Source organism: Stenotrophomonas sp. 112478_Sma (assembly GCF_056479905.1).
In genome coordinates this window covers 1-57,120 of record NZ_CM151072.1, presented here as the reverse complement: position 1 = coordinate 57,120, position 57,120 = coordinate 1, and the positions used below count along the sequence as shown (strand labels likewise).

The window sequence follows — 57,120 nt, the reverse complement described above, 5'->3', positions numbered from 1 at the left end:
CTGGCCTTCGGTGGCGTGTCGCAGGCCGATTCCGAGAAGGTGATCTCGTACGAAGCCGGCATCAAGGCCGACCTGTTCGATCGCCGCGCCCGCCTGGGCTTCAGCGTGTTCCGCTACGACGTCGACGGCCAGCAGCTGATCGCGGTCGGAGGCAGCAACAATACCGCCACCCTGCTCAACGCCGACAAGACCATCGGCCAGGGTGTGGAGCTGGACCTGGAAGCCTACCTGGCCGACAACGTCCTGCTGACCCTGGGCAGCAGCTACAACGACACCGAGATCAAGGACGGAAACCTGGCCGTGGCGATCTGCGGCGGTGGCTGCACCATCACCGACCCGACCACGGTGATCAACGGCGGCACCTACGCCCTGGTCAACGGCAATCCGCTGCCGCAGGCGCCGAAGTGGATCCACAACATGACCCTGCGCGTGGGCTTCCCGCTCACCGATGGCAGCGAGCTGTACGCCTACACCGACTGGGCCTACCGCAGCCCGGTGAACTTCTTCATCTACGAGTCGCCGGAGTTCCGCAGCCGCAGTTCGCTGGAAGGCGGCCTGCGCCTGGGCTACAACTGGGAGTACGGCCAGTACGACGTGGCGGTGTTCGGCCGCAACCTCACCAACCAGACCCGCGTGGTCGGTGCGATCGACTTCAACAACCTGACCGGCTTCCTCAACGAGCCGCGGACCTGGGGCGTGGAGTTCACCGCGAAGTTCTGATGCGGTCGCTGTACCGAGGCAATGCAGAAGGGCCGGCGCAATGCCGGCCCTTCTGCGTTCGGTGTCCGCCGGGCATGGCCCGGCGCCACCTCTGCGCCGCGAGCGCTTACAGCGCGCTCTGCGGGCGTACCTTCAGCACTGCCTCTTCGGCGGTGCAGTTGCGGCTGGAGTGCAGGCCGGCCTTGCGCGCGGCGGCGATCTCGCTGCGTGCCGCCAGCAGGTCGCGCTGGAACGCGGCATTGTCATGCAGCCGGGCAACGGCGGCAGCCCCCATGAAACGGCCTTCGAGGATGTCGCTCTGCCAGTGCACGTTGCACACCAGGCGGCTCTCGCCATAGTTGCGGCCACGGGCCTGGATGGCATCGGCACGATCCGGCGCGATCTCCGACAGGATCAGGGCCCATGCCCAGCCGATCGAGGTGTGGCCGGACGGATAGGACCCGTTGCTGCGCAGGCCCGCTTCATCATCCGGCGTGCAGGTCGGCTCGCCATTGACCATGAACGGGCGCGGGCGCTGGTAGTGGTTCTTGGCGACCTTGGTGGCAGCGCTGGCGTCGATCCGGCTGCGCTCCAGCAGGCGGTACAGCGCGGGCGTCTTCACCGCGTCCACATCGATGTCGACCGCGCAGGAAAACTGGTTGGCACCTTCCGGAAAGCCCAGTTCGGCATCCAGTGTGGCCTGGGCGAAGCGTGGGCTGCCGCGCAGTGCACGCGCTTCGCGGCTGACCTGTTCATCCAGGGCGAAGCCCGCCGAGCCCGCGGCGGGTGGCGCCGGAACCAGGGCCAGGCTGGCCGGTACGGCGCGCGCGTCCAGATAGCCCACGGCCTTGGTGGTGACGTTGGCTTCGACGGCGGTCGGCCGGGCAGCAGACGCGGCACAGCCGGCCAGCGCCAGCACGATGGCCAGGCCAAGCAGGGGACGGGCAGGGCGGAAGATCACAGACATGGTCAGGCTCAGCAGAGGAAACACCACGCCATGATCGCAGCCCGCAGCCGGCGTCGCAGTGGCCGTCGGTCATACGGCCAGACCCGGCATGGTCATCAAAACGGGGCAAAAGCGTCATCGCGCTCCGCCATTCTCCCGAATCCGGGCGCAGCGCACGGACTTTCACGCGCCGGGGCATCGAGCATCGGCGCAACGATGGCACGCGTGCCATTCCATTCCAGCCGGGTCGGGGGGATCCGCTGACAGAGGGAGAGAAGCGATGCGCAGCACCGCAACAGGAAGTACCGTCCTGGTCCTGCTCGCCACCATGGCCGTCACGCCGGCCACCGCCGCCGATGTGGTCGGCGTGGCCTTCGTGCACGGCACCGGCGCGCAGACCAACGCCACCCAGGACTACTGGCAACCGGCGATCATCGACACCGTCCGCCAGGGGCTGCCGAACAGCAGCAACTATGTGGTCATCAACTGCGATTTCACGCAGTACATGTGGAAGCCGGAAGCCGCCGGCTGCCTGGCCGACCAGCTCACCGGCTTCATCAACAGCCGCGGCATCACCCAGCTGGTGGTCATCACCCATTCCAACGGCGGCAACGTGATGCGCTGGATCCTCTCCAACCCGACCTACGACAGCCGCTACCCGAACATCATCCGCACGGTGCGCAAGGTCAACGCGCTGGCACCCTCATCGGCGGGTACGCCGCTGGCCGATGCCGTGCTCAACGGCAACACCTTCGAAACCTCGCTGGGCTGGCTGCTCGGTTACAAGAACGATGCCGTGCGCATGCAGCAGGTCGCCAGCATGGCCACCTACAACGCGCAGAACCTGTACGGCACGGCCGGTCGGCCGGCACTGCCCAAGCCATTCCGCGCGGTGGTCGGCAGCGATGTCGAATCGGCCGTGTGGGACAGCAACAGCTACTGCGGCGGCTACGCGGCCAACGTCGGCCTGGAGTTCACCCAGAACTGGCTGTCCTCGTGCTCGGACGGTTTCCTGGAGTGCAGCAGCCAGAAGGCGGCGGGCAGTACCTGGTTCACCGACACCGCGCGCACGCAGGGCGCCGAGCCGTTGAGCCACAACCAGAGCCGCCGCGAGTGCTTCGGCCTGGGCGCCATCCTGCGCAACGACCTGGCCCAGTGAGGACGACGACGATGACGATGAATTCCCTTCCGCTGACCATCGCCGTGCTGGCAGCCCTGGCCACGGCCTCCGCCACGGTGCACGCTGCGCAGCCACTGCGCGCCCTCCCCGGCGACCAGGTGGTGGCCACGCTGGTGGCCGCACCGCTGCCGCCTGACGACAGCGAACACGCGCCCCTGGCGTTTGCCTGGGCACTGGACCCGGCGCAGGCCCTGCAGGCCTCCACGCCCTACGCCTCGGTCAGCCGCAGCTACTGGCAGCAGGTCGATGGCGCGCAGCTGCAACGTGGCCTGGAGCTGCCGCTGACCGCCCCCGATGCGGTGATCCAGCTGAGCCCGGCAGCCGGTGCGCGCGCGGTTCCGGCGCAGTCACTGCAGGTCCGGGATCCGGCCGGCCGCAGCAGCGTCGCCCGCGCCGTCGACGCGCGGCAGCTGCAGGACGCCGGCATGCCCGTGGGCGAAGGCAGCAGCATGCTGCGCACCGGCACGGGCAGTGCTGCGGGAAATTACCGCCTGCAGAGCGCGCAGGCGCAGGGCCGCTACGTCGTACAGGTGCTTGAACCCAACAGCCCGTTGCGGCTGGAGGTGCAGGCCAGCCAGGCGCAGGTCCTGGCCGGCGGCAGCGTACAGCTGCGGGCACGCCTGCTTGAAGACGGAGCCAGTCCCGCCCAGTTGCAGGCGCGCCGCGGAGGACTGGGCGGCGAAGCCTTGCTGGTCGCACCCGATGGCCGCAGCTGGCCGCAGCGGTTGCTGCGTACGGCCGACGGCAGCCTGCACGCGCAGGTACGGATTCCCGCCGAGGCCAGCAACACGCAGGGGCTGTGGGAACTGCAGGTGTTCGCACAGGCCGATGGCGTACTGCGCGACGGCAAGGTCGCCTTCGCCGTAGCCCGGCCGACCGCCCGCTTCGTCGGGCAGGCCACACCGGACCAGGCCAGCCGGCGCGTGGCGCTGCCGTTGCAGGTCGCCGCCGCCGGGCGCTACGAAGCGCGCGGCACCCTGCACGCCACGGGCCCGGATGGCCAACTGCGTCCGGTCGCGCAGGCGCACGCCGCCGCATGGTTCGACGGTCCCGGTCGCGGCCAGCTGGTGCTGCCGTTCGACCAGGCAGCGCTGCCGGCCGGCTTCGGTGCCCCCTTCGAACTGCGCGAGCTGCAGTTGCATGACCAGAGCCGGATGGCACCGATCGAGTCACGCGCAGTCGCGTTGCGGTTCTGAGGCATGACGTGGCGGGCCGGAATGCCGGCCCGCTACCCTGCACCGCCTGCAGCGCCACGCCGACGCCGGCACTGCGCAGGCGTACTGCTCACCCCGCGTACGCCGTCAGCCGGCCATCCTGTTCAACCACCCGGATCGGCCCGCCGAACACCTCCGACAGAGGCTCGTCACACAGCAGCGTGGCCCGACTGCCGTCAGCCAGCACGCGGCCGTCGCGCAGCAGCACCACCCGCTCGATCTCGGGAATGACCTCTTCGATGTGATGGGTCACCAGCACCAGGGTGATGCCCTGCTGCGCCAGTGCCCGCATGGTCGCGATCAGCTGCTGGCGGGCGACCAGATCCAGGCCGGTGGAGGGTTCGTCCAGCAGCAGCGCCTGCGGCCGGTTCACCAGCGCGCGCGCGATCAGCACCCGGCGCGTCTCGCCGGCAGAGAGCTCTGCATAGGCGCGCTCGCGCAGGGCCAGCGCACCGGTCATCGCCAGTGTCTCGCCGGCGCGGGCACGCATCTCGGCGGTCACCTCACGGAAAGCCGGCACCACGCAGCTGGCGAAGAAACCGGACAGCACGGCCTGCTCGACGGTGAGCCCCGGCATCTCGGACAGCGTGCTGCTGAGGTCACCGGTGACGATGCCCAGCTGCGAGCGCAGCCGGTCCACCTGCCAGCGGTTCTGGCCCAGCACCTTCACCGCGACCGCGCCGTCGCCCTGCGCCAGCGGGTAGAGCTCGCGGGTGATCAGCTTGATGAAGGTCGATTTGCCGCAGCCATTCGGGCCGAGCAGGGCGGTGTGCTGGCCCTGCGCGATGCGCAGGCTCAGCCCATGCAGGACCTTCACCTGGCCGCGCATCACGCTGGCGCGGTCCAGTTCGATCAACGGCGGCCGCTCCCCGGCGGACGGGACGGCGACAACGGCGCGGGCGCGCGGATCCAGGCTCGACAACTCAGGTCCCCAACTGTGAACGGTGCCACGGAAGCGGTGCTGGCGCACCGCGGTCAGAGGTGCAGTTTGCAACGCAAGCGGCCATGATGTCTGCCATCCCCGTGCGATCCGGAGAGCCTCCATGTCCGATGCCCTGATATCCCTGTTGACCGGTGGCGTGCTCGGCCTGGGAGGGTGGGCCATGCTGGCGGTGCTGCTGGTCTTCACCCAGATCACCATCTTCTCGGTGACGCTCTACCTGCATCGCAGCCAGGCCCATCGCGGCGTCGATTTCCATCCGGCACTGGCCCACGTGTTCCGCTTCTGGCTGTGGCTGACCACCTCGATGATCACCCGCGAGTGGGTGGCCATCCATCGCAAGCACCACGCCAAGGTGGAGACCGAGGACGACCCGCACAGCCCGGTCACGCGCGGCATCGGCACGGTGTTCTGGCGGGGAGTGGAGCTGTATCGGGAAGCACGCGGCATGCGCGCGGATATCGAGCAGTACGGACGCGGCACGCCCGACGATGCCATCGAGCGCCACCTGTATACCCCGCATGCGACCCTCGGCCCGGTGCTGCTGCTGGCCATCAACAGCGTACTGTTCGGCCTGCCGGGCGTAGCACTGTGGGCAATCCAGATGGCGTGGATTCCGTTCTGGGCGGCCGGCGTGGTCAATGGCCTGGGGCACTGGTGGGGTTACCGCAACTACGAATCGGCCGACACCTCCACCAACCTGACACCGTGGGGCGTCTGGATCGGTGGCGAGGAACTGCACAACAACCACCATGCCTTCCCCAGTTCGGCACGCTTTGCCATGCGGCGCTGGGAAGTCGACATCGGCTGGTGCGCGATCCGCCTGCTGCAGGCCCTGCGCCTGGCCAGGGTGCTGCGCGTCGCACCGGCGATGGATGTGCGCCCGAACATCGCCGTGCCCGACGCCGAGACCCTGAAGGCACTGCTCTCGCATCGCTTCCAGGCGATGACCGATTACCAGCGCAACGTCTTCATGCCGGCCTTGCGCGAGGAAGCCGCCCAGGCGGGCGCCAAGCTGCGCCGGCTGCTGCCGCGGCGGCTGCGCCGCGGCCTGGTCAACGATGGGCGCTGGCTGAAGCCGGACAACCGTGCCCAGCTCAGCGAGTGGGTGGCGCAACGCCCGCGCATCCGTGTGCTGGTCGAATACCGCGCGCGGCTGGCTGCGCTGCTGGAGGCGCGCGGGCACGATGCCGCCGAGCGCCTGCGACACCTGCAGGCGTGGTGCCGCGAGGCCGAGGGGAGCGGAATCGCGGCGCTGCAGGCCTATGCCGAACGGCTGAAGGGCTACACGCTGGTGGGCGCATGAGGGCAGGGGCGCTGCTGCTGGCCGCGCTGCTGCCGGCCGCCGCCCCGGCCCAGGTCAGCGACACCCGCAGCTACCTGCAGAAGATGGACAGCGACGGCGACGGCCGGGTCAGCGAGACCGAGTACGTGCAGTGGATGCTGTATGCCTTCGACCGCATGGACCGCAATGGCGACGGCGTGCTGACTGCCGATGAACTGCCCGGTGGCAAGGGCAGAGCGATCACCCGCGAGCAGCAGCGGCAGGTCATCGTGCAGCGCTTCCACAAGCAGGATGCCAACGGTGACGGGTTTCTCGACGCCCGTGAGCTGTCCGCGCCCCCGCGTTGAGCGGGCGTAGAATCGGGGCATGCCTGAACTGCCCGAAGTCGAAACCACTCGCCGCGGCCTGGCCCCGCATCTGCAGGACCGCCGCGTCCACGGCGTGATCCTGCGCCGCGCCGACCTGCGCTGGCCGATTCCGCCGGAGATTGCGCAGCTGCTGCCGGGACAGCGCATCGAAGGCATCCGCCGGCGCGCGAAGTACCTGCTGCTGGACACGGCCATCGGCAGTGCCGTACTGCATCTGGGCATGTCCGGCAGCCTGCGTGTACTGCCCGGAGATACCCCACTGCGGCCACATGACCACGTGGATATCAGCCTGGACAACGGGCGCCTGCTGCGCTTCAACGATCCGCGCCGCTTCGGCAGCCTGCTCTGGCAACCGGCCGGGCAGGTCCATCCGCTGCTGCAGGGGCTGGGGCCTGAACCGCTGGACGAGGCCTTCCATGGCGATTACCTGTTCGCCCGCAGCCGCGGCCGCAGCGCCCCGGTCAAGACCTTCCTCATGGACCAGGCGGTGGTCGTGGGCGTCGGTAACATCTACGCCGCCGAGAGCCTGTTCAAGGCCGGCATCAGCCCGCTGCGCGAGGCCGGCAAGGTCTCACGCGAGCGCTACCAGCGGCTGGCCACCGCGGTGAAGGAAACGCTGGGCTACGCGATCACCCGCGGTGGCACCACACTGCGTGATTTCATCAGCCCCGATGGCGCACCCGGCTACTTCGAGCAGGAACTGCTGGTCTATGGCCGCGACGGGCTGCCCTGTCCGACCTGCGGACGCCTGCTCAAGCACGCCATGATCGGCCAGCGTGCCAGCGTGTGGTGCAGCCACTGCCAGCGCTGAGGCGGTCCAGCCAGCGGCAGCTGAATGGGAGGTTGCGCCCTCCGCTGCCCGTTAACGTTTGTCTGCCTATGATGGCCGACCCTTCCCTGTGCCTGACGCGCCTGCATGCAACGACGCGACTTCATCCGCAACGCCTCCCTGGCCCTGGCAGCCTTCGGCCTGCCGTCCCTGCCCGCCTGCGCCGCCAGCAGGAACGGCCAGGTCGGCCTGCGCCGCCTCGGCCAGCCGCAGGCGTTCAGCTTCGCCACCCTGAAGGGGCAGGCACGCGCACTGGCACAGGCCCCCTACCAGAGCCACAAGCGGGTGCTGCCGGGCCGGCTTGAAGCGCTGGACTGGGACCAGTACCAGTCCATCAGCTATCGCCAGGACCACGCGCTGTGGGCCGACCAGCCGGGCAAGTTCCAGGCCAAGTTCTTCCACCTGGGCCTGTACTTCCATTCGCCGGTGCGCATGTTCGACGTGGTCGACGGCCAGGCGCAGGAACTGGCGTATGACGGTGCCGCGTTCAACTACGGCAAGAGCGGGATCCGCAACGGCGAACTGCCGGCGGACCTGGGCTTCGCCGGGTTCCGCCTGAACACCCGCAAGGATACCGACCGCGATTTCGCCGCGTTCCTTGGCGCCAGCTACTTCCGCGCGGTCGGCAAGGAAGGCCAGTACGGGCAGTCCGCACGCGGCCTGGCGATCGATACCGGCATGGGCAGGCCGGAGGAGTTTCCCGACTTTATCGCCTATTACCTCGAGCAGCCTGCCGCCGATTCGGACACCATCATCGTCTATGCGTTGCTGGACTCGCCCAGCGTAGCCGGCGCCTACCGCTTCGCCATCACCAACGGCGATGTGCTGCTGATGGACATCGACAGTGCGCTCTATCCGCGCAAGGCGATCGAGCGCCTGGGCATCGCGCCGTGCACCAGCATGTACCAGGTGGGTGAGAACGACCGCCGCATGGACTGGGACTGGCGCCCGGAGATCCACGATACCGATGGCCTGTCGATGTGGACCGGGGCCGGTGAGTGGATCTGGCGGCCGCTGTGCAATCCGCGCAACCTGCGCTTCAACATGTTCGTCGACCGCAATCCGCGTGGCTTCGGCCTTCTGCAGCGCGACCGCAACTTCGATCACTACCAGGACGACGGCGTCTTCTATGAGAAGCGCCCCTGCCTGTGGATCGAGCCGAAGGGCGAATGGGGCGAGGGCTCGGTGCAGCTGGTGGAGATCCCCACGGTCGATGAGACCTTCGACAACATCGTCGCCTTCTGGAATCCGAAGGAGAAGCCGCAGCCGGGACAGGAGCTGCTGGTCGGCTACCGCCTGTACTGGGGCGCCGAGCCGCCGGCACGGCCACCGCTGGCGCATTGCGTGGCCAGCCGCACGGGGCTGGGTGGTGTGGTCGGCAAGAAACGCGAGTACTTCTCGTGGCGCTTCGCCGTGGACTTCGAAGGCGGCGAACTGGCAAAGCTGATCGACAAGGCCGAGGTCGAGGCAGTGGTGGAAACCAGCCGGGGCCGTGTCGAGATCGTATCGGCGCGTCCGCTGCGCGAGATCGACGGTTACCGCGCGATGTTCGACCTGGTGCCGTCGGAGGGCAGCACCGAACAGATCGACATCCGCCTGTACCTGCGCAGCGGTGGCAAGCCGCTGACCGAAACCTGGCTGTACCAGTACACCCCGCCGCCGGCCGGTGCACCGGAGCGGACGCTGTACTGAGTGGGTGTCGGTTTGCAGGGCTTGCAGCCCCCCATCCGCAGACGCCGGAGCAACATCAGAAGCTGGCTCCCTGTGGATAGGCAATTTCCCGGGATGAGTTGGACATGCCGATGGGGTCAGATCCGTTTTCCCGAAGGAAAACGGATCTGACCCCACAGTTTCACTCGACGTTGACGTTGCTTGAAGCTTCCGCAGGTGAGCGCAGCCCTGCCAAACACCGCCTACAGCGGCAAGGGTGCCTGCATCGGCTCGATGCGGCCTTCACCGCGGGTGATCTTCTTGAACTCGGCCCGGCTCACCGACACATAGCGGTCGTTGCCGCCGATCTCCACCTGCGGGCCGTCCTGCACGGCATGCCCATGCTCATCCACGCGGACGGTCATGATCGCCTTCTTGCCGCTGTGGCAGATGGTCTTGATCTCCTGCATCTCGTCGGCCCATGCCAGCAGGTACTGGCTGCCTTCGAACAGTTCACCGCGGAAATCGGTGCGCAACCCGTAGCACAGCACCGGGATGCGCAGTTGGTCGACCACTTCGCTGAGCTGCCAGACCTGCGCGCGGGTCAGGAACTGTGCTTCGTCCACCAGCAGGCAGCCCATCGGCCCGTTCGATGCCAGGTCCTGTTCGGCCCAGCGCTGCAGGTCGGTGTCGCGGTCGAACGCCATGCCTTCGGCGCGTAGCCCGATGCGCGAGGCCACTACGCCTGCGCCCGCGCGATCATCCAGGCGCGGGGTCAGGATCGCCACCCGCATGCCGCGCTCGCGGTAATTGTGCGCGCTCTGCAGCAGGGTGGTGGTCTTGCCGGCGTTCATCGCCGAGTAGTAGAAGTAGAGCTTGGCCATCGGCCAATTGTACGCATCCGCTGCGCAGCCGGCCGCAGGCTACTTCGCTGCCGGTGGCACGTTCGGCAGCTGCTCCAGTTCGCCCACTTCGACGGAGGCATCCAGTGGGCGGGCCCAGAACGCATCCTGGTTGCACCAGTACCGCTGGGGATCCCACCAGGCCTTGTCGTAGACCAGCTGCGCCGGCACCTGAGGGGTAACCAGGCCGGGCATAGCGTCGGGCCCCGAACGCGACGCCACCATCAGCCCGGGCGAGATATGGCCCGTACGCGAGCCGGTGATCTGGCCAAGGCCCTGGCGCAGCTTCCTCTCCATGCGCGGCTTGGCCTGGGCATCGCCGAAGCGTGCATACACGGCCTGGCCCCGGTGCACGGCCTGTGCGCGTTCGGTCTCGTCCAGCTGCTCCCAGTAGAGTTCGCGCTGGCGCAGGAAATCGTGGTACATCCGCTCGGCGGCCAGATCCATCCAGGCATAGGCCAACGGCCGGTCGACGGCGGTCCCGACGCCCTGCCAGTACATCCGCGCCACCATCGACTGCGAGAACTTGTCGGCATACAGCGCGGCAGTGCGGAAGCTGCGCAGCGCCTGCGCGTACTTGCCCTCGCGATACAGCCCCAGGGCATGACCCCGCCATCGCAGGTCAGGATGGGCCTCAAAGAAGCCGTTGGTGAGTACATCGCGGGGAATGGGCTTGGCCGGTTGCAACCTGCACTCCAGCGCCGGCGCGGCGGCCACCGCCAAGCCTGGCGCAGCCATCGCGAGTATGACCAGGCAGAACAAGCGCGTGTGCGTGTTCATGACATCACTCCATTGATGCGTCTGCCCACTGATAGCACCGGACGGCGCCCATCGCAAGCCGGGCCGGGCGATGGCGACTCTGTGGTGGTGCCCGGCCGCCCGGTACAATCCGCCCATCATGCACGGTCTCAATCCTCCCCAAGCCGCCGCCGTCCTGCACATCGAAGGCCCGTTGCTGGTGCTCGCCGGTGCCGGCAGCGGCAAGACGCGCGTGATCGTGGAGAAGATCGCCCACCTGATCGGCTGCGGCCGCTACCCGGCCCGCCGCATCGCCGCGATCACCTTCACCAACAAGTCGGCCAAGGAGATGCGCGAACGTGTGGCCAAGCGTCTGCGCGAGCAGGACGCCGACGAGGTGACCATCTGCACCTTCCACGCCCTGGGCCTGAAGTTCCTGCAGATCGAGCATGCGGCGGTGGGCCTGAAGCGCGGCTTCTCGATCTTCGATGCCGACGACGCCGCCGCGCAGATCAAGGACCTGATGCATGGCGCCAAGCCCGACGATATCGAGGACATGAAGAACCTGGTGTCGCGGGCGAAGAATGCCGGTCTCTCGCCCGAGCAGGCGATGGCTGCCGCGCGCAGCAACCGCGAGAAGGAAGCAGCCAGCGTCTACGAGCGCTACCAGCTGCGCCTGACCGCGTTCAACGCGGTCGACTTCGACGACCTGATCCGCCTGCCGGTGCAGATCCTGGAGGAGAACCCGGAGATCGCCCTGGCCTGGCGCGAACGCATCGGCTACCTGCTGGTGGACGAATGCCAGGACACCAACGACGCGCAGTACCGCCTGCTCAAGCAGCTGGCCGGGGACAAGGGCAACTTCACCTGCGTAGGTGACGATGACCAGTCCATCTACGCCTGGCGTGGCGCCAACCCCGAGAACCTGCAGCAGATGGGGCGCGACTACCCCACGCTGGAGATCATCAAGCTGGAGCAGAACTACCGCTGCTCCAACCGCGTGTTGCGCGCGGCCAATGCGTTGATCGCCAACAACCCGCACGAGCACCTGAAGAAACTGTGGAGCGATCAGGCCGACGGTGAGCGCATCCGCGTATGGGAATGCCGCAACAGCGAGCACGAGGCAGAGAAGGTGGCCGCCGAGATCGCCTTCGTGGCGCAGTCGCGCAACGTGCCGTGGAGTGACTTCTGCATCCTGTTCCGCGGCAACTTCCAGTCGCGGCCGCTGGAGAAGGCGATGCAGCTGCTGCGTATTCCCTATCACCTGACCGGCGGCACCATGTTCCTGGAGCGCCAGGAAGTGAAGGACACGCTGGCCTGGCTGCGGCTGCTGGTGAACCCGGACGACGACACCGCATTCATGCGTGCCGTGCAGGCGCCCAAGCGTGACGTGGGTGCCGGAACGCTGGCCAAGCTGGCCGAACTGGCATCGGAAAAAGACATGCCGATGGCCCAGGCGGCCGAGGCGATCGGCGCGCTGTCACAGCTGCCGCCGCGCGCTGCCAACAGCCTGGCGCGTTTCACCGACATCCTGCGCGACCTGCGCGCACAGATGCGGCAGGTCAGCTCCGGTGACATGATCCGCAAGGTCGCCAAGGAATCGGGCCTGCTCAGCGAGCTGCGCCAGCAGGCCAAGGAAGAGGCCAGCTACCAGCGCCGCGCCAACAACATCGAGGAACTTGCGCAGTGGTTTGAAGGCGGGCCGCGCGGTGCCACCGCCGCCGATCTGGCCGGCCAGCTGGCACTGTTGTCGCGCAGCGACAAGGATGAGGGCGGCAACCAGGTGCGGATGATGACCCTGCATGCCTCCAAGGGCCTGGAGTTCCCGTATGTCTTCATCGTCGGCTGCGAGGACGGCGTGCTGCCGCACCAGGTCAGCCTCGATGAAGGCAACCTGCAGGAGGAGCGGCGGCTGCTGTACGTGGGTATCACCCGCGCCAAGATCCAGCTGTGGATGAGCTACAGCAAGCTCACCCGCAAGTTCGGCGAGCATGTGCGGCTCAAGCCCAGCCGCTTCTTCGACGAGATCCCGGCCGAGGAGATCCAGCGCGACGGCGCCGACCCGGTGGCCGATGCCGCGCGCAAGAAGGAGCGGGCAACGGCGGGACTGGCGGCGATCGAGGCCCTGTTCGACTGACCGGGGTCGGATCCCTTCCCGCAGGGAAGGGCTCTGACCCCAGCACATCGCCCTACAATCGGGCCTCTCCACCCACAGGTCTGCGCATGCATCCCATCGAAAGCGAACGCCTGCGGCTCCGCCGCATCGAGCCTGATCGTGATGCGGCGCCGATGCTGGCGCTGCTCAACGATCCTGGTTTCGTGCGCTTCATTGGTGACCGCAACGTGCACAGCGAAGCGCAGGCCCGCGAGTACATCGCCCTGCGCGTGCTGCACAGCTATGCGTTGAACGGATTCGGCATGTATGCCATCGAGCGTCTGTCCGATGGCGCCTGGCTGGGCAATGCCGGGCTGGTCCGGCGCGACGGCCTGCCGGGACCGGACATCGGCTATGCACTGTTGTCGGAGTACACGGGGCAAGGCTACGCAGGGGAAGCGGCGCGGGCGGTCTTCACCCACGCGCGCGGCGCCCTTGGCCTGCAGGACCTCTATGGCATCACCGACCTGGACAACGTCGTGTCCGGGAAGATCCTGCTGGGCCTGGGCATGTGCGAACAGGGGGTCATCCAGCTGCCGGGCATCGCCACGCCCAGCCGTCTGTATGCCACGCCGGGAGCGGCGCCGGTCGGCTAGTCCGCCTGTACCGCATCGACAGCGTCGGGCCAGGCCCGGCGGGCCGCCTCAGCCGCGCAGGTCCGCCAGCTGCGCCTGCAGTTCGGCCACTGCCGCTTCCAGCTGGGCCACCCGTTCAGCCAGGCCCGGGTCGGCCGGCTCGCTGCCACCGGCACCGCCTGCGTACCGTGCCGCCAGCGCCGCCGCGTCCACCTCGCCGCACAGCAGGTGCATGTAGCGGTCCTCGCGCTGGCCGCTGGCGCGCGGCAGCACGATGAGCAGCTCACGCTGCTGCAGGCGCTCGATGGCGTGGCGGGCTTCGTCGGTGTCGGCGAAGCGGTACAGGCGCTCGCTGCGCGTGACCAGCTCGCCCAGTGTCTGCGGCCCGCGCAGCAGCAGCATTGCCAGCAGCACGGTCTGCTGCCGGGTCAGGTCCAGCGCGGCCTGCAGGCGATGCTCGTAGCGGTCTGCACGCGAGGAGAAGTGCTGGCGCGCCAGGCCCATCGACTCCAGCTGGCGCAGCGCGTGCTGCGCACTGCCGGCGTCGACGTTCATCACCGGCTCGCGCGCGGTCTTCTGGTTGGCGGCCGACTGGGCGGCGTTGACCGTCAGCGGGTAGGTGTCCGGCGTGGTCGCCTCCTTCTCTACCAGGCAGCCCAGCAGGCGGGCCTGCACGGGGTCGAGCAGGGGACGGTCGGGGGTCTGGATGGCATCGGTCATGGCGGCCTCCGGGAAGGCATCGGGTCAACCGCCAAGCATAGCCGTCCCGATGGCGCCTTTGCCGGTAAAATGATCCGATATCTGTTGCCGGTGAATGCCATGCGTCGTCCTGTTTCCCTGTCCCTCACCCTGCTCGCCACGGCGCTGCTGGGTCTGTCCGCCTGCAAGCGCGTCGAGACCCCGGCCAACGACGCGGCCGCTCCGGTGGCCCCGGCCGCCAAGACCGGGGCGGCCGGCGACGCGACCGCCAACGACAACCTCAACGCGGTGCTGTGGATGCAGCGCGCGCAGGAGTACCGCGCGATCACCGAGCAGACCTACCGTGCCGCCGCCGACCGCCTGGACGGCGCGCTGAAGGAAGCCCACTGGGACGCGCTGGTGCCGGAAGAGCGCGGCAACGAGGCCAAGGGCCTGAAACCCGCGGTGGTGCTGGACGTGGACGAGACCGTGCTGGACAACTCGCCCTACCAGGCGCGCCTGGTGCGCGACGGCAAGGAATACGACGAGCTGAGCTGGGACCAGTGGGTGGCCGAAAAGAAGGCCAAGGCGATTCCCGGCGTGGTCGATTTCGCCAAGGCGGCCAATGCCCGAGGCGTGACCCTTCTGTACATCTCCAACCGCGCCGTGCACCTGAAGGAAGCGACCCTGGCCAACCTGCGCGAGCAGGGCCTGCCGGTCGCCGATGACAGCGTGTTCCTGGGCCTGGGCACCGTGGTCGAAGGCTGCGAGCAGGCCGGCAGCGAGAAGAACTGCCGCCGGCGCCTGGCCGGGCAGAAGTACCGCGTGCTGATGCAGTTCGGCGACCAGCTGGGCGACTTCGTGGAAGTGACCGCCAACACCAATGAAGGGCGTGACGCACTGCTGCAGCAGTACCACGACTGGTTCGGCGAGCGCTGGTGGATGCTGCCGAACCCGACCTACGGCGGCTTCGAGCCGGCGCAGTTCAACAATGACTACAGCCAGTCGCGCCAGGCACGCCATGATGCCAAGCGCGCTGCCCTGGACTACGCGCCGTGAGCCGCGCACCGCTGCCGCTGCGCGACGATGAGCGCCTGATCTTCGCGCTGGATGTCCCTGACCGCGTACAGGCACTGGAGTGGGTCGACCGCCTCGGCGAGAGCGTGGCCTTCTACAAGATCGGCATGGAACTGCTGGCGTCCGGTGACTACTTCCAGGTGCTGGATGAGCTGGCGCGCCGCGACAAGCGCGTGTTCGTCGATCTGAAGTTCTTCGACATCCCCGCTACCGCGGCGGCGGTGATCCGGCGGCTGTCGCAGTGGCCGGTCAGTTACGCCACCATCCACGGCTGGCATCCGGCAATGATGGAAGCCTGCGCCGCGGCCAGCACCGGCGACATGCGCCTGCTGGCGGTCACCGTGCTGACCTCGATGGGGCGTCCGGACCTGGCGCAGATGGGAATCGACCGCGAGCCGGTGGACGTGGTGGTCGAGCGCGCGCTGGCCGCGCAGGCCGCCGGTATCGACGGAGTGATCGCATCAGGCCAGGAAGCCGCGCCGATCCGTGCCGCGACCGGTGCAGGCTTCTCGATCGTCTGCCCGGGCATCCGCCCCGGGGGTCCGGTCGGCGACGACCAGAAGCGTACCGTCGGCGTCGCCCAGGCGTTTGCCGATGGCGCCGACGCCATCGTGGTCGGTCGACCGATCCGCCTGGCGGCCGATCCGCAGGCAGCGGCGCGGTCGATCCAGCAGGAAATCGCGTCGGCTTTGGCTGCACGCTGAGTCCCGCACCAACAGCGATCACGGTGACATCATGAACGCCATCGCGCTGCATGCGGGATGGCGTTCGCAATTGTGGCTCCCGTAATGACGCGACCGTCCCCACACCGATGAACTGTGAGCCCGCTCGCAGTGCGCGGGGGTGGTCGCCCTTCCAATCGATGCACCGGCGTGGACCGCGGCTTCGCCGGTTCCAATCATCGATAGAGGGAGTACAAGGATATGTATCGCAGCACCTCTTTGCTGTTCGGTGGCCTGCTGGCCGCTGCCATCTTTCCTGCCACCGCAGCAGCGCCAGCGACCGGGTCGCCCCACATCATCGGCGGCGCCCCGGCCGTGCCCGGCGAGTATCCGTTCATGGTCAGCCTGCAGGGCCTGGAGCTGGGGGACAGTGACTTCGACCGCCACGTCTGCGGCGGCACGGTGATCTCGCCGTCCTGGATCCTGACCGCCGCGCACTGCGTACAGGGCAACTCGCCCGCGCGGCTGGCGGTGCTGGCCGGCAGCACCACGCTGGCCACCGCGCCATCGCCTCGAGCGTCCAACATCAGGGCGATCCACGTGCACCCGGCCTTCAACAGCGGCAACACCCTGGAGCACGACGTGGCCCTGATCCACCTCAGCGCGCCGCTGGCCGACGTGCAGCCGGTTGCCCTGCGCCTGCGTCCGGACGCCAGCTATCTCAAGCCGGGTCGTGATTTCACCGTGATCGGCTGGGGTGACACCGGCATCGATGACGACGTGATCTACCCGACCGAGCTGCAGGCGGTGCGGACGCCCTTCGTGCCCTTCACGCAATGCCAGCAGGCGTACGCCGGTGAGCTGGCCCGCGGCAAGGTGATCTGTGCCGGTCGCGAGGGCATCGACAGCTGCCAGGGCGATTCGGGCGGGCCCCTGCTGTTGCGCCTGCGGGAGGGCTGGACCCAGTTCGGCATCGTCAGCTGGGGCGAAGGCTGTGCCCTGGCCGGCTACCCGGGGGTTTATGCCCGAATCGCCGAAAAACATGCCGTGGATTTCATCGAATCCGTGTGGCAACGCGATTGATTCAATAAAATCAATAAGTTGAATAACATTACATCATGTGTTGCCTTAAGTTGTGCGGCGGCGTAGGATCGCGCCATCCGGTCTTCGGACCGGACCTGCGCCACAACACTGTCCTCCGGCCTCGAGCCGGCTTGAGGAGCCTGTGATCCCCGTGATCCGGGCTCTTTTTTTATCCCGGTGGCGGCGCTGGGGTCAGATCCCTTCTGCCGCAGCAGAGGGGATCTGACCCCCTTGGCTGGAAACCGTGACGTCCCGGCTTGCCGCTGTCACCTTGCAGGCCGCAAGATGCGGACCGGTCCGGGGAGTCCGAAGGCATGAGCACGGTAGTGCGAACGAAGTCTGCACGAGGGTGGGGGCTGGCGGCCATGGTGCTGCTGGCCGTGGCCGCGTGCCGCGAGCCTGGCAGTGATCCGGCCCGACCGGCAGCCGAACCGGTGGCCGCCGTGCAGGCGATGGCGCAGCGTCTGGCCGAGGACGATCTGCTCGGCTACGCGAAGCTGTCGGTGCCCCCCAGCCAGTACCAGCGGCTGCAGCAGGCCTGGGCGGACGGACACAGCCAATGGCCGCTGACCGAACTGCCGCTGGGTGACCAGCTGCTGCCGATGCTGGCCGCCCTGCGCAGGCCCGGCGCCAGCGCCGAACTGCAGCGCAGTTTCGACCGCCAGCTGGCCGGGCAGTCCGGCGCGGTGCGCCAGGCCGCGCAGTCGATGGGCAACTTCGGGGTGCAGTACCTGCGCCATCAGAAGGGATACACGCCCAGCCAGCAGGCCCACTACATCGCCCTGGTGGAGGCCCTGTCCGGCTGGGCGCAGGGCGCACCGATCAGCGATCGCGCACGGGCGCGCAGCAGCATCGCCGCGCTCGTCGGCGCCGCCACCCAGGTCGGCTTCGAGGATGATGCCGGCCTGCAGGCCGCGGGGATGGAGGGCAGCCTGCAGCAGCTGGCGCCGTTCATCCACACGCTCAAGGCCGTGCTGGCCAGCTACGGGCTGGGGGTGGACGAAGCCCTGCGCAGCATCCGCGGCGAAGTGCTGTCACTGGAGGGCGACAACGCGCTGGTCCGCCTGCAGTACGACCTGGCCGGGCGCGAGCTGACCCTGCAGCTGCCGCTGAGCCGGCGCGAAGGTCACTGGTACCTGACCCGCACTCTGGCCGATACCGACGCGATACTGCGCCAGGCCGACGCGGCCCGTGCGGCAGCCGCGCCCGCCCCGGCCGAACCCGCCGATGCAGGCGAAGAAGCGGCAATGCCGCCGCCTAAGCCATAATGGCGCCGATGTCGAAACAGAACCCGCTGCCGTTCCCCGGCGAAGAATCCCAGTCGACGCCCGCCGAAACGGCGCTGGCGTCCCCCTCGACCAGTACCGGCCCGAATCCGGTGCCGCCGCCCGTGCACGCCCGTCCTCCCGGCCGCCGCCCGCTGTGGGCACGGCTGCTCGGCCGCCTGGTCGAACCGTGGCTGTCGCTGAAGATCGAACCTGAGGATCCGGGCCAGTACAACGATGGCCGCCCGGTGATGTACGTGCTGGAAGACTACGGGCTGTCCAACGCGCTGATCCTGGACAAGGCGTGCCGCCAGGCGGGCCTGCCGTCACCGCTGGTGCCGCTGGCCGGCGACCCGACCGGTCGCAAACGCGCCTACCTGGCACTGTCGCGGCGCAGTTCCAGCAACTCGCTGATTCCGGAACAGCGTGGCGCCAAGACTCATTCCGATTCGCTGGCCAAAGTCCTGCAGGCGCATCGCGTGCATGAGGATCTGGACGTGCACCTGGTGCCCGTGTCGATCTTCGTCGGCCGCGCGCCGGACAAGCAGAGCGGGTGGTTTGCCGTACTGTTCTCGGAGAACTGGGCGCTGGTCGGCCGTTTCCGCCGCCTGCTGGCGGTCCTGCTCAACGGCCGCAGCACCATCGTCCGCTTCGCTCCGCCGATTTCGCTGCGCTCCACCGTCAACGAGGGCCTGGAGCCCGAGCGTACGGTGCGCAAGCTGCAACGCGTGCTGCGCACCCATTTCCGCCGTATCCGCGAATCGGTGATCGGCCCGGACCTTTCCACCCGCCGCCTGCTGGTGGACCAGGTGCTGGCCGCCGAGCCGGTACGCGAAGCGATCGCCGCGCAGGCCAAGCGCGACAATTCCAAGCCGGCCGATGCCTGGAAGAAGGCGCATGCCTACGCTTGGGAAATCGCTGCGGACTATTCCAGCCCGGTGGTGCGCTCGGCCAGCTTCATGCTCAGCCATGTCTGGAACCGGATCTATGCCGGTGTGCTGGTTCACCATCTGGACAAGTTCAAGGCGGCCGCGCCGGGCCATGAAGTGGTGTACGTGCCCAGCCACCGCAGCCACATGGACTATCTGCTGCTGTCCTACCTGCTGTACGACCGCGGCATCGTGCCGCCACACATCGTGGCGGGCATCAACCTCAACCTGCCGGTGGTCGGCACGCTGCTGCGCAAGGGCGGCGCGTTCTTCATCCGCCGCTCGATCCGCGGCAACGCGCTGTACTCGGCGGTGCTCAGCGAGTACGTCGCGCAGCTGGTGGCCGGTGGCTATTCCATCGAGTACTTCGTCGAGGGCGGCCGTTCGCGTACCGGCCGCCTGCTGCAGCCCAAGGGCGGCATGATCTCGATGACCCTGCGTGCCTTCCTGCGCCAGCCGCGCAAGCCGGTGCTGTTCCAGCCTGTCTACATCGGCTACGAGAAGCTGATGGAAGGCGGCAGCTACCTGGACGAACTCTCCGGCCGACCGAAGGAAAAGGAATCGATCTGGCAGCTGCTGTGGGGCATCCCCAAGGTGCTCAAGCAGAACTACGGGCAGGTGGTGGTCAACTTCGGCGAGCCGATCGCGCTGAACGACGTGCTGGCCGAGAAGGCGCCGGAGTGGAAGGGTGAGGCGGTGCCGGAAGACGAGAAGCCGGCATGGCTGTCGACCACTGTCGATACACTGGCCGAGCGCATCCAGGAACGCATCAATGGCGCGGCGGACGTCAACCCGATCAATCTGCTGGCATTGGCCCTGCTGTCCACGCCCAAGCATGCAATGGGCGAGGCGGACCTGATCGCGCAGATCGAACTGTGCAAGACCCTGCTGGTCGAGATGCCGTATTCGGACCGGGTGACGGTGACTCCGCATTCGCCGGAGCGGATCATCGCCCACGCCGAGGAGATCAACGTCCTTACCCGCATCAAGCACCCGCTGGGCGACGTGCTCAGTGTGAGCGGCGACACCGCGGTGCTGCTGAGCTACTTCCGCAACAACGTGCTGCACCTGTTCACCGCCTCCTCGTGGGTGGCGTGCTGTTTCCAGAACAACCGCCGCATGAGCCGCACCGGCCTGGTCCAGCTGGGCCGCACCGTCTACCCGTTCCTGCAGGCCGAGCTGTTCCTGCCGTGGACCGAGGACGAATTCGCCCAGCGCATCGACCAGACCATTGACGTGTTCGTGCGCGAGGGACTGCTGCAGAACGTCAACGAGGACGATGGCGGCATTCTTGCCCGCAACACCGGGCAGACCGACGAAGTGTTCCGCCTGCGTGCGATCGGCCACTCCCTGCAGCAGGCCTTCGAGCGCTACTACATCGCCATTTCGGTGCTGGTGAAGAACGGGCCGGGCACGCTCGGCGCCGCCGAACTGGAAAGCCTGTGCCAGCAGGCCGCACAGCGCCTGAGCCTGCTCTACGCGCCGGCGGCACCGGAATTCTTCGACAAGGCCCTGTTCCGCAGCTTCATCCAGAAGCTGCGCGAACTGCGGCTGGTATGGCCCGACGAGAACAGCAAGCTGCTGTTCGACCAGCGCCTGGATGCCTGGGCCAAGGACGCCAAGTTCATCCTCGGTCGCGAACTGCGCCACACCATCGAGCGGGTCAGCCCGGAAGCCGCACGCCCGGACGAGCCTGCGCCGCAGGATTGAAGGTCGCGCCGGGTCCTACGGTAGGTGTGGACCTTGGTCCACACACCTTCCAGTCGGGCCAACCAAGATTGGCACCCACCTGAACCCGGCTCACGCCGGCTCGTCGGGAATCTGCAGGCTTTCCAGCCGGGTGATGCAGTCCTTCAGCTGCAGCTTGCGCCGCTTCAGGCGTTTGGACTCGAGCTCGTCCTCGCCATTGGCCGCCATGCGGGTGATCTGTTCATCCAGCAGGCGGTGCTCGGCGCGCAGGGCGGCGAGGCGTTCGGCGATCTCGGCGGGGCTGTAGGTGTCCACAGCCTCCGAGCATACACAGCGATGATGACCACCGGGAGAGGGCCGGACCGTTCCCCGGCCGGGGCCGCTCCAAGCCGGTAGAATGGCAGGCATGAGTGCCGTGATCTCCCTTCCCGACCCCCTGCCGCGCACGCCCCGCGATCCGCGCGCGGCCGAGCGCGAGCAGCACAAGCTGGCCAAGCGCCTGCGCCGCCAGGTGGGCGAGGCGATCGCCGACTTCGGCATGATCGAGGCCGGCGACAGGATCATGGTCTGCCTGTCCGGCGGCAAGGACAGCTATACCCTGCTGGACATGCTGGTGCAGCTGCAGAAGAAGGCACCGGTGCCGTTCGAACTGGTGGCGGTGAACCTGGACCAGAAGCAGCCGGGCTTCCCCGAGCATGTGCTGCCGGAGTACCTGGCCGGGCTCGGGGTGCCGTACCACATCATCGAGCAGGACACCTATTCGGTGGTCAGCCGGGTGATTCCGGAAGGCAAGACGATGTGTTCGCTGTGCTCGCGCCTGCGCCGCGGCGCGCTGTACCACCATGCCGAGACCCACGGCTTCACCAAGATCGCGCTCGGCCACCACCGCGACGACATGGTGGCCACGTTCTTCATGAACCTGTTCCACCACGCCAAGCTGTCGGGCATGCCGCCGAAGCTGCGCAGCGATGACGGCCGGCACGTGGTGATCCGGCCGCTGGCCTACGTGCGCGAAAGCGACATCGTCGCGTACGCGCAGGCACGCCGGTTCCCGATCATCCCCTGCAACCTGTGCGGCAGCCAGGAAAACCTGCAGCGCCGCCAGGTCGGCCTGATGCTCAAGCAGTGGGACAGGGACCACCCCGGCCGCATCGAGCAGATCGCGCGCGCCATGGGCCAGGTCCGGCCCTCGCAGCTGGCCGACACGTCCCTGTTCGACTTCATGGCGCTGGGCCGTCGCGATGACGCACCGCTGCCCGATGCCCATGCCTGGCTGGCCGGTACCCCGGTCGACGCCGACGCAGATCCCGAGACGCCCACCGCATAAGGTCGGTCGCCCTTTCTCTTTGCCATCCGGAAATCCATGTTCTTTCGCAACCTGACGTTCTTCCGTTTCCCGACCGCCACTGATTTTTCTGAAATCGATACGCTGCTGCCGCACGCCGTGCTCAAGCCGGTCGGCGCGCTGGAGATGAATTCGCGCGGCTTCATTTCACCGTTCGGCCGCGAGGAGAAGGAACTGCTCTCGCACCGCATCGCCGAGCACCTGTGGCTGACGGTCGGCGGCGAGGACAAGATCCTGCCGGCAGCCGTGGTCAACGACCTGCTCGAGCGCAAGCTGGAGGAGATCGAGGAGAAGGAAGGCCGGCGCCCCGGCGGCCGCGAACGCAAGCGCATGAAGGACGACCTGCTGCATGAACTGCTGCCGCGCGCCTTCGTGAAGTCCTCGCGCAACGACGCCTTCATCGACCTGCAGCACGGCTACGTCGCGGTGGATACGTCCAGCCGCAAGACCGGCGAGTACTTCATGTCCGACATCCGTGGCCTGCTCGGCAGCTTCCCGGCAATGCCGCTGAACGCCGAAGTCGCGCCGCGTTCGATCCTGACCGGCTGGATCGCCGGCGAACCGCTGCCGACCGGGCTCAGCCTGGGCGAGGAGTGCGAGATGAAGGATCCGGTGGAGGGCGGTGCGGTGGTCAAGTGCCAGCACCAGGAACTGCGCTGCGACGAGATCGACAAGCACCTGGACGCCGGCAAGCAGGTGACCAAGCTGGCGCTGATCTTCGAAGACAACCTGTCCTTCGTCATCGGCGACGACCTGATCGTGCGCAAGCTGAAGTTCCTCGACGGCGCCCTGGACCAGCTCGAGCATGCCGACGAGGAGGGCCGGCGCGCCGAGTTCGACGCACGGTTCGCCCTGCAGAGCGCCGAGATCCGCCGCTTGTTCCTGCTGCTGGAAGAGGCGTTCAAGCTCAGCAAGGCTGACTGAACAGGCACCGCGTGGGCCGCCGGTCATCCAGCGGCCCGAAGCGGCGCTATGCTGGCTGCATGAGCCGCCTGCTGCGCCGCCTGATCTCGCCCACACCGCCCGCCACCGTGCAGCGCGATACCGTTCGCCTGCGCCTGGAGGATGCCGAGATCGACGTGCTGCGCGTACGCGATCCGCGCGCGCGCCGCATCAAGCTCAGCGTCGACGAACGCGGCGCGCGCCTGACCCTGCCGCCGCGCGCCAGCCTGGTGATGGGCGAACGTTTCCTGGAGCAGCATCGCGACTGGTTGGCACTGCAGCTGCGCCAGTACCAGGGCCAGGGCCTGCCCGCACCGCTGCAGCCCGGCGTGGACGGGGTGCTGCCCCTGCGCGGGGAGCTGCTGCCGCTGCGCTGGCAGGAAGGCCGCTACGCACGCCTGGACATCGACGAGCACGGCGCCTGCCTGCAGTGGCCGACCCGTGCCGGTGACGCGACCCTGCCCCGTCTGCTGCGCGAGTTCTTCGAGGCGCAGACCCGCGCCGACGTGGGCCGCTGGCTGCCGCGCTACCTGCCCGGCCTGCCACGGGCACCCAGCCGCCTGCGCTTGAAGGTGATGTCCTCGCAGTGGGGTTCGCTGGCTCCCGATGGCAGCATGGCCCTGGATCTTGCGCTGGTCCTGGGGCGTCCGCAGGCATTCGAGTATGTGCTGGTGCATGAGCTCTGCCACCTCATCCAGCCCAACCACTCGCCGGCGTTCTGGCAGGAGGTCGAGCAACGGTTCCCGGCCTGGCGTGAGCAGCGCGACTACTTCCAGCAGGAAGGGCGACGCCTGAAGGCGATGCTGAGGCAGCTGCTGTAAGCCATCACCCTGCCGGTCCGGCCGTACAATGCGGCCATGCCCGGCATGCTCAAGACTGTCTTTCTTTCCATCGTCGCCCTGGCTGGCGCGTTGCTCGCGCTTGCCCTGGTCACCAGTGCCGGTGGCTGGCTGCCTGCGCTGCTCGGCCTGCATCCCGGCAGCGAAGCGCAGCTGGGCTGGGACCTGGCGTTCACCGTGCTCGGCGGCATCGCCGCGATCGCCTTCGCCACCTACTACGCGCCCTGCTGGCCGCGTGCGCACGGCACCTCGATCTGGTCGCTGCTGGTGCTGGGCGCAGGCTACGGCCTGTGGACGCTCGGCGCGGATTTCCCACGCTGGTTCGTCATCGGCCTGCTGGTATCACTGCCGGTGCAGCTGCTGCTGGGATGGGGGTTCGGACGCCGGCCCTCACGCAGCGCAACACGGGCTTAACAATCTCCCCCTAGGCTCGGTGCCCGCCGAACGTCGGCAACGCGGCGCAGGGGCCTGTACCCACGGAACCCGGGAACAGGCGCGGCGTAAGACACCACAGGGAACCGGGGAATCATCCGATGCGTTACCAGACCCGGGAGGCCGCCGCCGCGGCCTCCCAAGCGAAGCTGTTGTCCCGCGCCGTGCATGCGGTGCTGATCGGCGGCCTGGCCGTGCTGCCCGTCGAAGCGATGGCCGAGGAGGCGATCGAAGGCGATACCCGCCAACAGCTGCAGCAGCTGGACACGGTCACCGTGACCGGCAGCTATGCACGGAGCCTGGAGCGCGCCGTCGACCTGAAGCGCGCCAACATCGGCTTCTCCGACTCGATCGTCGCCACCGACGTGGCCGATTTTCCCGAGCAGAATCTCGCCGAAGCGCTGCAGCGCATGCCGGGCGTCACCATCGAACGCAACAAGGGCCTGGGCAGCAGGGTCAGCGTGCGCGGCCTGCCCAGCGAGTTCACCCTGGTCTCGATCAACAACCTGGCGACGGCGTCCGGCAGTGGCGGACGCGACGTGCAGTTCGACATCTTCGCCTCGGACGTGGTGCAGACGGTGACCGTGCAGAAGTCGCCGACCGCCGCCGATGAGGAAGGCGGCATCGCCGGCTCGGTCTACATCGAAACGGCCAAGCCATTCGACTTCCCCGAGCCGAAGTTCAGTGCGTCGGCCGAAGCTTCGCACAACTCGATCAACGGCAAGATCGATCCGAAGATCTCCTTCCTCGCCAGTGACACCTGGGGCAACTGGGGCGGCCTGGTGTCGTTCTCCAAGGCCAAGCGCACCAACCGCACCGACTCCAACTCAGGCATCAACTTCCGTCCCATGGGCCGCTTCCTGGAGGCGTCGGGTACGCGCGGTTCGCAGGCCGCCGCGGTGCTGGCGCGCGATGCCGGCATCGTCGTCAGCAACCGGATGGACAAGGATGAAACCAGCCGGATTGTCTTCCAGGACAAGGTCGGCGACCGCGTCTACCTCAACGAGCAGGACCAGTGGGGCGCCACCGCCTCGCTGCAGTTCAAGCCCAGCGACACGTTCTCGCTCAGCTTCGACGCCATGCTCGGCGGCTACGACACGCACGAGGACGAGTACGATGCCGCAGCGTACTCGGCCTCCAGCCGCAGCACGCTGGACACCATCCACGATTACGACCGTGACACGCTGTCGGCCTACGGCATCACCGTGCTGAAGGACGTGTCCTACACCGCCACCCAGCACGAAATCCTGAGCAAGGAACGCAACGCCGATACCGACTACCGTCAGTTCAGCAGCACGCTGGACTGGAAGGTGGGCAACTGGGACATCGACGCGCTGGTCGGCTACTCCGGCGCGCGCAAGGACTCGGACTACGCCAACCTCAAGCACGTGGCCTACGCGCCGTCGCGCACGCGCTGGACCCGCAACGGCGGCGTGACCGTGCCGAGCACAACCGGCGGCTTCGACATGTACAACGCCGCGGACAAGTACCTGTTCGAAGCGTACGAAACCGAGCTGGAGAAGGTGAAGGATGACAAGTACGCCGCGCAGCTCGACCTGAGGCGGCAGATGAACCTGGCCTTCTTCCCGGCACTGAGCGGCGTGCAGTTCGGCGCGCGCTACACCGACAAGACCAAGGAACGCGCGTTCGGCAGCGGCAAGATCCAGGGCCCGACCGCCGGCAGCGCCGCCTGGGTCAATACGCGCACGCTGGCCGACAGCAACCCGGTGTGGATCAGCCAGCTGGCACCGGGTGGTGCGTATCGCCCGAGCGACCTGGACTGGCAGCAGGTTTCCAACGCCTATGCGCGCGCTACGTTCCGCTACCCGGGCTATGAAACCCCGATCGATCCGGGCCAGTACTACGAGGTGAAGGAGAAGACCCTGGCCCTGTATGCCATGGCCGATCTCTACTTCGACATCGGTCAGGTACCGGTGTACGCCAACCTCGGCGTGCGTTCGATCGACACCGACGTCGATTCGTCAGGCTTCCATCCGGTGCAGAACGCCGATGGCAGCAACGGCTACACGCCGACGCCGATTTCGAGCAGCGGCGACTACAGCAGGATCCTGCCCAGCTTCAACATGACCGCCGAGATCGCCGACGGCCTGGTGCTGCGCGGTGCTGCCTCGGAAACACTGATGCGTCCGTCGCTGACCGACATTGCCTACCGCCGCACCGTCAGCTGGAGCAGCTTCCGCTTCATGGATGGCAACCCGGCACTGAAGCCGACCACCGCCAGGCAGTGGGAAGTGGGCCTGGAAAAGTACCTGCAGAACGGTGGCCTGCTGGCCGCGTCGTACTTCTCCAAGAAGATCGACGGCGTAGTGCGGCAATCGTTGACCGGCATCGTGCCGAACGTGGAGAAACTCAACGCCAACGGTTCGCTGGACGGCTACTACGACTTCGAGGTCTACCAGCCGGTCAACGCCGATGGCTCGTACAAGGTCACCGGCGTGGAGCTGGTCGCGCAGCTGCCGCTGTCGATGCTGCACCCGGCGCTGGAAGGCTGGGGCATCAATGCCAACTACACCCAGCTCGACAATTCGCTGACCGGTGCATCCGACCTGGATATCCCGACGCCGCCGGAAGGCCTGGCCGAGAAGGCGTACAACTTCACCCTGTACTACGAGAACGATCGCTTCAGCGCGCGCGCCTCGTACAACTACAAGGACAAGTACGTCGAGTACATCCATCTGAACATGTATCCGGTTTACCGCGATGCCTATGGCCAGCTCGATGCCTCTATCGGGTTCCGCCTCACCGACACCTGGAAGCTGAACCTGGAGGCGATCAATCTGCTCGACGAGAAGACCACCGGCTACACCATCGACAAGGCCTTCCCGACCCAGTACGAGTTCTCCGGCCGTCGCATCACCTTCGGCATCCGCGCGGACTTCTGAGCCCGCCGCTGCAGGGCCGTGGCCAATGCCCCGGCCCTACAGATCGAGCGACGGCAGGGTCTGCTTCACCGCATCGATGCCCTGCCACGGATCGGCCTTCAGGCGCTTGGCCCGTGCCAGCGCCTTGTCGAGCGGGAAGGCGTCGGCCGCCTTGATCCGCGCAAGCTCTTCCCAGCGCAGCGGCACCGCCACGCCTGCACTTTCGCGGGCGCGCAGCGACCAGGAGCAGACGCTGGTCGCGCCACGCGTATTGCGCAACCAATCGATGAAGATCACACCGCCGCGCTTGGCCTTGCTCATCGTTGCCACATAGCGTTCGGGCGCCTGCTGTGCCATCGCCTGCGCGAAGGCCTCGCAGAATGCCTTGGCCTGTTCCCAGTCGGCGGCGGGCTGCAGGGGGACCACCACATGCACGCCCTTGCCGCCGGACAGCCGCACGAAACTGCGCAGGCCGATCTCCTGCAACCGGTCGCGCACGTCGCGCGCGCCGGCCTTGACCTCGTTCCAGCCGACGCCCTCACCGGGGTCCAGATCGAATACCAGCCGGTCCGGATGTTCGGGATCGGCGACCGTGGCGCCCCAGGGATGCAGCTCGAGCGTGTTCATCTGCACCAGCTGCAGCAGGCCGCGCACATCGTCGATGTAGACGTAGTCCTCGCGACCGCTCTTCTGCTGCAGGGGGACCGCATGCACGGCGTCGCCCAGGCCCGGGCCGTGGTGCTTCTGGAAGAAGCAGGCCTTGCCCGCGCCATCAGGGCAGCGCAGCAGCGAAAGGGGCCTGCCCACGATCCCGGGCAGGATCCAGCGCGCCATCTGCCGGTAGTAGTCGGCCACGTCGCCCTTGCGGATCTTCTTCTTCGCGAAGACCACACGCTCAGGGTGACTGATGGCAACCGCGTCGTCGCTGCTCGTGGTCTTTGCAGGCATCGCCAGATCCTCGCCGCTCTTGTCGCTGCGCAGCCGCTTGAAGCTGGCCTGTCGCAGCAGCCCCTCCTTGCCCCAGCCACGGAAGGCCACTTCGGCCACCCTCACTGGCTTCACCCAGTGCACGCTGGCGGCGCGAAACGGGACGTGCGCGGGCAGCGCCACCGCAGCGTCCTCCACCGCCAACGGCTTCAGCGTCCGCGCCAGCGCGCGCAGGCTGTCATCGTCGAAGCCGGTGCCGACGCGACCCACGTAGCGCAGGCCGTCCTTGTCGGGAGTTGCCAGCAGCAACGATCCGAACCCCACGCGCGAGCCCTTCGGCGCGGTATGGCCGACGATCAGGAACTCATCGGTGTCCTCATGCTTGACCTTCACCCAGCTGCGCGCACGCACGTTGACGTAGGGCGCGTCCACCTGCTTGCTGACGATGCCCTCATACCCGGCCTTACCACTGGCGGCGAAGACCTGCGGCCCATGGCCGAGCACGTGATCGCTGAACGCCAGCGTTCCGGGCGTGTCACCGATCAACGCCTTGAGCAGCGTCTTGCGCTCAAGCAGCGGTGCCGCGCTGATGTCCACTCCCGCCACGCCGGGCAGGTCGAAGAGAAGGTAGCGTAGCGGCGCCTTCGAGCTGCCATCGATGACCCGCTGCAGGGCGGCGAAATCGCTGCGCCCCTTCTCGTCGAGCACTACCAGTTCACCGTCCAGGCGCGCGTCATCAACCGGCAGCGCCTGCACGGCCTGCACGACTTCAGGGAAGTCCCCGGTCCAGTCCAGCCCGTTGCGCGAGCGGAGCTTCACTTCACCGCCGTGCAGATCGGCCAGCAGGCGATAGCCATCCCACTTGATCTCGTGCAGCCAGCGATCGCCATCGGGCGCGGCATCGCGGTGGTCGGTCAGTTGTGGTTTGAATGCACGCGGATACGGGCGGTCGCGGGCGCCCTGCAGTTTCAGCGCGCGCGCGTGCCAGCGCGACTCCGCCTTGCGTGTCTTCCTGTCCGTCATCTTCTTCGCGCTCCCGGGGTGTTCATGCAATGGCGCGTGCAGCAGGTCGTCGGCCTCTGCGTCGCGGGCCTCGCTGTCTTCGCGCTTGATCAGCAGCCACTGCACCTGGCGTCCCTTCATCGCGGTCCGCACCAGTTTCCATCCCCCGGCCAGCCGCTGGCCATGCAGGACGAAATCGATCTTGCCCGCTGCCAGCGCCTGCAGTGGATCACCCGCGCATGCCCAGGTGCCGTGGTCGAAGACCTCCACGTGACCGGCACCGTAGTGGCCCTCGGGAATATCGCCCTGGAAGCCGGCATAGGACAGGGGATGATCTTCCACTTCCACCGCCAGCCGCTTCTCGCCAACCCGCAGCGATGGCCCTTTGGGCACCGCCCAGCTCTTGAGCACGCCGTCCATTTCGAGGCGGAAATCGAAATGGCGCGAACTGGCGTGGTGCAGCTGGATGACGAAGATCGGCCGCCGCTTCGGATCACCCGGCGCCGGCTGGTCGTCCGGTTCCGGCGTCTGCCCGTTGCCGCCGCCGAGCCGACGCTTGCGCCGGTACTGATGCAGCGACATGGATCACCCTGCCTTGCGCCGTGGCGCGGCCTTCTTCGCTGCCTTCTTCGCGGTCTTCCTGCCTGTCTTGCCGGCCGCCTTCTTCGCCGGCGCCTTGCGCGCGGCCGTCTTGCTCGCGGGGGTTCGCTTGTTCGCATCCAGGCTCTTCTGCAACAGGGCCATGAAATCGACCACGTTGGTGGTGGCGTCCTCGCGCGGTGCAGGCTCTTCGTCCACCCGGGTGGTGCCCCCCTTGGCCTTGATCCGTTTGTTGAGCACCTGCTGCAGGCGCTCGCGGAACTCGTCGTGATACTGCGACGGATCCCAGTCGCCAGCCATCGACTCGATCAGCTGCTCGGCCATCGCCGTTTCCTTGCCGGTGATGCGGTACTCGGACAGGGTGCCGGTGGGCAGCTTGAGGTCCTCCGGATCGACAAGCTCCTGCGGATAGCGGAGGATCATCAGCACCAGGGCGTGCTCGTGCGGCATCACCGCGCAAAGATACTCGCGGGTACGCACGACCACCCGTGCGATGCCGACCTTGCCGGTGCTGCGCAGCGTCTCGCGCAGCAGTACATAGCCCTTCTCGGCCTTCTTGCCCGGCACCAGCAGATAGGGCTTTTCGTAGTAGCGCGGATCGATCTGCGCCGCGTCCACGAAGGTCTCCACCTCCACGGTCTCATGGCTTTCGGGCGCCGCCGATCGGATGTCGCCTTCCTCCAGCACGACATAACTGCCCTTGTCGTACTCGTAGGCTTTGACGATGTCCTTCCACGGAACTTCCTCACCGGTATCGGCGTTGACCCGTTCGAAGCGGATCGGTTTGCGGTCGCGCGAATCGAGCATGCGGAACTGCAGATCGACCTTGCGTTCGCCGGACATCAGCGACACCGGCACGTTGAGCAGGCCGAAGGAGAGTGTTCCGGTCCAGATCGGGCGGGCCATGCGCGCACCTGTGCTTGAGCAGGACCGTCAGCTTCCGGTGCCGGGTGTAAACCACCCGTGTCGATGCCGTGCACGCCGGGTCGGCGCGCAGCGTCACGGCCAGGTCACTGCAGCAGGGGTCTTACCGCCGCTGCCGGAATATGATCCAGCGCGCGCCATGCGTCTTCCACCACCGGCCGCGCCTGCGACCAGCCCAGCCGCGACTGTCCTCGCATCTGTTCCCAATGCTCGGCCAGCTCCTCGCAGGTATCGGCCGCATCCCCACGCGGCCAGTCCGCCGCATGTGTGGTCAGTGCGAAGGCATACACCGGGCACAGGTCACGCCAGTTGCGATGACCGTGACCACGACGTTCCTCGTAATCGCTGAGCATGTACTGGAGGTAATCCTGGGCTACGGCCTGCGGATCTTCGTGTCGACGCGTCCGGCGCTGCGCGGTGCGCTGGCCGAGCGGATCGAGCAGGGCGTTGAACACGGACGGGGCGGGACGTTCCAAGCGGGGCATGACCGGCTCCTGCAGCGGGTCGGGTGGGCAGGAATACCGGCGGCAGCGTTATCCAGCCGTGACAGAGATGTTCATGACGCAGGGTTCGCGGTGCCTTTACCTCAGTGGCGGTGTAGTGGTCCTCCCCATGCGCAGGTACCTGATCATGAGCCGAGAGACCTCCCGAGACCCGCTCCGCGAGAACCGTGCGCCAATTCCCGGCGAGCAGCGCGGCAAGCACGACAACGATGATGCCGACTTCCGTGGCACGGGCGCGCCCTTCTTCGACGCCGCACAGTCCGGCGAGCATCTGCCGGTGAAGCGCGAGGCTGAACAGGCCGCGCTGGACCGCAAGGACGGCGGCGACCGCCATCGGGGAGGGCAGGAGAGCCCGCTCAAGCGACGCGAACGCAAGCAGCACGCCAGCGACAACCAGGACGAGGCGCTGGAGGAAACGTTCCCGGCCAGCGACCCGACGTCACCGTTCGTGCCGGCCAAGGCGCCCGACTGACGTCCCGCAGGCGCCGCCGGTCAGGTCAGCGCCATGACCACTGCAGGCCGACACTGGCGCGGCGGCCCGGGCCGGGCTCGTAGTAGCGGCCATTGCCATCGTTGACGATGACCGAGCCGATGTAGGCCTGGTCAAGCACGTTCTCCAGCCGGGCGAAGGCCCGCAGCTCGCCTCCGGGCAGCCGCCACTGGCGGCCCCCTTCCAGATGCAGCAGGGCGTAACCCGGCGCGCGTTCGTCGGCGAGGTCGTTCACCACGGTATCGCTGCTCGCGGTGGCCTCCACCGCCCACTGCCAGTCCGCAGGCGTCCACTGCAGGCGGGCGAAGGCCTGCTGGCGTGGAACACCCGGCAGGCGGCTACCGGCATCCACGCGGGTATCGGGCACACGGCAGCCGCTGCCGGCACAGGTCAGATAGGGCGACCGCACCTGTGCCTGCAGCCAGGTCCAGGCCAGCTGCAGTTCCAGCTGCTCGGCCAGCGGCTGCCGGTACTGCAGTTCGATGCCCTGGCGCCGTGTACGGCCGATGTTGCGGTAGGTGCTGCGGCCACCGATATTGCTGGCAACCGCCAGCTCGTCGTCGGTATCTGCACGGAATAGGCTTGCATCCAGCTGCATTCCATCCTGTGCATGCCATTTGCTGCCGATCTCCAGCGTGCGGCTGCGCGCCGCCGCCAGATCCAGCGCCAGCCCGGCCTGGCCGTCGGCGCGATAGCCCAGTTCATTGAAGGTCGGTGTCTCGAAGCCACGGCCCACGGCGGCATGCAGGCGCCACTGCGGGTGGGCTTCAAAGCTGATCCCGGCCACGGGTGTGGTGGCCCGGTAGCGGCGGTGGCCGCTGTCGTCCGGGTTGCGGTCGGTGATGTAGCGGTCGTCCGATTCGAAGCGCACGGCACTGTGCCGCACACCGGCCAGCAGCGACCAGCGCGGACTCCACTGCCACCAGGCCTGGGCGAACTGGTCCACGTTCTGCACGATGTCGATCTGGTCGCGGCGCAGGCGCCCGCGCACGCCCAGCGTGCTGCCGACGAAGTTCTCGTAGCCGGTGCGCTGCTGGCGCTGGCGGTCCGCACTGAGCCCGGCGACCAGGTCCAGCGGTCGGTCGGCCACCTCGCCCTGCCAGCTCCAGCGCGCGTCCAGGCCGCCATAGCCACTGTCCAGGTCGATCACACCGCCGGCATGCAACGGGTTGGCCTGGGCCGTCGGCGGGATCGCCAGATACTGGGTGACCGAGCGCTGGCCGGCATAGCCCATCAGCTGCCACCGCTGCGCGCCGGCCTCGCGGCTCCAGCGCAGGCCGGCCTGCTGCTGGCGCACTGATTTGCGGGTGTTGTACTGATGAGCGACGGCGGTGGCCTGGCGCGGGTCGGCCGCGACCTGCGCGCGGGTCAGACCCAGCGGATCCTGCGCATCGGGCGCATCCAGCGCGTTGAGCAGCAGCTCCAGCCGCCCGCCTGCCAGTTCGCCGCCGACGCGGGCGTTGAGCGATTCGCGCCGGGCACGGCTGTGGTCGCGCCAGCCATCGGTACTGAAGTGGTTGGCCGCGATGTTGTAGTCCAGCACCTGACCCGCGCCGCGCAGCTGCGCACCCACGCTCAGGGTCGTGTCCGCGCCCGCGCTGAGCCGCAGCCGCCACGGGTCGCCCGCCCGGCCCTGCGCGCTCCACACCTGCAGCACGCCACCGGAGGAATTGCCGTACAGCGCCGAGAAGGGTCCACGCAGCACCTCCACGCGTTCGGCACCCAGCAGGCTGGCGTGCGACAGCTGGCCCTGCCCATCGGGCATGGTCGCCGGCACACCGTCGATCAGCACGCGTACCCCGCGCACGCCGAACGTCGAGCGGGCGCCAAAGCCCCGGATCGACAGCTGGGTGTCCTGCGCGAAGTTCTGCCGGTCGCGGGCCAGCAGGCCCGGCACCCCGCCCAATGCTTCGGACAGCTGCGCCCCGGTGCCGGGGCGGTCAGCATCGATCCAGACCGTGTCCTGGCTGGCGGGCAGGGCGAACGGATCGATCCCCTGCACACGGGCTGCCTGCACCTGCACCGGGGGCAGGGCGGTCGTGGACGGCTCCGCCATCGCGACCAGCGGCGACAGCAGCAGGGCAGACAGGGGCAGGCGATTGCGGCGTGCGGGAGGATTCATGATTCAGCTTGATGGATCGGTCGGCAACGCACGCCATGGTACGGGGCCGCGGATGACGATGGTGGCGGCCAGCCCCGGCAGGCTTTGTTACGATGGGCCGTTTTCGGCCGAAATGCCGCAAGCCGCGTGGCGCAATTCCTCCCCCTTTCCGTCTACCGAACGAGTACCGCCGTGTCCTTCTTTGCAAACGTGGAACTGGTCCCAGGCGACCCGATCCTGGGCCTGACCGAGGCATACAACGCCGACAGCCGCCCGACCAAGGTCAACCTGGGTGTGGGCATCTACTACGACGAGAGCGGCCGCATTCCGCTGCTGCGCGCCGTCAAGCAGATCGAGCAGCAGCTCGCCGCCGAAGCCAAACCGCGCGGCTACCTGCCGATCGACGGCCTTCCGGCGTACACGCAGGCGACGCGTGAGCTGGTGTTCGGCAAGGATTCGCCGCTGCTGGCCGCAGGCCGCGTCACCACCGCACAGACCGTCGGTGGCAGCGGTGCGCTGCGCGTCGGCGCCGACGTGCTCAAGAAGCTGCTGCCGCACGCCACCGTCGCGCTGAGCAACCCGAGCTGGGAAAACCACCGCGCGGTGTTCAGTGCCGCCGGCTTCGAGGTAGTGGATTACACCTATTTCGATCCCGCGACCCACGGTGTCGACTTCGACGGCATGCTGGCCGACCTGCAGAAGCTGCAGCCGGGCAGCGTGGTGCTGCTGCACGCCTGCTGCCACAACCCGACCGGTGCCGACCTCACGGTCACGCAGTGGACGCAGGTCGCGCAGCTGCTCAAGGACCGCCAGCTGTTCCCCTTCATCGACATGGCCTACCAGGGCTTCGACAAGGGCATCGAGCAGGATGGCGCCGCCGTGCGCATCATCGCCGAAGCCGGTATCGACAGCTTCATCGTCGCCAACTCGTACTCCAAGTCGTTCTCGCTGTACGGCGAGCGCGTGGGTGCACTGTCGATGGTGGCGCCGACCGCCGCCGACGCCAAGGCCGTGCAGTCGCAGGTCAAGCGCGTGATCCGCACCATCTACTCCAGCCCCTCCACCCACGGTGCAGCGCTGGTGGCCGGTGTACTGACCAACCCGGAACTGCGTGCGATGTGGGAGCAGGAGCTGACCGAGATGCGCGAACGCATCCACGCGCTGCGTCAGGGCCTGGTCGAGAAGCTGGCGGCCGCCGGCGCCCCGCAGTTCGGTTTCATCAACGAGCAGGCGGGCATGTTCTCCTACTCCGGCCTGAGCCGCGAGCAGGTCGAGCGCCTGCGCGACGAGTTCGGCATCTACGCCGTCGGCACTGGCCGCATCTGCGTGGCTGCGCTGAACCAGAACAACCTGGAGTATGTCGCCAAGGCCGTGGCCACCGTGGCCAAGGGCTGAACCCACGCTCCAGTGGCTTGAAGACAAAGGCGCCGGAAGGCGCCTTTGTTTTTGCAGCGTGTCCTGCATCGCCTCCCCTTCCCACGAGCCTCGACAAAAGGAAGGCGCTACGAGCGCATCTGGAAACGATTACGCCTTCCCGCGCTCACGCACGCAGCGGCCAGACGGGCGACAATAGGCGTTTTCCCGCTGCCGAGACCTGTCCGCCCATGTCCCGTACCTCGTTGACCCGCTTCCTGATCCAGGAACAGCACGCCGGCCGCATCAATGCCGACCTGCGTCAGCTGATCGCGGTCGTCGCCCGCGCCTGCACCAGCATCTCCATCGCCGTCAGCAAGGGCGCCCTCGGCGGCGTGCTCGGCGACGCCGGTACCGGCAACGTGCAGGGCGAGGCGCAGAAGAAGCTGGATGTCATCAGCAACGAGATACTGCTCGAAGCCAACGCCTGGGGTGGCCACCTCGCCGCCTGCGCCTCGGAGGAAATGGACCACAGCCAGCCGGTGCCGGACATCTACCCGCGTGGCGATTTCCTGCTGCTGTTCGATCCCCTCGATGGCAGCTCCAACATCGACGTCAACGTCTCCGTCGGCACCATCTTCTCGGTGCTGCGCTGCCCGACCAACGTCGAACTGCCGGGCGATGACGCGTTCCTGCAGCCGGGCAGCAAGCAGATCGCGGCCGGCTACTGCATCTACGGGCCGAGCACCCAGCTGGTGCTTACCGTGGGCCACGGAACGCATGCCTTCACCCTGGATCGCGAGAAGGGCGAGTTCGTGCTGACCACCGAGAACATGCAGATTCCGGCGGCCACCCAGGAATTCGCCATCAACATGTCCAACCAGCGCCACTGGGAAGCACCGATGCAGGCCTATGTCGGCGATCTGCTGGCCGGCAAGGAAGGTGCGCGTGGCAAGAACTTCAACATGCGCTGGATCGCCAGCATGGTGGCCGATGTGCATCGCATCCTGACGCGCGGTGGCATCTTCATCTATCCGTGGGACCGGAAGGATCCGTCCAAGGCCGGCAAGCTGCGCCTGATGTACGAAGCCAACCCGATGGGCCTGCTGGTCGAGCAGGCCGGCGGTGCCGCCTGGACCGGCCGCGAGCGTATCCTCGACATCCAGCCCGACCAGCTGCACCAGCGCGTGCCGGTGTTTCTCGGCTCGCGCGAGGAAGTGGCCGAGGCGGTGCGCTACCACCACCAGCACGACGCCGCACAGGCCTGAGCGGCGCACTGCGGCCACGCTCATGGCAGTTCGATGACATGACCGTGGGGTGACACCGACGGCGGCAAACGGCACCATCAAGCCCTTGCCGCCGAAGGAATGCACGCATGCACGAGCAGGGCCCGGTCGATTTCATCGAAGTCATCCACAACGCGGTGCCCACGGAGGTCTGTGCTGCCATCGTCGAGCGCCTGCGTGCCACCCGCGGCCTGATGCCAGGTGCCGTCGGCAGCGGCGTGTTCCCGGAACTCAAGCACAGCAAGGACCTGCGCATCAGCGGCCTGGAGGGCTGGCAGGACGTCGACGTACAGCTGCAGCAGGCCGTGTTCAAGGGCCTGCTGACTTATCTACGCTGTTATCCACAGGCGCTGATCGCACCGTTGATGTTGCAGATCCAGGACAGCGACGGTCAGCCGCGACGCCTGTCGGCCGAGGACTTCCCCGACATGCCGGAGCAGCAGTTGGCCGACTTGGCGCGCACCTGCCTGCGCCCGGGCGCGATCAACCTGCAGTGGTATGCCGCAGGCGAGGGCGGTTACCCGTACTGGCACTGCGAGCTGTACCCGAAGGATGCGCAGGCCGAGACGCTGCACCGGCATGTGCTGTGGACGCTGTACCTTAACGATGGATTCGACGAAGGCGAAACCGAGTTCCTGTTCCAGGGCCGCAAGATCGCACCGCGTACCGGCAGCCTGCTGATCGCTCCGACCGCCTTCACCCACACCCATCGCGGCAACCGGCCGCAGGGCGGCGACAAGTTCATCGCGACGAGCTGGATTCTGTTCCAGAGTGCGCAGAAGTTGTTTGGGGGTGGGTGAGGCATCACTGATTTATCACCCCATCAGACGGTGAACCCACACCATATGGTGTGAAGTTCCAGTCGCAGCACCGACCGCAGTCTTGCGATGTTGGCAATCGATGCTCGGCGGCGGCAGATTCATCGCAACGAACTGGACCCCGCCCGGAATACGCAGAAGCTGTCAGTGGGGGGGGCACCACCAGGAGCTACGTGCTTGGCGTGTGCGTTCGCCCATATCGCTCCGGTCGCCTGTCGGCGATGAGCACTTTGGCGTTCCGCAAATGGAAAAGCATGGTCGGCGTCCAAATGAGGCTGGCAAGGATGAGTGCTGCAGCTACCCATAGCCACTGTGCGGTCAAAATTCCCGCAACAAGGACAATACCAATGGGCGCCACAGAAACCAAAGCGATTACGTAGCAGATTGCATATTTAACGTGGCCCAGCTCCGAAACGATTTCGGTTCCGCAGCTACTGCATTCGGTCCTTACCTTCTTCTCGATCGAACGGCGAAGCGGAAAGCCCTGCCCCGGAGCACCACAACTAGGGCATGAAAATTTGAATGGGGATTTCAATTGCATATCTCCTCTCCCACTACAGCCGCAGCCGCCAATGCGCCAGAATTGTTGTGTGCTGCTTTGATTGCAGAAGCGCGCAGAAGTAGTTCGGTACTGGGTGAGACGTCACGGACAGCCCCGAATATGTTCTGGCAGGTCTGTGATTCTGCCATTGCCTACTGGAGAGCCGTCGAGCAATACATGTCGCTGTTCCTGTTCGACTCCCAGTAGATCCCGCCATACAGCTTGACGATCCGCCCCTTGACGGTCAGCTCCACCGAGCGTGCCAAGCGGCCATCGCAGAACACCATCAGGCGGTATTCGGTCTGCTGTCTGTCCATTTTCACTTGCCACTTGTTCTCTGCTGCCTGCTTCAAGAAGAAGGCAGCGACCTGCTCTGGATCAGATTCGAGCTCAGCATCGAAGACCACCGCCAGGAAGGTGACCTTCTGCAGCATCTGGACATCAGCCGGAGGGAATCCAGAAGGCAACACGAACGTCCTGGCGGCCCCGCGCAAATCTGCTTCCGTTGGCTTCCCATTCCAATCTCCGCCTCCTATCGAACGGCCCATTGAGAGGTAGGTCGCACCTATCAGGACAGCCACCGCCACGTACAGCAGCGACCGGAAAAACGATTTGGTCTTTACCATCCACTTCCCCAACTGCCGTCTCTCTCCGAGATCGGACATGACTCTGTTTTCCCTTACTTTTCCGCAGATAAAATCTTGCAGTTTGTCAGCGCAAGAATCGCGAAGAACGCCACCGTCATACCAATGAGCTCAAACTGAATTGAGTCCGGATGACGCTTGCAGGCTTCAAACGCAGGAACGTCCCCCACATGATCAAGGCACTCTCTGACAAGACGGTAGAGCGACGACGCCCTACTGTAGAAATAGACCAAGGCGCCGACACTTGTAGCCCTCGCCGTCAGAAGAAAGATCTTTACAAACTTGGCATTATTCACAATTTTCTTCCAGATTTCTCTCGCATACCGTGAGAACAGTTGCTGCGATAGCACTTGCATATCCAGGTCTCGAGAGCTTCGATAATGGCCGCGCGACTGTTTCATGACTTGATGAAATAAATTACGTGGGGCTTATTTGTGACATTCGCAAGCAGCAGGCGACATGCGAGATCATCGCGCCTAGCAATAGCAGCCCGACAATTTTCATCCGCCACCCAGCCGATCAGCGGCTGGGCGGCGCCTGATCGACCAGAGCTTCGCGAGCTCTGTGAGCACCAAGGCTGCAGCTAGGACCCACGAGTGCTGGCTGACAGCGCCGGTGTATTCCAGAAAAAATAGCGACGGCATGAACAAGAAAATTCGGAATGGAGATTGAGTAAAGGCGAGGCGTCGCCCTGCATTGCTCCCCCTGATCAACAGATATCCGGACGCAACAAAAGAAGCCAGTAGAGCTACGCTCACCGCAGAAACAATGACTGGAAATACGCTTCCATACATTTGCTGCGCTTTGATCGCATCAGATATGTCCGAAAGAACTGGAACCCTCCCCTGGTAGACGTTTGCTCCCGCCATGAATGCCAAACCAATGACATCCATCCAGCCCCATAACATCAGCCAAATCGTAGTGTCAGTATTTCTCCCGCCTTCGGACCTCACGGCCCCACTCCGGGTTTTTGCATAGGCTCTACAATAATCATGTTGGTTTGATCTGGCACTTCTGATTTCCAGTGGTAAGACTAGCCACCAACTGCCCAGCTGTCCGGGCCACAAACGAATTTTCGCGTGATCCTGCGCTGCGTACCTTCTTTTGTATCGCGAGGGCGCTCACCGCCTTTCTTCTGGTCTTCAGGACAGTCAGTCTTCCACTCCTGAATGATGTCCCTCTTTGTATTCAGAAGCTCGTTGGATTGGATCCCGGAATGTTTGATTCCATTCAATCGGAGACTCTGTCGTAGTCTCATCTCAGCCACGGCACCATTTAATTCAACAACCGCTGATCTTGCTCTGCCTGTCGATCAGCGGCGCTTGCATTCCAGATCGTTCTGGCACAAAAAGACTGGCATTGATCTGTTGGCCCCCATCTGGCAAGCGGCTGCTCAATCTGCAACTGGGCATCGGCCTTCGCTTCATCAACGTTATCGATCCGCCTGCACGAAGCGCCTAATTCCTTGCTGCGCTCAGCTCGTGGCTTGCACGGGATCGCCAGGCATATCCCGCCTCCCTTGCCCGGAATGCTGCCGTGAGTACCGCCCGTACCAGCTTCGACCATATCAGTCCGAAGCCACTGTCAACGATTCCCTTGTCGTCGAGAGCTTCCGAGTGAGCGCCATCTGTACAGAATGACGGCTGCCGCCACCCCGAATATCGCCATGCCAAGACCTACCACTTCCCTTGCCCCAAAGACTTCGCCTGACAGAAGTCTGCCAATAGTCACCACAAGGAAGTTCACCGGGAGCATCACAAGAAGCGCGATGCCAAGCCAGAAAAGCGCTTTCATAATGTTTGCTTTCCAAAATCGCAGAGGCGAAGCAGGGTCCGTCACGTTGTCCTTCTACCCTCTGGCGGCTTCGTCCGGGTCTGAGGAAGTGGATAGTAATCTGGAGTTCACACAGTTGAACAGAGCGATGTGTGCCGTCGCGATGTCGTACCCGTCGCCGGGGCGCAGATCGCGATCACGGTTTTCCCCACGCGTTCCGCGGTAGCTACTTCAGAACAACGACCCCTGAGGCGAATCCACCTTCGGCGGCAGCGGCTTCTGGAAGCGGCTGCAATCCAGTTTCGGCCAGTGGCTGTTCTGGGCGTCGAAGCCCAGGCGCTTGCGCGCCAGCTTGAAGCGGTTGTTCAACAGATCCGCATAGACCCCCTGGCCACGCATGCGCGTGCCGAAGCGGCTGTCATAGTCCTTGCCACCGCGCAGCTGCTGGATGGTGCTCATCACGTGCGCAGCGCGATCCGGATGGTGGGCGTCCAGCCAGTCGCGGAACAGCGGCGCAACCTCCAGAGGCAGGCGTAGCAGCACATAGCCGGCAGTGCGCGCACCCGCCTCGTGCGCCGCTTCGAGCACGCTTTCCAGTTCACTGTCGTTGATCCAGGGAATCACCGGCGCGACCATCACGCCAACCGGAATGCCCGCCTCGTGCAGACGCTTCATCGCGCGCAGGCGCGCGTGCGGTGCAGAGGCGCGCGGCTCGAGCTTCGCCGACAGGCGTGGATCCAGCGAGGTCACCGAGAAATGCACGCTGACCAGGTTCTCTGCCGCCAGTGGCGCAAGCAGGTCGATATCGCGCTCGACCAGCGCGTTCTTGGTGATCAGCGAGAACGGATGCTTCGTCTCCAGCATCACCTCGATCAACTGACGGGTCAGCTTGAACTTGCGCTCGATCGGCTGGTACGCATCGGTGTTGATGCCGAGCGCGATCGGTTGCGGGACGTAGCCTGGCCGGGACAGCTCCTTGCGCAGCAGCTGCGGCGCATTGGTCTTGGCAAACAGCTTGGTCTCGAAATCCAGGCCCGGCGACAGGTTCAGATAGGCATGCGACGGGCGCGCGAAGCAGTAGGAACAGCCGTGCTCGCAGCCACGATACGGATTGACCGACTGGCTGAAGCCTACGTCCGGGGACGTATTGCGGCTGATGATGCTGCGCGCGGTTTCAGCGCGTACCTCGGTGCGCAGACGGGGGGCCGCGAACTCTTCGCTTTCATCCACGTCCCAGCCGTCGTCCACCGCCTCGCTGACGGTGCTCTCGAAGCGCCCGGCAAGGTGGGAGCTGGACCCTCGGCCTTTGATCGCGATACCCATGTGGGTAGCCTACGCCGCTGCCGTCTCAGCGGCTGCGACAACAGTATTGGCCCCGCCGGGCAGGGTCCGGCGCTACCTCAGAGCAGCGCCAGATAGCCCCGAACGGTCGCATCCAGCCCGTCATACAGGGCCTCGCCGATCAGCGCATGCCCGATCGAGACCTCCAGCACCTCCGGCACGTTCGCCAGGAAGTCACGCAGGTTGTCCTGCGACAGGTCATGGCCGGCATTCACGCCAAGCCCCACGGCCTGCGCGCGGCGCGCGGCCGTGGCGAACAACGCCAGCATCGCTGCGGCGTCGCCTGCGGCGTGCGCTTCGGCATAGGGTCCGGTGTACAGCTCGATGCGATCGGCGCCGACCTCGGCCGCCTGTTCCAGCAGCGGGTTGCCGGCATCGACGAACAGGCTGACCCGGCAGCCCATCGCCTTCAGCTCGGCCACCAGCGGACGCAGGCGCTCGCCGTCGCGCTCGAAGTCGAAACCGTGGTCGGAGGTGATCTGGCCATCGCCGTCCGGCACCAGGGTGGCCTGCGCCGGACGCGTCTGCGCGCACAGCGGCAGCAGCCCCGGGTAGCCGTCGCGTGGCGGTGCGAAGGGATTTCCTTCGATGTTGAATTCGACGCCACGGACGCGGGTCAGCGTGGACAGCGCAAGCACGTCCTCGGCGGTGATGTGGCGTCGATCAGGTCGCGGATGCACGGTGATGCCATGCGCTCCGGCATCCAGGCAGGCCTGGGCGGCACGCACCACATCGGGTTCGGCACCACCGCGCGAATTGCGCAGGACGGCGATCTTGTTGACGTTGACACTGAGCTGGGTCATCGAACGGTACTACTTGGAAAGAGGGGACGGATCGTGTTCGTCGCGTTGATCCGCGCCACGGGCCTCGGCCTGCTCACGCAGGCGGCGCAGTTCATCGGCATCGATCAGGGTTGAGGGATCACTCTGCAGATCACCGAACCGGGCCACGTAGCGGCCACGCACCCAGGCCAGCAGGAAGGCGAGGGCCGCCAGCAGCGCCAGCGCCATCAGCCCCGGGCTTGGGGTTTTCAGCGCGAAGGCGAAACAGCCCAGCGCCGGCAGCAGGTACAACCAGTACATAGTCAGGCTCCCCGGATGATCGCCGCAGTGTAGCGCCGCCTTACAGCAGCGGCGAGGCCAGGCGCGCGAAAGCCTCGGGCAGGCGTTGCAGCCACAGCGAGCGGGCCGCGGCCTGGTCGTGCACGCGGGTAGCGCGCTCGAACTCGGCCTCCAGCAGGCCCGCCAGGGCGGCCACCCGCTCGCGGTCGCTGATCATCATCGACAGTTCGAAGTTCAGGCGGAAGCTGCGATGGTCGAAGTTGGCACTGCCGACGATGCAGACGTCGTCGTCGGCGATGAAGGCCTTGGTATGCAGCATGCGGGGGCCGTACTCGTAGATCTTCACCCCGGCGTGCAGCAGCTCGTCGAAGTAGGACCGTGCGGCCTGGGTCACGAACCAGGAATCGCTCATCTTCGGCACCAGCAGGCGCACGTCCAGTCCCCCCAGCGCGGCCGAGGTCAGTGCCATCCGCGCGGCTTCGCCCGGCACGAAGTAGGGCGTGACCAGCCACACGCGCTCCTGCGCTTCCTGGATGGCCGCCACGTGGAGCCGGTGGATGGTCTCCCAGCCCGAGTCCGGGCCGGACACCAGCACCTGTGCGTTGATCGAGCCTTCGCCGCGGAGCGGCATGTCCGCCGGCCACATCCGCGCGATGTCGAAATGCGAGTGGTCCTGACCGCTGGCGTAGAGCCAGTCCTCGGCAAACACCAGTTGCAGGCTGCGGACTACGTGACCGCGGATGCGCATGTGCAGGTCGCGATAGGCGTTGGCGTTGCGGCTCTCATCCTCGTCATCGGTGATGTTGATGCCGCCGGTGAAGGCGAGGCGGCCATCGACGATCACCAGCTTGCGGTGGGTGCGCAGGTTCAGCCACGGTCGCTTGAAGGGCTTCAGCAGCTGGCGGGGATGGAACCAGACCGCTTCACCGCCGGCGTCGAGCAGCGGCTGCAGGAAGCGTCGCGGCACCGCGGACGAGCCCACTGCATCGAGCAGCAGCCGCACCTGCACGCCGGCGCGGGCACGTTCGACCAGGGCATCACGCAGTGCGGTTCCGGCATGGTCGGGATTGAAGATGTAGTACTCCAGATGCACGTGGTCACGCGCCTGCGCCACCGCTTCCAGCAGCGCGGCATAGGTCGCCGCGCCATCGACCAGCCAGGTCACTTCGGTGGCACTGCTCGGCGCCAGTCCGGTGGTGGCCTGGGCGATCTTGGCCAGCTCGGTGCAATCGGCATCGGGCGGGCAGACGTCGCTGTAATGCTCCATCCCCGATCGCGCGCGGCCACGACGCAGGCGCTGCCGCTTCACCTTCTGCGGACCGAGCAGGTAATAGATGAAAAGGCCGAGGTAGGGCAGCAGGGCCAGCGACAGGATCCAGCTCAGCGTGGCTACCGGTTCGCGCTTCTGCAGCATGATCCAGCCCGCCAGCGCGAGCAGGTACAGCAGGTAGGCCACGGCCAGGATCGAACCCAGGTGGGCAATGCCATCAAGCCAGTGGCGGAGGGAGTCGAAGAGGGCGAGCATGCGCCGATCATAGCGGGCGCGTGAAGTCAGAGGGGGTCAGATCCCTTTTCCGCAGGGAAAGGGATCTGACCCCGTCGGGCTTCGCAGGCACAAAAAAAGACGCCCCTGTCTCCAGGGGCGTCTGCAGTCGCGTCATGACTGTTGTGTTGCGGTATTGCGTTTACTGCTGTACGAAGCCGATCTTCTTCATCTGAGCATTCTTCGCGGCAGCCAGAACCTTGGCCATCACGTCGTACTCGGAATCCGGGCTTGCATCGATCCGCAGTTCCGGCTGGTTGGTCGGGTCACGCTGGACCTCCTGTTCCATCCGCTGCTGCAGCTCGCTGGTGCTGATCGGGCTGTTGTTCCACGAGACCTGGTTGCTGGCGTCGATCTTCAGTTCGATCGGCGGCGGCGGTTCGACCAGCTGCGGCGGTGGGTTGAGCACGCGCTGCGGCAGGTCCACGGCGATCGGGTAGGTCATGATCGGCGCGGTCACGATGAAGATGATCAGCAGCACCAGCATCACGTCCACGAGGGGCGTGACGTTGATGTCGGCCATGGGGCCCTTGCCACCACCACTACTGAATGCCATGGCTTATTGCCCCTTTTCTTTGGTCGCGACGAAGCCGACGTCCAGCATGCCCTGCTCCTGCGCGACCTTGGTCAGGTCGTTGATGACGCGCATCTTGGTGGTGCGGTCACCACGCAGGTTCAGCGGCGGCTGCGGGGTCTGCTGGGCGGCGGTCGCCAAGCGCGACTCGAGCGTCTGCTTGGTGATTTCTTCGTCGTTCCAGTAGATCGAGCCGTCTTCCTTGACTGCCAGGGTGATCGGACCGGAGCGCTTCTCGGCGTCATCCGGATTCTGGATCAGGTTGGCTTCCGGCAGATCCACCTTGACCTTGTGGGACATCAGGGGCGCCGTGATGATGAAGATGATCAGCAGCACCAGCATCACGTCCACGAGGGGCGTAACGTTGATGTCGGCCATGGGGCCGCCGCTGTTACCACTACTGAAAGCCATAACGGGCTCCGTCTAGATCTTGATGACTACTTGCTTCGTCGCGGGTGGAAGCGCGCCGCAATCAGCGGACGCGCGAACCGGTGGCGAAGAAGTCGTGCAGGTCGTGCGCGAAGGTATCGAACTTGCTGATGGTCGCGCTGTTGATCTTGCTGAAGAAGTTGAAGGCGAACACGGCCGGGATCGCGACGAACAGACCGATCGCGGTCATGATCAGCGCTTCACCCACCGGGCCGGCAACGGCGTCGATCGAAGCGGAGCCGGTGGCACCGATCTTGATCAGCGCGCCGTAGATGCCCCACACGGTACCCAGCAGACCGACGAACGGAGCGGTCGCGCCGACGGTGGCCAGCAGGGTCATGCCCGACTGCAGCTTGTTGCTTTCGCGGGTGACGGCCTGACGCAGGGCGCGGTCGACGAATTCCGAACGGCTCAGGTTCTCACCCAGGCCACCGGTACCGCCGCCTTCAGCGCGCTGGTGGTGGGCAGCTGCCTGGGCAGCGTCCAGGGCGATCTTCGAGAACGGCTCCGAAGCCGGCTGCTCTTCCATCGCACGGATGGCGTCCTGCGCGTTCGGGGTGTCCCAGAACAGGCTGACGACGCGATCGGCAGCGCTCTTCAGGCGGGTGGCGCGGAAGATGTTGATGACGGTCCAGTACCAGGACATGGCCGACATGATCACCAGGGTCAGCAGCACGACCCAGGAAACAGCGAAATCACCCGGCTTGGTGGTCATTTCGTGGATCAGGTGCTCGAAGCCCATCTGCGACAGGGCGTTGGACGGATTGCCCCCGGCAGCAGCGGCGATGAAAATTTCCTGCAGCATGACGCTTACCTTTGTTGTGTGTGGTGATAAAGGGTGTAGCTAAGCTAAACAATCGAACCGGAGCGGGGGTGGCCCGAAGCCACCCGAACGCATCAGTTCAGCGCAAAGTTGACCGGGACGCGAACGCGACCTGCCGTCTTCTTACCGCCAGATTCAGCGGCGTTGAAGCGCCACTTGCGTGCTGCTTCCATCGCAGCACGGTCCAGGTCGCGGTTACGGCTGGACTTTTCCACCGTGACATTGGTGACGTTGCCGCTGGCATCGACATCAATGATCAGGATCACTTCACCCTGGATACCAGCGCGGAATGCTGCCGGCGGATAACGCGGGGGATTCATCGCCTTGGACGAGATGTCCACGCTGGCCTCGATCGACGCCGGCGGGCTTGGCGGCGACGGCGGGGTCGGCGGAGTGACGATATCGTTCGGACGCGGTTCCGGCACGTCCACGACCGGCGCCTGCGGCGGCGGCGGGACCGGCGACGGCTTCGGCGGCGACAGATTCTTCACCGGCGGCGGCGGAGTATCTGTCGGCGGCGGCGGCGGCGGCGGCGGGGGCGGCGGCGGCGGTGCGTCGACGATGGTCACCATCACATTGCGTTCCTTCTCCGCAGCGGCCTTGGGAGCCACGGCAGGGATCAGAAGCATCATGAAGGCGGCCAGATGCAGGGCGATTACAAACGCGATGCCGACGATGCGAGGCCAGCTCAGCCCCTTGTCATCGGGTTGTTCGTACCGGTGAACGACTAGTTGTTCCGTCATGCGCCAAGAGCTCAATAGTGGGGCCGGGATGCCGGGGGCGGAATCCCTGATCAGCGGTGCATGACACCGCAGGAACCTCCAAGCTTATACCAATCCTGAGCGCCTGCGCATCAACTGAGCAGGCGTTCAGGCGTTATTCCTACTTACTTCAGGTTGATGATTTTCTTGGCATCAGCCTGGTTCTTCACGCCCTTCGCCAGCGCCTGCTGGGCGGCCTGCTTGGCCTCGGGGACGCGACCTTCGGCATGCAGGACGCGTGCCAGGTTCAGGTAGGTCTCACCGTCCTTGGACAGCGGGGCGGCCTTCTGCCACGCATCGATCGCCTGCGGCACCTGGTCGGAGTAGTAGTAGGACTGGGCCAGCGCCAGGTAGACCTGGTAATCCGGCTTCAGGATGCCCTTCTGCAACCCTTCGTTGATGACCGCGATGACGTCCTTTTCCTTGTTCTCGGTGTTGGCATAGATCGAGTACAGCTGCTTGTACTCGCGCTCTTCGGTGAGCTGGCCGCTGCTGCGCAGCTTGTCCATCACCGCGGCGGCCTTGGGCATCTGGTCGGCCTGCATGTACATGTTGGCCAGATTCAGCTGCGCCTTCTTGTCGTTAGGGTTCTTCGCCGCCAAGGCCTCGGCGGCCTGCACGGCTTCACCGGTCTGGCCGGCCTCGGACAGGGCGGCCATCAGCAGCTGGTTCCAGCTGTCCTTCGGCTCGGTGGAGCCGGCGATGGCCTGCTTCAGCACCGGGATCGCTTCCTGGTAGCGCTCCAGCTGGTACAGCGCCTGGCCCTTGGCGATCAGCTCGTCCGGCTTGGTCGACTTGCTCTCGGCGAAGTACTTGTCCAGGGTGGCCAGGCCTTCGGCGGTCTGGTCTTCCTGCAGCTGCAGCTGGCCCAGCATCAGCATCGACTGGAAGTGGCCGTTGTTGTCCAGGCCGTTGAACTGCAGCACCTGCTTCAGGTAGGCGATGGCGGCGGCGACATCGTCGGTCTGGTAGGCGGCCTGCGAAGCCAGCTGCGCGGCCAGCGACTTGTCGTACTCGTTCGCGGCGCTGTCAGCCAGGATCGCGTCGGCCTGGGTGCGGGTCTCCGGGAACTTTTCCTTGTTGTAGCTGTCTACCAGTTTCTGCAGCTTGCCACCCATCTTGGCCGAGGACTTGGCCGCCGGCTCCTGGCGGGTCGCATTGGGGTACAGCGGTTCGGCCTTGGCCTGCTTGCTGCTGCCGCCGCGGTTGCCACGGTCGGAGGAACGCGAGGACTGCGCGAGCGCATCGGTGACCACGGCGCCGGTCAGGGCGGTCGCGACGAGGACGGAAAGCACAGCTTTGTGTTTACGGAAAATCATCGTTCACCTCGATCGAACCGCCGGATAGCGGCAAAGTCGGACTGTCAGAAAAATCTGAGCCGCCAAACGTATCAGAAACAGATGGCGTGAGAAATCGTTTTATGTGCTGCAATACAGCATGAAACTGCGCACTCATCCGCACTTTGGTCGCAGTCCGGCCGCCTGCGCCTGCTGGTAGACCGGCATCAGGGCAGGGGAATCACGTCGCAGCTCCTGGATCCGGTTGGCCGGATCGGGGTGGGTGGACAGCCATTGCGGGCTGCGTCCGCCGCTGGCGGCCATCATGTTCTGCCACAGGTCCACCGCCTGCGCCGGGTTGAAGCCGGCCTGCGCCATCAGCCGCTGGCCGATCACGTCCGCCTCGCTTTCCTGGGTCCGCGAGCCCGGCAGCAGGAACGCCGTCTGTGCCCCCATGCCGCCGAGCTGGTTGACCGTGCTGGCCGCGCCTTCGCCATAGGCAGCGCCGGCCAGTGCGCCGAGTACCGCCAGGCCGGTCTGCGCGCCCATCTGCCGGGTGATGCGCTCCTCGTGGTGGCGGGCGATGACATGGCCGATCTCGTGGCCGATCACGGCCGCCAGCTGGTCCTGGTTCCTGGCTACGGTGAAGATGCCGGTGTTCACGCCCACCTTGCCGCCAGGCAGGGCGAAAGCGTTGGGTTCCTTGTCGACGAACACGGCGGTTTCCCACCGTACGCCACGGTATTGTGGAGGCAGCTGGGCGACCAGCGCGTTGACCACGCACTGCACGTAGCCGTTCTGCCGGCCGTCCGTGCTGATCTTTTCCTTCTGCTTCGTCTCGGCGAACGCCTGCGCGCCGAGCTGGTCAAGCTGTGCCTGCGAGACGCCACCGATCATCTGCCGCCGTCCGGTCGGCGATGTGGTGGTCGCGCAGGCGCTGACCAGGGTGGTGATGACAAGGGCCAGCAGCAGTTGTTTCATGGGTCCACCCCCGTGTTCATGAGCGCAGTGTGTATCGTCGCTGCTTAATCTTTCGTCAAGCGGACAGCCGTTACGTCGCGCCAAAGAACACCAGCGCCACCAGTGCCACGGCATTGTTCAGGGCATGTGCGGCGATGGCCGCCCAGAGCGTTCCGGTACGGCGGTACAGCCAGCAGAATGCAGCGCCCATGCCGCCGTAGACCAGCCACAGCTGGGCGATCTCGGCCGGGCCGTTGGCGCTGGTGCCGGGAATTTCATGGATCAGGGCGAAGGCAAGGCTGCTCAGTATCATGCCCAGCCAGGGGCGACCGGCCTGCCACAAGCGCCCGAACAGGACGCGCCGGAACAGCAGTTCCTCGTAGGCCGGCGCCAGCACCACCGCGAACAGCATCAGGAACAGCGGAAAGCGCGCGACCGCGTTCTGCATCAGTTCCACGTTGGTCGGCACCGGTTCGATGCCGAACTGCCGGGACAGGAAGGCGATGCCGTTGCTGCCCACTACGATCAACGTGGCCACCAGCAGCGTCCAGCCCCAGGTGGAGGGCCGGCGCAGCGCGTCACGCGACGCCTGGCGTTCGGCCGCATTGGCCGGTCGTCGCCAGAAATACAGCAGCAGGGCCGCGCCGCCGGTAGCGAACAGCGCCATCAGGATCTGCGCCAGGGCACCCGGCTGACCCAGTGCTTCGGTCAGGGTGCCGGGATCGGGCGCGGCGCCGTTGGCCTTCGCGTTTGCGTAGCCGACCATCATTCCGCGGTACAGGCCCCAGAACAGGCCACTGATCAGGCTCAGGCCGAACAGGGTGACGGCGGCGATGCCCAGATCGATGAAGAATCCCGCCAGCGGCGAAGCGGCGCGGGGGCGCGGCGGTCGCCGGCGGAACCGGCGGCGGTGCGGAAACCGGAGCGGAAGCGGACATCAGATACCTGCGATCAAGGGGCAAGGGCCGGCGCGCCTCCCCGCGCACCGGCCACGTCCCGATTGTGTCAGATATCCAGGTTGGCGACCTTCAGTGCGTTGTCTTCGATGAAGTCGCGACGCGGCTCGACGACATCGCCCATCAGGGTGCTGAAGATCTGATCGGCGGCCACGGCGTCTTCGATGCGTACCTGCAGCAGGCGGCGGGTATCCGGATTCACGGTGGTATCCCACAGCTGTTCCGGGTTCATTTCACCCAGGCCCTTGAAGCGCTGGATCTGGCGACCGCGCTTGGCTTCATCCAGCAACCAGTTCTGCGCCTTGACGAACGAATCGACCTCGATCGACTTGGCACCGCGGGTGATGGTCGCCCCCTCGCGTACCAGGCCATGCAGCAGCTTAGCTGCCTGGTGGATCGCGCGCAGTTCGCCGGTTTCCAGGGCCGAAAGCGGCAGCACCTGGATGTGCTCTTCGCCCATGTGACGTCGGGTCACCAGCACGGCCGCGGGGCGCTGTTCATTGGCCTCCTGCAGTTCCAGACTGAAACGCGGGCTGCCCAGGCTGCCCTGGTTCAGGCGCCTGGCCAGCGCGTCCAGGCCTTCACCTTGGCCGGCATTGCGCAGGGTGTCCTGTTCCAGTGGCATGAAGTCGACCAGCGCTTCGAGCAGGTTGCGATCGTAGCGATGCGCATTGCGTTCGATCGCGTCCTGCGCGGAGGCGTAGGCCAGCAGCAGCTTCTCCAGGGCAACGCCCTCGATGCCGGGCTCGCCGGCGGCCGGCACCAGCGACGCGTTTTCCACCGCGCTGCTGGCCAGATAGCTGTCCAGCGCCGGATCATCCTTCAGGTACAGCTCCTGCTTGCCCTGCTTGATCTTGTACAGCGGCGGCAGGCCGATGTAGACGTAGCCGCGCTCGATCAGCTCCGGCATCTGACGGTAGAAGAACGTCAGCAGCAGCGTGCGGATATGGGCGCCGTCGACGTCGGCGTCGGTCATGATGATGATCTTGTGGTAGCGCAGCTTGTCCGGGTTGTACTCATCACGGCCGATGCCGGTACCGAGCGCGGTGATCAGCGTGCCGACCTGGTCGGACGACAGCATGCGGTCGAAGCGCGCACGTTCCACGTTGAGGATCTTGCCGCGCAGCGGCAGCACCGCCTGGTTCTTGCGGTTGCGACCCTGCTTGGCCGAACCACCTGCCGAGTCACCCTCGACGATGAACAGCTCGGACAGCGCCGGATCCTTCTCCTGGCAGTCGGCCAGCTTGCCCGGCAGGCCGGCGATATCCAACGCGCCCTTCCGGCGCGTCAGGTCACGAGCCTTGCGGGCCGCTTCGCGCGCGCGCGCGGCATCGACGATCTTGCCGGCAATCGCCTTCGCTTCGTTCGGATTCTCCTGCAGGAATTCTTCCAGACGCTGGCCGAAGGCACTTTCCACGGCCGGACGCACGTCCGAGCTGACCAGCTTTTCCTTGGTCTGGCTGGAGAAGCTGGGATCGGGCACCTTCACCGACAGCACCGCGATCATGCCCTCTCGCATGTCATCGCCGGTCAGGTTGATCTTTGCCTGCTTGGCGATGCCGTTCTGCTCGATGTAGTTGTTGAGCACACGGGTCAACGCACCGCGGAAACCGGCCAGATGGGTGCCGCCGTCCTTCTGCGGAATATTGTTGGTGAAGCAGTACATCGTTTCCTGGTAGGAATCGGTCCACTGCAGCGCCACTTCCACGGTGATGCCGTTGGATTCGCCGCTGACCGCGATGACGTTCGGATGCAGCGGCGTCTTCAGCTGGGCCAGATGCTCGACGAAACTGCGGATGCCGCCTTCATAGTGGAAGTCGTCGCGCCGGCCATCGCCGCGTTCGTCCGCCAGCACGATCTTGACGCCGGAGTTCAGGAACGACAGTTCACGCAGGCGACGGGCCAGGATGTCGTAGTGGAATTCGACGTTGTCGTGGAACGCGACGGTCGACGGCCAGAAGCGCACGGTCGTGCCGCGCTTGGTGGTGCTTTCCAGCTTGGCCAGCGGGCTGACGGCAGCGCCGTTGCTGAATTCCTGCTGGTAATGGAAGCCGCCCTGGAATACGTCCACCAGCAGCTTCTGCGACAGCGCATTGACCACGCTGACACCCACACCATGCAGGCCGCCGGAAACCTTGTAGCTGTTGTCGTCGAACTTGCCACCGGCGTGCAGGACCGTCATCACCACTTCGGCTGCCGAGACTTCGCGGCCCAGCTTGGCGCTCATCTGCTCATGCTTGCCGACCGGAATACCACGACCGTTGTCGGAGACCGACACCGAACCGTCGGCGTGGATCGTCACCGCGACATGGTCAGCATGACCGGCCAGCGCCTCATCGATGGAGTTGTCGACCACCTCGAACACCATGTGGTGCAGGCCGGTACCGTCATGGACGTCGCCGATGTACATACCGGGACGCTTGCGGACAGCCTCCAGGCCTTCCAGGGCGGTGATGCTGTTGGCGTCGTAGTTGCCATTGTTTACCGGGGTGTTCTGTTCGTCGCTCATTGCGCTTGCCGTAGGCTCCGCAGGTCGGGCACCACAGGAAGCGGTGCGCCGAGAATGAAAGGATTGCAACCCGAATTATACCAGCCAGGGTCGAGCGGCCCTGTTGTACGCACTATGGCACAGCCACGATCTGTCCATGTTCCACGTGGAACCGGGTGATGTCAGTCAGCGCCTGCAGCGCGGCCGGCGTTTCGGTTGCCGTGACGAAGATCTGCGCCGGGCCGGCAAGCAGGCGCTCCAGCACCCGCGCCTGGTGGGTGCGATCCAGTTCGGAGGCCAGATCGTCCAGAGCAATGACCGGCCATTCCCCGCGCTGTTCCGCATAGTCTTCGGCCTGGGCCAGCAGACACGCCAAGGCCGTAAGTTTGGCCTGGCCGCGCGACAGCGCGTCCCGCCCTGGAATATGGCTGAAGTCCACGCTCCAGTCCGCCCGATGGGGCCCAACAGATGTATAGCCCGCCTGCCGGTCCCGCTCGCGTGCCAACAGCAGTGCATCGGCCAGCGGCAGTTCGTGGCGGCGCCATCCCGGACTGAGGTCCAGCGCCTGGATACCCAGCTGGGGGGCAAGACTGGCCGCCAGCGCGATGGTGCGCTCCTGCAGCCGCTCCAGATAACGCTGACGTCGGCTGGTCAACGGTTCGCCGGCCTCAGCCAGTTCGTGATCCCACGTATCGAGCATCCTCGCCGGCCCTCCCTGCTTGAGCAGGGCGTTGCGCTGCTTGAGCGCCCGTGAGTAGCGGCGCCACAGGGACAGAAAATCCGGTTCCACGTGGAACAATCCCCAATCCAGGAAACGCCGACGGGGCTCACCACCACCGCTGACCAGAGCATGGCTGCCCGGCTCGAACGTCACCACCGCCAGTGCAGCACATAGATTGCCAAGCTGGCTGACATCTTCACCATCCAGACGCCCCTTCCAGTCCTGTCCGCTATGGCGGAGACCGGCCTTGCGGCGGTGCGGCGATGACTGGCCGCGCTGTTCGTCCCATTCCACAAAGATGTCCAGCGCATCCTGGCCCTGGCGCACCAGGCCGTCGCGCACCCGACCACGGAAGCTGCGCCCGTAAGCCATCAGATGCAACGCCTCCAGCACACTGGTCTTGCCGGCCCCATTGTCGCCCGTCAGCAGATTCAATCCCGGTTGTGGCGACAGATCCACCACGGCGAAGCGGCGCAGATGGTGCAGGACGAGGCGACGGATCTGCATGGGGTGCGAAGGACCATCCGCACGAAGCGGTAGAGGGGCAGGGAATCCATCAGCTTACTGCATCGGTCAAGTCCGCCGTTGGCGTCAGGCTATCGCCCTGCAGACCATGGCGCGGTTGCGAACGTGTCCTGACCGGCTTACGGACGACGGCCCGCAAAAAACCTGCCGCATTTCCTTGAAATCTGCGCACCAACACCCGTGGCGGTTCCACAGATTTCAAGAATTTCAAGCCAGCGGTTTCACGCTATGCACAGCGGCCCGGTATTACTTATACACAAGGTATGGGCAATCTGTGGATAAAAAAGCCGCTTTGGCCCTGCCTGAAATCTATCCACAGGTTCCCCCCCAGCCCCAGGCGCCGATATGCAGGGGGTTTCAGCACATTAAAAACCAATAAAATCAACGAGATGACCCTGTTCTCCACGAAATCTGGCTCTACCATCACCACCAGGCTTTAGATTTATACCCAGATTTAGAAGCTAGGAAGGGCACACAGCGCCTGCAACGACGTCTGTGGATAGTCGCGTCAGCAACAGAAGCAACTACGCGGATCCGGGCAGGCAGAACAGCTATAGGGATCTGCCACACCGGGGACTGGCCCCTTGCAGCACGATGGAGAAACGGGATGCTCCACGTGGAACCCACCAAAAAAAACGCCCGGAACGTTCCGGGCGTCTTCTGGTTCCACGTGGAACAGCGCAACTGTCAGAGCCGCAGCGGCATCACCACATGGCGGGACTTCTCGCTGCTGGACTCACGCACCAGCGCCGACGAATTGGAGTCGCGCAGCTGGATGATGACCTCTTCGTCGCGCAATGCGGACAGGGCGTCCAGCAGGTAATTCACATTGAAGCCGATGGCCAGATCGCTGACGGTGGTATCGGCTTCGATCTCTTCCTGCGCCTCTTCCTGCTCCGGGTTATGCGCGCTGATCTTCAGGTTGCCCGGCGAAACTTCCACGCGGATGCCGCGGTACTTCTCGTTGGACAGGATGGCCGCACGCTGCAGCGAGGCGCGCAGTGCCTCACGGTCGACCTTTACCTCGCGGTCGGCACCAATCGGAATCACGGCTTCATAGTCCGGGAAACGACCATCAATCAGCTTCGAGGTGAACGTGACATCGTCCCGCTTAACGCGCACGTGGCTACGGCCCACCTCCAGCTCGATCTCCCGGTCGCCGCTCTCCAGGAGGCGCTGCAGCTCGGTCACGCCCTTGCGCGGCACGATGATCTGTCGCTTGGAGCCGCTGGGCTTGGCCAGATCCGTTTCACACAGGGCGAGGCGGTGTCCGTCGGTGGCCACCGTACGCAGCGCATCGCCACGCAGGTCGAACAGCAGGCCGTTGAGGTAGTAGCGCACGTCCTGCTGGGCCATCGCGAACGCAGTGCGTTCAATCAGCTCCTTCAGGGTCGCTTCGCCGATCGCCACGCGCTCGGTGGCCTCCACCTCGTCTACCGACGGGAAGTCGTTGGACGGCAGCGTTGCCAGGGTGAAGCGGCTGCGACCCGCCTGCACGGTGATCTTGTCACCGGTCTGCGAGACGGTGATCCGGCTGCCATCGGGCAGGGCGCGGATGATCTCGAACAGCTTGCGCGCCGGAATGGTGGTTTCGCCGTCCTGGGCATCTTCAACCGCGATCCGCGACACCATCTCCACTTCCAGGTCGGTACCGGTCAGCGAAAGCTGGCCGTTCTGCACCTGGACCAGGAAATTGGCCAGAACCGGAAGGGTCTGGCGGCGTTCGACCACGTTGACGACCTGTGCCAACGGCTTGAGAAAGGCTTCGCGCTGCAGTGTGAAACGCATGTGGTTCCGTGCCCCTATGCTTTAAAAAATGTGGAATAAATCAAAAGCTTGGTGGTGCTGGTAGAGACAGAATCGCTGGAAAACAACGTTAAGTCTTTGTAATAAAAAGGATTTCTGGCCTCGAAACCCTCTGTATTACCGCCCCCCAGAGGGTGGGGAAAGCTGTGGATAAATTCCACGCGTTGTCAGGCGCCTTTTTTATCCACAGCTCATCCCGCGCTTGCTACCGGATTCTGCACCGTTTTGTGCGATGACGCCTCATCGGCGTCCGTGCATCATTCGCTCAGCTTCCGGATCAGCTTGTCCCAGTCCTCGCGGAGCTTGCCGTCGGTTTCCATCAACGTCCGGATCTGACGGCAGGCATGCAGCACCGTGGTGTGATCGCGACCGGCGAATGCGTCGCCGATCTCGGGCAGGCTGTGCTCGGTCAACTCCTTGGTCAGGGCCATGGCGACCTGGCGCGGACGAGCCAGCGATCGGGTGCGGCGCTTGGACAGCAGATCCTTGATCTGCAGTCCGTAGTAGTCGGCAACGGTTTTCTGGATGTTGGGAATGCTGATCGCCTGCTGCTGGGCGCGCAGCAGGTCACGCAGGGTTTCCTGCGCGAACTCGGTGGTGATCGCACGGCCGGTGAAGTTGGCGCGGGCGGTCAGGGTATTCAGCGCGCCCTCAAGGTCGCGCACATTGGAGCGCATCTTCTTGGCGATCAGGAACGCAACATCATCGGGAATCTCCGCACCGCGTTCGCGCGCCTTGGCCAGCACGATCGCCGCACGGGTCTCGAAGTCAGGCGGTTCGATTGCGACCGACAGTCCCCAGGCAAGCCGCGACTTGAGGCGCGCTTCCAGCCCTTCGACCTCACGCGGGTACCGGTCACAGGTCAGGATGATCTGCTGCTTGCCGTCGAACAGGGCGTTGAAGGTGTGGAAGAACTCTTCCTGGGTGCGATCCTTGCCGGCGAAGAACTGGATGTCGTCGATCAGCAGCGCGTCGACCTGCTGGAACTGGCGCTTGAACTGATCCATGGTCTTTTCCTGCAAGGCCCGGATCATCGCGCTGAAGAACTGTTCCGAGCGCAGGTACAGCACCTTCGCACCCGGATTGGCCTGGCGCATGGCGTTGCCGGCGGCGAACATCAGGTGGGTCTTGCCCAGTCCGGTGCCTCCGTACAGCAGCAGCGGATTGTGCGCGCGATCGCCCGGTTTCTGCGCTGCCTGGAACGCAGCGGCGAGGCCGAGCTGGTTGCTGCGGCCTTCAACGAAGTTGGCGAAGGTGTAATGGCTGTCCAGATTGCCGGCGAACGGCACCTGGGGTTCGCTGGCTGCGTGTGCCGAATGCGTGGAAACCGGCGCGGTCTGCGCCTCTACCGGGCGCGGACGGGAGCCGATTTCAAGAAAAACGTCGCTGAATCCGGCGAAATGCGCCAGCAGCTCGCGGATGCGCGCCAGGTACAGCTCGCGCACCTGGTCGACGATGAAGGCATTCGGTGCATACAGCACCAGGCTGTCCACGCGCAGATCGGCCTGCAGCGGCTTCAACCAGGTGTGAACGTCTTCAGGCGGGAACTCCGCTTCGAGGCGTTCGAGACTACGGGACCAGGCATCCAT

Annotated in this window: 50 protein-coding genes and 1 pseudogene (1 of these 51 only partly in view); 23 read left to right on the top strand and 28 right to left on the bottom strand. The window is 65.9% G+C overall.

All coding sequences use genetic code 11. From position 1 onward, the window contains the following. Positions 1-720, top strand: the 3' portion of a protein-coding gene (locus tag ACZK08_RS00255) for a TonB-dependent receptor (RefSeq protein ID WP_065182114.1). The gene continues 1,548 nt to the left of window position 1, outside the view; 720 of the gene's 2,268 nt are visible here — the last part of the coding sequence; its start codon lies beyond the left edge, outside the window; its stop codon occupies positions 718-720. Positions 721-826: 106 nt separating this feature from the next. Here ACZK08_RS00255 and ACZK08_RS00250 read toward each other — a convergent pair whose 3' ends face one another. Next, positions 827-1,666 (bottom strand): acid phosphatase, encoded by an 840-nt coding sequence (locus ACZK08_RS00250; RefSeq protein ID WP_065182115.1) that lies wholly within the window; start codon positions 1,664-1,666, stop codon positions 827-829. Positions 1,667-1,925: 259 nt separating this feature from the next. Between ACZK08_RS00250 and ACZK08_RS00245 the strand changes: the two genes are divergently transcribed. Together ACZK08_RS00245 and ACZK08_RS00240 are read left to right on the top strand one after the other, a co-directional pair. After that, positions 1,926-2,804, top strand: a complete 879-nt coding sequence (locus ACZK08_RS00245; protein ID WP_065182116.1) for a hypothetical protein — start codon at positions 1,926-1,928, stop codon at positions 2,802-2,804. 11 nt (positions 2,805-2,815) lie between these two features. Continuing rightward, a complete protein-coding gene (locus tag ACZK08_RS00240; protein ID WP_065182117.1) occupies positions 2,816-4,021 on the top strand; it encodes a DUF4785 domain-containing protein in 1,206 nt (401 codons plus the stop codon). Between the two features lie 88 nt (positions 4,022-4,109). Here the strand turns inward: ACZK08_RS00240 and ACZK08_RS00235 are convergent, their stop codons facing one another. Beyond that, positions 4,110-4,868: an ABC transporter ATP-binding protein gene (locus tag ACZK08_RS00235; RefSeq protein ID WP_231107769.1), complete on the bottom strand. Its 759-nt coding sequence runs from the start codon at positions 4,866-4,868 to the stop codon at positions 4,110-4,112. 214 nt (positions 4,869-5,082) lie between these two features. Between ACZK08_RS00235 and ACZK08_RS00230 the strand changes: the two genes are divergently transcribed. The 4 genes from ACZK08_RS00230 to ACZK08_RS00215 all read left to right on the top strand — a co-directional run bounded on the left by ACZK08_RS00230 (position 5,083) and on the right by ACZK08_RS00215 (position 9,153). Continuing rightward, on the top strand, positions 5,083-6,285 hold the full coding sequence (locus tag ACZK08_RS00230; RefSeq protein WP_053516042.1) for a DesA family fatty acid desaturase: 1,203 nt from the start codon (positions 5,083-5,085) through the stop codon (positions 6,283-6,285). Then, the gene (locus ACZK08_RS00225) at positions 6,282-6,611 is read left to right on the top strand and encodes an EF-hand domain-containing protein (protein ID WP_065182118.1); all 330 of its coding nucleotides are present in this window, start codon (positions 6,282-6,284) and stop codon (positions 6,609-6,611) included. The genes ACZK08_RS00230 and ACZK08_RS00225 overlap by 4 nt, the downstream gene beginning before the upstream one ends. A gap of 19 nt (positions 6,612-6,630) precedes the next feature. Continuing rightward, positions 6,631-7,443, top strand: a complete 813-nt coding sequence (gene mutM, locus ACZK08_RS00220) for a bifunctional DNA-formamidopyrimidine glycosylase/DNA-(apurinic or apyrimidinic site) lyase (RefSeq protein ID WP_065174093.1) — start codon at positions 6,631-6,633, stop codon at positions 7,441-7,443. 105 nt (positions 7,444-7,548) lie between these two features. Further along, positions 7,549-9,153 carry an OpgD/OpgG family glucan biosynthesis protein gene (locus ACZK08_RS00215; protein WP_065182119.1) on the top strand — a complete coding sequence of 535 codons (1,605 nt, stop codon included), beginning with the start codon at positions 7,549-7,551 and terminating at the stop codon, positions 9,151-9,153. A gap of 221 nt (positions 9,154-9,374) precedes the next feature. Here the strand turns inward: ACZK08_RS00215 and ACZK08_RS00210 are convergent, their stop codons facing one another. Both ACZK08_RS00210 and ACZK08_RS00205 read right to left on the bottom strand, forming a co-directional pair. Further along, complete coding sequence (locus tag ACZK08_RS00210; RefSeq protein ID WP_053516051.1) at positions 9,375-9,995, bottom strand: thymidine kinase; 621 nt, start codon at positions 9,993-9,995, stop codon at positions 9,375-9,377. 39 nt (positions 9,996-10,034) lie between these two features. Further along, positions 10,035-10,793, bottom strand: a complete 759-nt coding sequence (locus tag ACZK08_RS00205; RefSeq protein ID WP_053516053.1) for an SEL1-like repeat protein — start codon at positions 10,791-10,793, stop codon at positions 10,035-10,037. 118 nt (positions 10,794-10,911) lie between these two features. On the opposite strand from ACZK08_RS00205, the gene ACZK08_RS00200 reads away from it, so the two are divergent. Both ACZK08_RS00200 and ACZK08_RS00195 read left to right on the top strand, forming a co-directional pair. Then, positions 10,912-12,888 carry a UvrD-helicase domain-containing protein gene (locus ACZK08_RS00200; RefSeq protein ID WP_065182170.1) on the top strand — a complete coding sequence of 659 codons (1,977 nt, stop codon included), beginning with the start codon at positions 10,912-10,914 and terminating at the stop codon, positions 12,886-12,888. Positions 12,889-12,974: 86 nt separating this feature from the next. Further along, the gene (locus tag ACZK08_RS00195) at positions 12,975-13,502 is read left to right on the top strand and encodes a GNAT family N-acetyltransferase (RefSeq protein WP_065182120.1); all 528 of its coding nucleotides are present in this window, start codon (positions 12,975-12,977) and stop codon (positions 13,500-13,502) included. Positions 13,503-13,550: 48 nt separating this feature from the next. On the opposite strand, the gene ACZK08_RS00190 is transcribed toward ACZK08_RS00195, so the two are convergent. Then, positions 13,551-14,201: a YceH family protein gene (locus ACZK08_RS00190; RefSeq protein ID WP_065182121.1), complete on the bottom strand. Its 651-nt coding sequence runs from the start codon at positions 14,199-14,201 to the stop codon at positions 13,551-13,553. Positions 14,202-14,300: 99 nt separating this feature from the next. On the opposite strand from ACZK08_RS00190, the gene ACZK08_RS00185 reads away from it, so the two are divergent. The 5 genes from ACZK08_RS00185 (at position 14,301) to plsB (ending at position 20,885) form a co-directional block, all read left to right on the top strand. Then, complete coding sequence (locus tag ACZK08_RS00185) at positions 14,301-15,218, top strand: 5'-nucleotidase, lipoprotein e(P4) family (protein ID WP_065182171.1); 918 nt, start codon at positions 14,301-14,303, stop codon at positions 15,216-15,218. Beyond that, on the top strand, positions 15,215-15,940 hold the full coding sequence (pyrF, locus tag ACZK08_RS00180) for an orotidine-5'-phosphate decarboxylase (protein WP_053516059.1): 726 nt from the start codon (positions 15,215-15,217) through the stop codon (positions 15,938-15,940). Before ACZK08_RS00185 ends, pyrF begins: the two co-directional genes overlap by 4 nt. 219 nt (positions 15,941-16,159) lie before the next feature. Continuing rightward, entirely contained in the window at positions 16,160-16,981 is an 822-nt protein-coding gene (locus ACZK08_RS00175; RefSeq protein ID WP_065182122.1) for a serine protease, read from the top strand. Between the two features lie 314 nt (positions 16,982-17,295). Further along, positions 17,296-18,249 carry a hypothetical protein gene (locus ACZK08_RS00170; protein ID WP_053516063.1) on the top strand — a complete coding sequence of 318 codons (954 nt, stop codon included), beginning with the start codon at positions 17,296-17,298 and terminating at the stop codon, positions 18,247-18,249. Further along, positions 18,249-20,885, top strand: a complete 2,637-nt coding sequence (gene plsB / locus ACZK08_RS00165) for a glycerol-3-phosphate 1-O-acyltransferase PlsB (protein ID WP_065174083.1) — start codon at positions 18,249-18,251, stop codon at positions 20,883-20,885. Before ACZK08_RS00170 ends, plsB begins: the two co-directional genes overlap by 1 nt. A 90-nt stretch (positions 20,886-20,975) precedes the next feature. Here plsB and ACZK08_RS00160 read toward each other — a convergent pair whose 3' ends face one another. Next, positions 20,976-21,179 (bottom strand): YdcH family protein, encoded by a 204-nt coding sequence (locus ACZK08_RS00160; RefSeq protein ID WP_053516066.1) that lies wholly within the window; start codon positions 21,177-21,179, stop codon positions 20,976-20,978. 91 nt (positions 21,180-21,270) lie between these two features. On the opposite strand from ACZK08_RS00160, the gene ttcA reads away from it, so the two are divergent. The 5 genes from ttcA to ACZK08_RS00135 all read left to right on the top strand — a co-directional run bounded on the left by ttcA (position 21,271) and on the right by ACZK08_RS00135 (position 27,325). Then, complete coding sequence (gene ttcA, locus ACZK08_RS00155; RefSeq protein WP_193395685.1) at positions 21,271-22,191, top strand: tRNA 2-thiocytidine(32) synthetase TtcA; 921 nt, start codon at positions 21,271-21,273, stop codon at positions 22,189-22,191. Between the two features lie 36 nt (positions 22,192-22,227). Next, on the top strand, positions 22,228-23,133 hold the full coding sequence (locus tag ACZK08_RS00150; RefSeq protein ID WP_065174082.1) for a recombination-associated protein RdgC: 906 nt from the start codon (positions 22,228-22,230) through the stop codon (positions 23,131-23,133). A gap of 59 nt (positions 23,134-23,192) precedes the next feature. Then, positions 23,193-23,972 (top strand): M48 family metallopeptidase, encoded by a 780-nt coding sequence (locus ACZK08_RS00145; protein WP_065182123.1) that lies wholly within the window; start codon positions 23,193-23,195, stop codon positions 23,970-23,972. A gap of 36 nt (positions 23,973-24,008) precedes the next feature. Beyond that, entirely contained in the window at positions 24,009-24,404 is a 396-nt protein-coding gene (locus tag ACZK08_RS00140; protein WP_065182124.1) for a hypothetical protein, read from the top strand. A 119-nt stretch (positions 24,405-24,523) separates the two neighbouring features. Then, the gene (locus ACZK08_RS00135) at positions 24,524-27,325 is read left to right on the top strand and encodes a TonB-dependent receptor (RefSeq protein ID WP_065182125.1); all 2,802 of its coding nucleotides are present in this window, start codon (positions 24,524-24,526) and stop codon (positions 27,323-27,325) included. Between the two features lie 36 nt (positions 27,326-27,361). Here ACZK08_RS00135 and ligD read toward each other — a convergent pair whose 3' ends face one another. From ligD to ACZK08_RS00120, 3 genes are all read right to left on the bottom strand, one after another. Further along, positions 27,362-29,815: a DNA ligase D gene (gene ligD, locus ACZK08_RS00130; protein ID WP_065182126.1), complete on the bottom strand. Its 2,454-nt coding sequence runs from the start codon at positions 29,813-29,815 to the stop codon at positions 27,362-27,364. Positions 29,816-29,818: 3 nt separating this feature from the next. Continuing rightward, on the bottom strand, positions 29,819-30,739 hold the full coding sequence (ku, locus tag ACZK08_RS00125; protein ID WP_065182127.1) for a non-homologous end joining protein Ku: 921 nt from the start codon (positions 30,737-30,739) through the stop codon (positions 29,819-29,821). 104 nt (positions 30,740-30,843) lie between these two features. Then, positions 30,844-31,242 (bottom strand): hypothetical protein, encoded by a 399-nt coding sequence (locus tag ACZK08_RS00120; protein ID WP_053516083.1) that lies wholly within the window; start codon positions 31,240-31,242, stop codon positions 30,844-30,846. A gap of 145 nt (positions 31,243-31,387) precedes the next feature. Between ACZK08_RS00120 and ACZK08_RS00115 the strand changes: the two genes are divergently transcribed. Beyond that, positions 31,388-31,732 (top strand): hypothetical protein, encoded by a 345-nt coding sequence (locus ACZK08_RS00115; RefSeq protein ID WP_065182172.1) that lies wholly within the window; start codon positions 31,388-31,390, stop codon positions 31,730-31,732. A gap of 25 nt (positions 31,733-31,757) precedes the next feature. On the opposite strand, the gene ACZK08_RS00110 is transcribed toward ACZK08_RS00115, so the two are convergent. Next, a complete protein-coding gene (locus ACZK08_RS00110; RefSeq protein WP_065182128.1) occupies positions 31,758-33,872 on the bottom strand; it encodes a TonB-dependent receptor family protein in 2,115 nt (704 codons plus the stop codon). A 171-nt stretch (positions 33,873-34,043) separates the two neighbouring features. Here ACZK08_RS00110 and ACZK08_RS00105 point away from each other — a divergent pair, with 171 nt between their 5' ends. From ACZK08_RS00105 to ACZK08_RS00095, 3 genes are all read left to right on the top strand, one after another. Beyond that, positions 34,044-35,246, top strand: coding sequence for an amino acid aminotransferase (locus ACZK08_RS00105; protein ID WP_053516086.1), 1,203 nt, complete (start codon positions 34,044-34,046; stop codon positions 35,244-35,246). 209 nt (positions 35,247-35,455) lie between these two features. Then, positions 35,456-36,472, top strand: a complete 1,017-nt coding sequence (locus ACZK08_RS00100) for a class 1 fructose-bisphosphatase (protein WP_053516088.1) — start codon at positions 35,456-35,458, stop codon at positions 36,470-36,472. 107 nt (positions 36,473-36,579) lie between these two features. Continuing rightward, complete coding sequence (locus tag ACZK08_RS00095) at positions 36,580-37,290, top strand: 2OG-Fe(II) oxygenase (RefSeq protein ID WP_065182129.1); 711 nt, start codon at positions 36,580-36,582, stop codon at positions 37,288-37,290. Between the two features lie 711 nt (positions 37,291-38,001). Here ACZK08_RS00095 and ACZK08_RS00090 read toward each other — a convergent pair. From ACZK08_RS00090 to dnaA, 18 genes and pseudogenes are all read right to left on the bottom strand, one after another. Beyond that, positions 38,002-38,514: a hypothetical protein gene (locus tag ACZK08_RS00090; protein ID WP_231107768.1), complete on the bottom strand. Its 513-nt coding sequence runs from the start codon at positions 38,512-38,514 to the stop codon at positions 38,002-38,004. Positions 38,515-38,528: 14 nt separating this feature from the next. Beyond that, positions 38,529-38,894 (bottom strand): hypothetical protein, encoded by a 366-nt coding sequence (locus tag ACZK08_RS00085; RefSeq protein WP_155761034.1) that lies wholly within the window; start codon positions 38,892-38,894, stop codon positions 38,529-38,531. Between the two features lie 99 nt (positions 38,895-38,993). Next, positions 38,994-39,401, bottom strand: a complete 408-nt coding sequence (locus tag ACZK08_RS00080; protein WP_155761035.1) for a hypothetical protein — start codon at positions 39,399-39,401, stop codon at positions 38,994-38,996. Positions 39,402-40,497: 1,096 nt separating this feature from the next. Continuing rightward, positions 40,498-41,589 carry a PA0069 family radical SAM protein gene (locus tag ACZK08_RS00075; RefSeq protein ID WP_053517206.1) on the bottom strand — a complete coding sequence of 364 codons (1,092 nt, stop codon included), beginning with the start codon at positions 41,587-41,589 and terminating at the stop codon, positions 40,498-40,500. A gap of 77 nt (positions 41,590-41,666) precedes the next feature. Next, positions 41,667-42,410, bottom strand: coding sequence for a pyridoxine 5'-phosphate synthase (locus ACZK08_RS00070; protein WP_065182131.1), 744 nt, complete (start codon positions 42,408-42,410; stop codon positions 41,667-41,669). A 9-nt stretch (positions 42,411-42,419) separates the two neighbouring features. After that, the gene (locus ACZK08_RS00065) at positions 42,420-42,689 is read right to left on the bottom strand and encodes a hypothetical protein (RefSeq protein ID WP_053517208.1); all 270 of its coding nucleotides are present in this window, start codon (positions 42,687-42,689) and stop codon (positions 42,420-42,422) included. Positions 42,690-42,729: 40 nt separating this feature from the next. Next, positions 42,730-44,193, bottom strand: coding sequence for a cardiolipin synthase (cls, locus tag ACZK08_RS00060; RefSeq protein WP_065182132.1), 1,464 nt, complete (start codon positions 44,191-44,193; stop codon positions 42,730-42,732). Positions 44,194-44,353: 160 nt separating this feature from the next. After that, positions 44,354-44,767 carry an ExbD/TolR family protein gene (locus ACZK08_RS00055; RefSeq protein WP_053517211.1) on the bottom strand — a complete coding sequence of 138 codons (414 nt, stop codon included), beginning with the start codon at positions 44,765-44,767 and terminating at the stop codon, positions 44,354-44,356. Positions 44,768-44,770: 3 nt separating this feature from the next. Further along, positions 44,771-45,196, bottom strand: coding sequence for an ExbD/TolR family protein (locus ACZK08_RS00050; protein ID WP_053517212.1), 426 nt, complete (start codon positions 45,194-45,196; stop codon positions 44,771-44,773). Positions 45,197-45,257: 61 nt separating this feature from the next. Next, positions 45,258-46,019 (bottom strand): TonB-system energizer ExbB, encoded by a 762-nt coding sequence (gene exbB / locus ACZK08_RS00045; protein WP_053517213.1) that lies wholly within the window; start codon positions 46,017-46,019, stop codon positions 45,258-45,260. Between the two features lie 92 nt (positions 46,020-46,111). Next, positions 46,112-46,780 (bottom strand): energy transducer TonB, encoded by a 669-nt coding sequence (locus ACZK08_RS00040; protein WP_053517215.1) that lies wholly within the window; start codon positions 46,778-46,780, stop codon positions 46,112-46,114. 143 nt (positions 46,781-46,923) lie between these two features. Next, on the bottom strand, positions 46,924-48,117 hold the full coding sequence (locus tag ACZK08_RS00035) for a tetratricopeptide repeat protein (protein WP_053517216.1): 1,194 nt from the start codon (positions 48,115-48,117) through the stop codon (positions 46,924-46,926). A gap of 132 nt (positions 48,118-48,249) precedes the next feature. Then, the gene (locus ACZK08_RS00030; protein ID WP_053517217.1) at positions 48,250-49,056 is read right to left on the bottom strand and encodes a M48 family metallopeptidase; all 807 of its coding nucleotides are present in this window, start codon (positions 49,054-49,056) and stop codon (positions 48,250-48,252) included. A gap of 70 nt (positions 49,057-49,126) precedes the next feature. After that, positions 49,127-49,973, bottom strand: a pseudogene (locus ACZK08_RS00025) (lysostaphin resistance A-like protein). A 67-nt stretch (positions 49,974-50,040) separates the two neighbouring features. Continuing rightward, positions 50,041-52,500 (bottom strand): DNA topoisomerase (ATP-hydrolyzing) subunit B, encoded by a 2,460-nt coding sequence (gyrB, locus tag ACZK08_RS00020; protein WP_065182134.1) that lies wholly within the window; start codon positions 52,498-52,500, stop codon positions 50,041-50,043. Between the two features lie 112 nt (positions 52,501-52,612). After that, complete coding sequence (gene recF, locus ACZK08_RS00015) at positions 52,613-53,707, bottom strand: DNA replication/repair protein RecF (protein ID WP_065182135.1); 1,095 nt, start codon at positions 53,705-53,707, stop codon at positions 52,613-52,615. A 705-nt stretch (positions 53,708-54,412) separates the two neighbouring features. Beyond that, positions 54,413-55,513 carry a DNA polymerase III subunit beta gene (dnaN, locus tag ACZK08_RS00010; protein ID WP_005411731.1) on the bottom strand — a complete coding sequence of 367 codons (1,101 nt, stop codon included), beginning with the start codon at positions 55,511-55,513 and terminating at the stop codon, positions 54,413-54,415. A 275-nt stretch (positions 55,514-55,788) separates the two neighbouring features. Beyond that, positions 55,789-57,120 (bottom strand): chromosomal replication initiator protein DnaA, encoded by a 1,332-nt coding sequence (dnaA, locus tag ACZK08_RS00005; protein ID WP_053517222.1) that lies wholly within the window; start codon positions 57,118-57,120, stop codon positions 55,789-55,791.

Coding starts and splice junctions, on each gene's coding strand:
- ACZK08_RS00250 (WP_065182115.1), bottom strand. CDS start 1,666: ATGTCTGTGATCTTCCGCCCTGCCCGTCCCCTGCTTGGCCTGGCCATC.
- ACZK08_RS00245 (WP_065182116.1), top strand. CDS start 1,926: ATGCGCAGCACCGCAACAGGAAGTACCGTCCTGGTCCTGCTCGCCACC.
- ACZK08_RS00240 (WP_065182117.1), top strand. CDS start 2,816: ATGACGATGAATTCCCTTCCGCTGACCATCGCCGTGCTGGCAGCCCTG.
- ACZK08_RS00235 (WP_231107769.1), bottom strand. CDS start 4,868: ATGCGCGGCCAGGTGAAGGTCCTGCATGGGCTGAGCCTGCGCATCGCG.
- ACZK08_RS00230 (WP_053516042.1), top strand. CDS start 5,083: ATGTCCGATGCCCTGATATCCCTGTTGACCGGTGGCGTGCTCGGCCTG.
- ACZK08_RS00225 (WP_065182118.1), top strand. CDS start 6,282: ATGAGGGCAGGGGCGCTGCTGCTGGCCGCGCTGCTGCCGGCCGCCGCC.
- mutM (WP_065174093.1), top strand. CDS start 6,631: ATGCCTGAACTGCCCGAAGTCGAAACCACTCGCCGCGGCCTGGCCCCG.
- ACZK08_RS00215 (WP_065182119.1), top strand. CDS start 7,549: ATGCAACGACGCGACTTCATCCGCAACGCCTCCCTGGCCCTGGCAGCC.
- ACZK08_RS00210 (WP_053516051.1), bottom strand. CDS start 9,995: ATGGCCAAGCTCTACTTCTACTACTCGGCGATGAACGCCGGCAAGACC.
- ACZK08_RS00205 (WP_053516053.1), bottom strand. CDS start 10,793: ATGAACACGCACACGCGCTTGTTCTGCCTGGTCATACTCGCGATGGCT.
- ACZK08_RS00200 (WP_065182170.1), top strand. CDS start 10,912: ATGCACGGTCTCAATCCTCCCCAAGCCGCCGCCGTCCTGCACATCGAA.
- ACZK08_RS00195 (WP_065182120.1), top strand. CDS start 12,975: ATGCATCCCATCGAAAGCGAACGCCTGCGGCTCCGCCGCATCGAGCCT.
- ACZK08_RS00190 (WP_065182121.1), bottom strand. CDS start 14,201: ATGACCGATGCCATCCAGACCCCCGACCGTCCCCTGCTCGACCCCGTG.
- ACZK08_RS00185 (WP_065182171.1), top strand. CDS start 14,301: ATGCGTCGTCCTGTTTCCCTGTCCCTCACCCTGCTCGCCACGGCGCTG.
- ACZK08_RS00175 (WP_065182122.1), top strand. CDS start 16,160: ATGTATCGCAGCACCTCTTTGCTGTTCGGTGGCCTGCTGGCCGCTGCC.
- ACZK08_RS00170 (WP_053516063.1), top strand. CDS start 17,296: ATGAGCACGGTAGTGCGAACGAAGTCTGCACGAGGGTGGGGGCTGGCG.
- plsB (WP_065174083.1), top strand. CDS start 18,249: ATGGCGCCGATGTCGAAACAGAACCCGCTGCCGTTCCCCGGCGAAGAA.
- ttcA (WP_193395685.1), top strand. CDS start 21,271: ATGAGTGCCGTGATCTCCCTTCCCGACCCCCTGCCGCGCACGCCCCGC.
- ACZK08_RS00150 (WP_065174082.1), top strand. CDS start 22,228: ATGTTCTTTCGCAACCTGACGTTCTTCCGTTTCCCGACCGCCACTGAT.
- ACZK08_RS00145 (WP_065182123.1), top strand. CDS start 23,193: ATGAGCCGCCTGCTGCGCCGCCTGATCTCGCCCACACCGCCCGCCACC.
- ACZK08_RS00140 (WP_065182124.1), top strand. CDS start 24,009: ATGCCCGGCATGCTCAAGACTGTCTTTCTTTCCATCGTCGCCCTGGCT.
- ACZK08_RS00135 (WP_065182125.1), top strand. CDS start 24,524: ATGCGTTACCAGACCCGGGAGGCCGCCGCCGCGGCCTCCCAAGCGAAG.
- ligD (WP_065182126.1), bottom strand. CDS start 29,815: ATGTCGCTGCATCAGTACCGGCGCAAGCGTCGGCTCGGCGGCGGCAAC.
- ku (WP_065182127.1), bottom strand. CDS start 30,739: ATGGCCCGCCCGATCTGGACCGGAACACTCTCCTTCGGCCTGCTCAAC.
- ACZK08_RS00120 (WP_053516083.1), bottom strand. CDS start 31,242: ATGCCCCGCTTGGAACGTCCCGCCCCGTCCGTGTTCAACGCCCTGCTC.
- ACZK08_RS00115 (WP_065182172.1), top strand. CDS start 31,388: ATGAGCCGAGAGACCTCCCGAGACCCGCTCCGCGAGAACCGTGCGCCA.
- ACZK08_RS00110 (WP_065182128.1), bottom strand. CDS start 33,872: ATGAATCCTCCCGCACGCCGCAATCGCCTGCCCCTGTCTGCCCTGCTG.
- ACZK08_RS00100 (WP_053516088.1), top strand. CDS start 35,456: ATGTCCCGTACCTCGTTGACCCGCTTCCTGATCCAGGAACAGCACGCC.
- ACZK08_RS00095 (WP_065182129.1), top strand. CDS start 36,580: ATGCACGAGCAGGGCCCGGTCGATTTCATCGAAGTCATCCACAACGCG.
- ACZK08_RS00090 (WP_231107768.1), bottom strand. CDS start 38,514: ATGTCCGATCTCGGAGAGAGACGGCAGTTGGGGAAGTGGATGGTAAAG.
- ACZK08_RS00085 (WP_155761034.1), bottom strand. CDS start 38,894: ATGAAACAGTCGCGCGGCCATTATCGAAGCTCTCGAGACCTGGATATG.
- ACZK08_RS00080 (WP_155761035.1), bottom strand. CDS start 39,401: ATGTTATGGGGCTGGATGGATGTCATTGGTTTGGCATTCATGGCGGGA.
- ACZK08_RS00075 (WP_053517206.1), bottom strand. CDS start 41,589: ATGGGTATCGCGATCAAAGGCCGAGGGTCCAGCTCCCACCTTGCCGGG.
- ACZK08_RS00070 (WP_065182131.1), bottom strand. CDS start 42,410: ATGACCCAGCTCAGTGTCAACGTCAACAAGATCGCCGTCCTGCGCAAT.
- ACZK08_RS00065 (WP_053517208.1), bottom strand. CDS start 42,689: ATGTACTGGTTGTACCTGCTGCCGGCGCTGGGCTGTTTCGCCTTCGCG.
- cls (WP_065182132.1), bottom strand. CDS start 44,193: ATGCTCGCCCTCTTCGACTCCCTCCGCCACTGGCTTGATGGCATTGCC.
- ACZK08_RS00055 (WP_053517211.1), bottom strand. CDS start 44,767: ATGGCATTCAGTAGTGGTGGTGGCAAGGGCCCCATGGCCGACATCAAC.
- ACZK08_RS00050 (WP_053517212.1), bottom strand. CDS start 45,196: ATGGCTTTCAGTAGTGGTAACAGCGGCGGCCCCATGGCCGACATCAAC.
- exbB (WP_053517213.1), bottom strand. CDS start 46,019: ATGCTGCAGGAAATTTTCATCGCCGCTGCTGCCGGGGGCAATCCGTCC.
- ACZK08_RS00040 (WP_053517215.1), bottom strand. CDS start 46,780: ATGACGGAACAACTAGTCGTTCACCGGTACGAACAACCCGATGACAAG.
- ACZK08_RS00035 (WP_053517216.1), bottom strand. CDS start 48,117: ATGATTTTCCGTAAACACAAAGCTGTGCTTTCCGTCCTCGTCGCGACC.
- ACZK08_RS00030 (WP_053517217.1), bottom strand. CDS start 49,056: ATGAAACAACTGCTGCTGGCCCTTGTCATCACCACCCTGGTCAGCGCC.
- gyrB (WP_065182134.1), bottom strand. CDS start 52,500: ATGAGCGACGAACAGAACACCCCGGTAAACAATGGCAACTACGACGCC.
- recF (WP_065182135.1), bottom strand. CDS start 53,707: ATGCAGATCCGTCGCCTCGTCCTGCACCATCTGCGCCGCTTCGCCGTG.
- dnaN (WP_005411731.1), bottom strand. CDS start 55,513: ATGCGTTTCACACTGCAGCGCGAAGCCTTTCTCAAGCCGTTGGCACAG.
- dnaA (WP_053517222.1), bottom strand. CDS start 57,120: ATGGATGCCTGGTCCCGTAGTCTCGAACGCCTCGAAGCGGAGTTCCCG.